The organism is Microbulbifer maximicatervae (SeqCode) (genome assembly GCF_052467615.1).
This window is the reverse complement of the sequence record NZ_CP174319.1, coordinates 2,983,958-3,041,628: the sequence shown is the minus strand read 5'-3', so window position 1 is coordinate 3,041,628 and position 57,671 is coordinate 2,983,958. Positions and strand designations below refer to the sequence as shown.

General features: G+C 45.8%; 41 protein-coding genes (1 of these 41 cut by a window edge). 23 read left to right on the top strand and 18 right to left on the bottom strand.

Annotated features, from left to right (window positions below):
* Positions 1 to 192: 192 nt before the first annotated feature.
* From ACJJIM_RS13405 to ACJJIM_RS13360, 10 genes are all read left to right on the top strand, one after another.
* Positions 193 to 2,274 (top strand): neutral/alkaline non-lysosomal ceramidase N-terminal domain-containing protein, encoded by a 2,082-nt coding sequence (locus tag ACJJIM_RS13405; protein ID WP_444911195.1) that lies wholly within the window; start codon positions 193 to 195, stop codon positions 2,272 to 2,274.
* Between the two features lie 857 nt (positions 2,275 to 3,131).
* On the top strand, positions 3,132 to 7,124 hold the full coding sequence (locus tag ACJJIM_RS13400; RefSeq protein WP_444911194.1) for a DUF6531 domain-containing protein: 3,993 nt from the start codon (positions 3,132 to 3,134) through the stop codon (positions 7,122 to 7,124).
* Positions 7,125 to 8,420: 1,296 nt separating this feature from the next.
* A complete protein-coding gene (locus ACJJIM_RS13395; protein WP_413662727.1) occupies positions 8,421 to 9,392 on the top strand; it encodes a GlxA family transcriptional regulator in 972 nt (323 codons plus the stop codon).
* A 1,096-nt stretch (positions 9,393 to 10,488) separates the two neighbouring features.
* Positions 10,489 to 10,974, top strand: coding sequence for a hotdog fold domain-containing protein (locus ACJJIM_RS13390; protein ID WP_444911193.1), 486 nt, complete (start codon positions 10,489 to 10,491; stop codon positions 10,972 to 10,974).
* 167 nt (positions 10,975 to 11,141) lie between these two features.
* Entirely contained in the window at positions 11,142 to 11,609 is a 468-nt protein-coding gene (locus ACJJIM_RS13385) for a hypothetical protein (protein WP_444911192.1), read from the top strand.
* A 103-nt stretch (positions 11,610 to 11,712) separates the two neighbouring features.
* Entirely contained in the window at positions 11,713 to 12,111 is a 399-nt protein-coding gene (locus ACJJIM_RS13380) for an MAPEG family protein (protein WP_444911191.1), read from the top strand.
* Positions 12,112 to 12,326: 215 nt separating this feature from the next.
* Positions 12,327 to 12,725, top strand: coding sequence for a BlaI/MecI/CopY family transcriptional regulator (locus ACJJIM_RS13375; RefSeq protein WP_444911190.1), 399 nt, complete (start codon positions 12,327 to 12,329; stop codon positions 12,723 to 12,725).
* Between the two features lie 3 nt (positions 12,726 to 12,728).
* Entirely contained in the window at positions 12,729 to 14,216 is a 1,488-nt protein-coding gene (locus tag ACJJIM_RS13370; RefSeq protein ID WP_444911189.1) for a M23/M56 family metallopeptidase, read from the top strand.
* Between the two features lie 9 nt (positions 14,217 to 14,225).
* The gene (locus ACJJIM_RS13365) at positions 14,226 to 15,605 is read left to right on the top strand and encodes a peptidoglycan DD-metalloendopeptidase family protein (protein ID WP_444911188.1); all 1,380 of its coding nucleotides are present in this window, start codon (positions 14,226 to 14,228) and stop codon (positions 15,603 to 15,605) included.
* A gap of 128 nt (positions 15,606 to 15,733) precedes the next feature.
* Positions 15,734 to 16,603, top strand: a complete 870-nt coding sequence (locus tag ACJJIM_RS13360) for an alpha/beta hydrolase (RefSeq protein ID WP_444911187.1) — start codon at positions 15,734 to 15,736, stop codon at positions 16,601 to 16,603.
* A 68-nt stretch (positions 16,604 to 16,671) separates the two neighbouring features.
* Here ACJJIM_RS13360 and ACJJIM_RS13355 read toward each other — a convergent pair whose 3' ends face one another.
* The 6 genes from ACJJIM_RS13355 to ACJJIM_RS13330 all read right to left on the bottom strand — a co-directional run bounded on the left by ACJJIM_RS13355 (position 16,672) and on the right by ACJJIM_RS13330 (position 22,382).
* On the bottom strand, positions 16,672 to 17,259 hold the full coding sequence (locus tag ACJJIM_RS13355) for an endonuclease dU (RefSeq protein WP_444911186.1): 588 nt from the start codon (positions 17,257 to 17,259) through the stop codon (positions 16,672 to 16,674).
* The gene (locus tag ACJJIM_RS13350) at positions 17,259 to 17,819 is read right to left on the bottom strand and encodes a DUF1415 domain-containing protein (protein WP_413662718.1); all 561 of its coding nucleotides are present in this window, start codon (positions 17,817 to 17,819) and stop codon (positions 17,259 to 17,261) included. The genes ACJJIM_RS13355 and ACJJIM_RS13350 overlap by 1 nt, the downstream gene beginning before the upstream one ends.
* A gap of 8 nt (positions 17,820 to 17,827) precedes the next feature.
* Positions 17,828 to 18,361: a DUF2058 domain-containing protein gene (locus tag ACJJIM_RS13345; RefSeq protein WP_413662717.1), complete on the bottom strand. Its 534-nt coding sequence runs from the start codon at positions 18,359 to 18,361 to the stop codon at positions 17,828 to 17,830.
* A 134-nt stretch (positions 18,362 to 18,495) separates the two neighbouring features.
* The gene (locus ACJJIM_RS13340) at positions 18,496 to 19,590 is read right to left on the bottom strand and encodes a PaaI family thioesterase (RefSeq protein WP_413662716.1); all 1,095 of its coding nucleotides are present in this window, start codon (positions 19,588 to 19,590) and stop codon (positions 18,496 to 18,498) included.
* Positions 19,591 to 19,713: 123 nt separating this feature from the next.
* Positions 19,714 to 21,183 (bottom strand): alpha/beta fold hydrolase, encoded by a 1,470-nt coding sequence (locus ACJJIM_RS13335; RefSeq protein ID WP_444911185.1) that lies wholly within the window; start codon positions 21,181 to 21,183, stop codon positions 19,714 to 19,716.
* An 812-nt stretch (positions 21,184 to 21,995) separates the two neighbouring features.
* Complete coding sequence (locus ACJJIM_RS13330) at positions 21,996 to 22,382, bottom strand: alpha/beta hydrolase-fold protein (RefSeq protein WP_444913396.1); 387 nt, start codon at positions 22,380 to 22,382, stop codon at positions 21,996 to 21,998.
* A gap of 1,117 nt (positions 22,383 to 23,499) precedes the next feature.
* Here ACJJIM_RS13330 and ACJJIM_RS13325 point away from each other — a divergent pair.
* The 3 genes from ACJJIM_RS13325 (at position 23,500) to gndA (ending at position 30,115) form a co-directional block, all read left to right on the top strand.
* Entirely contained in the window at positions 23,500 to 24,015 is a 516-nt protein-coding gene (locus ACJJIM_RS13325) for an RNA polymerase sigma factor (protein ID WP_444907717.1), read from the top strand.
* A gap of 318 nt (positions 24,016 to 24,333) precedes the next feature.
* Complete coding sequence (locus tag ACJJIM_RS13320) at positions 24,334 to 27,321, top strand: TonB-dependent receptor (RefSeq protein WP_444911184.1); 2,988 nt, start codon at positions 24,334 to 24,336, stop codon at positions 27,319 to 27,321.
* A gap of 1,273 nt (positions 27,322 to 28,594) precedes the next feature.
* Positions 28,595 to 30,115 (top strand): NADP-dependent phosphogluconate dehydrogenase, encoded by a 1,521-nt coding sequence (gene gndA, locus ACJJIM_RS13315; protein ID WP_413662712.1) that lies wholly within the window; start codon positions 28,595 to 28,597, stop codon positions 30,113 to 30,115.
* 60 nt (positions 30,116 to 30,175) lie between these two features.
* On the opposite strand, the gene rdgC is transcribed toward gndA, so the two are convergent.
* The 7 genes from rdgC to ACJJIM_RS13280 form a co-directional block, all read right to left on the bottom strand.
* Positions 30,176 to 31,168 carry a recombination-associated protein RdgC gene (rdgC, locus tag ACJJIM_RS13310; protein ID WP_413662711.1) on the bottom strand — a complete coding sequence of 331 codons (993 nt, stop codon included), beginning with the start codon at positions 31,166 to 31,168 and terminating at the stop codon, positions 30,176 to 30,178.
* 187 nt (positions 31,169 to 31,355) lie between these two features.
* The gene (locus ACJJIM_RS13305; protein ID WP_444911183.1) at positions 31,356 to 32,480 is read right to left on the bottom strand and encodes an alkaline phosphatase family protein; all 1,125 of its coding nucleotides are present in this window, start codon (positions 32,478 to 32,480) and stop codon (positions 31,356 to 31,358) included.
* Between the two features lie 172 nt (positions 32,481 to 32,652).
* Entirely contained in the window at positions 32,653 to 35,010 is a 2,358-nt protein-coding gene (locus ACJJIM_RS13300; RefSeq protein WP_444911182.1) for a TonB-dependent receptor domain-containing protein, read from the bottom strand.
* Positions 35,011 to 35,293: 283 nt separating this feature from the next.
* A complete protein-coding gene (locus tag ACJJIM_RS13295) occupies positions 35,294 to 35,632 on the bottom strand; it encodes a hypothetical protein (protein ID WP_413662708.1) in 339 nt (112 codons plus the stop codon).
* A gap of 10 nt (positions 35,633 to 35,642) precedes the next feature.
* Positions 35,643 to 36,164 carry a hypothetical protein gene (locus ACJJIM_RS13290; protein WP_444911181.1) on the bottom strand — a complete coding sequence of 174 codons (522 nt, stop codon included), beginning with the start codon at positions 36,162 to 36,164 and terminating at the stop codon, positions 35,643 to 35,645.
* Between the two features lie 89 nt (positions 36,165 to 36,253).
* On the bottom strand, positions 36,254 to 37,348 hold the full coding sequence (locus tag ACJJIM_RS13285; RefSeq protein WP_413662706.1) for a hypothetical protein: 1,095 nt from the start codon (positions 37,346 to 37,348) through the stop codon (positions 36,254 to 36,256).
* A 434-nt stretch (positions 37,349 to 37,782) separates the two neighbouring features.
* Entirely contained in the window at positions 37,783 to 38,181 is a 399-nt protein-coding gene (locus ACJJIM_RS13280) for a VOC family protein (RefSeq protein ID WP_413662705.1), read from the bottom strand.
* Between the two features lie 362 nt (positions 38,182 to 38,543).
* On the opposite strand from ACJJIM_RS13280, the gene ACJJIM_RS13275 reads away from it, so the two are divergent.
* The 3 genes from ACJJIM_RS13275 to ACJJIM_RS13265 are packed head-to-tail and all read left to right on the top strand — an operon-like array spanning position 38,544 to position 41,423.
* Positions 38,544 to 39,620 carry a linear amide C-N hydrolase gene (locus ACJJIM_RS13275; RefSeq protein ID WP_444911180.1) on the top strand — a complete coding sequence of 359 codons (1,077 nt, stop codon included), beginning with the start codon at positions 38,544 to 38,546 and terminating at the stop codon, positions 39,618 to 39,620.
* Between the two features lie 31 nt (positions 39,621 to 39,651).
* The gene (locus ACJJIM_RS13270; RefSeq protein WP_413662703.1) at positions 39,652 to 40,524 is read left to right on the top strand and encodes a GNAT family N-acetyltransferase; all 873 of its coding nucleotides are present in this window, start codon (positions 39,652 to 39,654) and stop codon (positions 40,522 to 40,524) included.
* A complete protein-coding gene (locus ACJJIM_RS13265) occupies positions 40,524 to 41,423 on the top strand; it encodes a polysaccharide deacetylase family protein (RefSeq protein WP_413662702.1) in 900 nt (299 codons plus the stop codon). Before ACJJIM_RS13270 ends, ACJJIM_RS13265 begins: the two co-directional genes overlap by 1 nt.
* Before the next feature lie 269 nt (positions 41,424 to 41,692).
* Here the strand turns inward: ACJJIM_RS13265 and ACJJIM_RS13260 are convergent, their stop codons facing one another.
* A complete protein-coding gene (locus tag ACJJIM_RS13260) occupies positions 41,693 to 43,165 on the bottom strand; it encodes an aminoacyl-histidine dipeptidase (RefSeq protein WP_413662701.1) in 1,473 nt (490 codons plus the stop codon).
* A 124-nt stretch (positions 43,166 to 43,289) separates the two neighbouring features.
* Positions 43,290 to 45,257: a VacB/RNase II family 3'-5' exoribonuclease gene (locus tag ACJJIM_RS13255; protein ID WP_444911179.1), complete on the bottom strand. Its 1,968-nt coding sequence runs from the start codon at positions 45,255 to 45,257 to the stop codon at positions 43,290 to 43,292.
* A 519-nt stretch (positions 45,258 to 45,776) separates the two neighbouring features.
* On the opposite strand from ACJJIM_RS13255, the gene ACJJIM_RS13250 reads away from it, so the two are divergent.
* Positions 45,777 to 46,865, top strand: coding sequence for a Glu/Leu/Phe/Val dehydrogenase dimerization domain-containing protein (locus tag ACJJIM_RS13250; RefSeq protein ID WP_413662699.1), 1,089 nt, complete (start codon positions 45,777 to 45,779; stop codon positions 46,863 to 46,865).
* A gap of 218 nt (positions 46,866 to 47,083) precedes the next feature.
* Complete coding sequence (locus tag ACJJIM_RS13245) at positions 47,084 to 49,900, top strand: M16 family metallopeptidase (protein ID WP_444907732.1); 2,817 nt, start codon at positions 47,084 to 47,086, stop codon at positions 49,898 to 49,900.
* A gap of 42 nt (positions 49,901 to 49,942) precedes the next feature.
* Here ACJJIM_RS13245 and ACJJIM_RS13240 read toward each other — a convergent pair whose 3' ends face one another.
* Complete coding sequence (locus tag ACJJIM_RS13240) at positions 49,943 to 50,554, bottom strand: glutathione S-transferase family protein (RefSeq protein ID WP_413662697.1); 612 nt, start codon at positions 50,552 to 50,554, stop codon at positions 49,943 to 49,945.
* A gap of 90 nt (positions 50,555 to 50,644) precedes the next feature.
* Between ACJJIM_RS13240 and ACJJIM_RS13235 the strand changes: the two genes are divergently transcribed.
* Complete coding sequence (locus tag ACJJIM_RS13235; protein ID WP_413662696.1) at positions 50,645 to 52,009, top strand: metal-dependent hydrolase family protein; 1,365 nt, start codon at positions 50,645 to 50,647, stop codon at positions 52,007 to 52,009.
* Between the two features lie 184 nt (positions 52,010 to 52,193).
* Here the strand turns inward: ACJJIM_RS13235 and ACJJIM_RS13230 are convergent, their stop codons facing one another.
* On the bottom strand, positions 52,194 to 52,928 hold the full coding sequence (locus ACJJIM_RS13230; RefSeq protein ID WP_413662695.1) for an SIMPL domain-containing protein: 735 nt from the start codon (positions 52,926 to 52,928) through the stop codon (positions 52,194 to 52,196).
* A 161-nt stretch (positions 52,929 to 53,089) separates the two neighbouring features.
* Positions 53,090 to 54,256 (bottom strand): aminotransferase class V-fold PLP-dependent enzyme, encoded by a 1,167-nt coding sequence (locus ACJJIM_RS13225; RefSeq protein WP_413662694.1) that lies wholly within the window; start codon positions 54,254 to 54,256, stop codon positions 53,090 to 53,092.
* Positions 54,257 to 54,331: 75 nt separating this feature from the next.
* Between ACJJIM_RS13225 and ACJJIM_RS13220 the strand changes: the two genes are divergently transcribed.
* The 4 genes from ACJJIM_RS13220 to ACJJIM_RS13205 form a co-directional block, all read left to right on the top strand.
* The gene (locus ACJJIM_RS13220; RefSeq protein ID WP_413662693.1) at positions 54,332 to 54,772 is read left to right on the top strand and encodes a VOC family protein; all 441 of its coding nucleotides are present in this window, start codon (positions 54,332 to 54,334) and stop codon (positions 54,770 to 54,772) included.
* Positions 54,773 to 54,828: 56 nt separating this feature from the next.
* Positions 54,829 to 55,932 carry a hypothetical protein gene (locus ACJJIM_RS13215; protein WP_444911178.1) on the top strand — a complete coding sequence of 368 codons (1,104 nt, stop codon included), beginning with the start codon at positions 54,829 to 54,831 and terminating at the stop codon, positions 55,930 to 55,932.
* Between the two features lie 2 nt (positions 55,933 to 55,934).
* Complete coding sequence (locus tag ACJJIM_RS13210; RefSeq protein WP_413662691.1) at positions 55,935 to 56,600, top strand: GntR family transcriptional regulator; 666 nt, start codon at positions 55,935 to 55,937, stop codon at positions 56,598 to 56,600.
* Between the two features lie 211 nt (positions 56,601 to 56,811).
* Positions 56,812 to 57,671 carry the 5' portion of an aspartate aminotransferase family protein gene (locus tag ACJJIM_RS13205; RefSeq protein WP_282932024.1) on the top strand. 490 nt of this gene lie beyond the right edge of the window, so only the first 860 of its 1,350 coding nucleotides appear in the window; its start codon is at positions 56,812 to 56,814; its stop codon lies beyond the right edge, outside the window.

Below are 57,671 nucleotides of genomic sequence, written 5' to 3'. Positions count from 1 at the left end.
TTTTAAAATAATAAAGCCGCTTTTCAGGATGAGATAATAAAAGCCAAGATTACATTGGCTAACTATCTAGAGAGTCGCGTCCGAGTTGATCGGAAGTGGCTTATTCAGGTATCAACTTTCAACGAAAAGGATACGCCTTCACTTCTGTGAACTGGCGAATGTACTCCTGCGTGTATAGATTCTGGAGAAAAAATGAAAAAAATAATTAATAGTTACGTCATTGCTTTAATAGTATTTATTGGAGCTTCTTCCACTGTTAAAGCATCTGACTGGCGTGTTGGTGTTGGTAAGTATGATATAACTGGCCCGGCAGCAGATGTTGGAATGGTAGGATATGGAGAAACGGGGCAGACAACCAAGGGAATTCATACCCGTTTATGGTCCCGCGCATTCATAATTTCTGATAGCTCTGAAAATGAGCGTTTGGTATTCGTATCAGCAGATCTGCAAGGTATTCCGCAGGGCGTGAAGCAGGGTGTCGTTGATAAATTAAAAAATCTCTATGGTAATAGTAAGTACACCGAAAAGAATGTGATGCTGACTGCTACACATACCCATGTAGGTCCTGGGGGGTATGATCATTATGTCATGTTGAATATGAGTGCTATCGGGTATGCGGAAGATAACTATGACGCTATTGTTGATGGTATTTTTCAGTCAATCGTTGAAGCAGATAGTGGACTAACTCCAGGTGATATCTTTATTGAGCAGGGGATACTACTCGATACCAGTATCAATCGAAACCCATACCCTTATTCAGAAAATACTGATGCAAGCGACTATCAATACGATACCAATAAAACCATGACCCAACTCAAGTTGGTTGATGCCAACAACAAAGCACTGGGAGTTATTAATTGGTTTGCAGTACACAATGTCTCTTTAGGGACAGGGCAGCGGCAACTTAGCGGGGATAATAAGGGGGCGGCGAGTCAGTTGCTGGAGTCTTGGGCTGCCGAGCAGGGTGCTGCAAGTCAATTTACTGCGGCATTTGCCAATAGTAATTTAGGTGATGCGTCTCCGAATATTTGTGGCCCTAGGGATGGATGCGGAAATTCTGAGTATGAAAGTTTACTTTTATCTGCTGAAAAGCAAGTTGCAAAAGCTCAGTCTCTTTACCAATCAGCTACTGTGAAACTTGAAGGTGGATTAGATTATCGACATCAACATATCTATTTCCCTGGCTATACTGTAGCAGGTGAATTTACCGGTGAGGGGCAAATAGATATTTGTGAAGGTGCTGTTGGCTGGTCATTTACTGCAGGATCAAGTTGGGACGGTCCCAGCAATATTGATGGTATTTTTGAGGGAATGTCTGTTGAAAATGAGGGGGTGGATTGGGATAGAGATGTGGGACTATTCGAATCAGCGATTAATGGTTATCCACTTTTTGGCCTGATGAGTGCATTTTCTGCAGCCGCTGTATATGAGGATACTCAGGATGACCCCTGCCAGTACCCCAAACCTACATTTGTACAGCGTGAGGTAATAGGCCAAGCACTTTATACCCCTTACCTACCTTTCCAAATGTTTCGCATAGGCTCACTTGCTTTGGTCGCCGCGCCGGGTGAAATGACGACTATGGCAGGCCGACGTCTTGAAGCAGAAGTCTTGTCAGCTTTTGAAGGAAGCGGTGTAAACACTGTGGTGATTGCCGGTTTGGCAAATGCCTATTCCGGTTACATAACTACCCCTGAAGAGTTTGATAGGCAGCACTATGAGGGAGCACATACCATATACGGCCCCAATACCCTTGCAGCCTATAGACAGATTTATACCGAAATGACACATGCTATGGTCAATGGCGTAGATATTGCTGCAGGGCCTACTCCGAAAGATCTGTCTGATGACCAAATCATTAATGTAATTGGGGTTGTTTATGATGACAAACGCCTGTGGGAGTCTTTTGGTCAAGTCTGGGATGATGTAGGTACCAGCTACAGTGCTGGCGATACTGTATCTGTCACTTTCCGTTCTGGCCATCCCCGTAATGACCTGAAGACTGAGAGTACGTTCATTGAAGTACAGCGTAAAGTTAACGGTAGTTGGGAAACTTATCTTACCGATGATGATTTGGATACACGCTTTATTTGGACACGAGATACGGCTATTGATTGTATGGCCTGTTCATTTGCTGAAGGGCAGTGGATCATCGGAGAGGATACACCATCAGGCACTTACCGAATAAAGCACTTTGGTAACTGGAAGAGTGGTTGGACTGGGAAGATTTCCAGCTATTCAGGTAAGTCGAGTAGTTTTACTGTTAGCAATTAGTGCTCATTACGGATCGGTTGGATAATCCAGCCGATCTATTATGTCTATACCCATAACAGACGTACCTTTATATATAAATATTCGACTGCTGAATCGTTATCAATTTTGTATTATATTATTTGAGCGAATACTATAATTTACGCTGACAATTTAATGGGACTCAAGTGCTCTCTTTGAGATTAGTTTACCATCCATAACTTTAAACTATATTTAATGTCGCTAAATGGTGCTTTTTTGTCAGAATATGCTGTCATATATCGCTTGACTGTTATTTTCTTTCTTTTACCCTAGTCAAATTTAATTGCACTATATGCAGTGTACTCTCCTGTAATCGCTTTTTCCTATCGCAACAATACAAATTAAGTTAGCTTTCACCTAATTTCTAGTTACTCCGAAAGATGGTGGTATGTTAGGTATCTTGGAGGATTGGCTTAGTAGCTATTAGATAGGGATTATAACTATTTCGTTTAGATCATTTGAAAAGTCTTTAGATGTGGATGAATTATGGTTTTCCTATTGGTATAGCTTTTGATGTTGCTATTGTGACTTTTAATATTTTGCTTGTGATAGTGAAGACTTGAATGTGAATCGAGAGCTTAGTGTTCCCGGCTTTGAAACACGCACTACTAAACTTCACACTCATTGTCAAAATTTTGGACGTAGAAACTGTTCTTGGTTCAGCCGATTTTTTAAAACCGATGTAAGAAGGCTGAAATATATTTCTTTGTCCTTTGAAAGAAAAATCGTCCCAGTAGAAATGATTATGTCGAAGTTGAGCACCTAGTTTAGGTGCTTTGAATGGATTCGTTTTTTGATGACCGCAGAATAGTCGGTCAGCGGTTGATAGGATTTAACTTTTGATACAGCTCTATATCGAAAACTCTCAGGGCTCTCGTTATGCGGTGCGGCCTGGATGGATATGCCAGACGGGTCCCTCTAGAAAGATTGATGCTGCTGAATTATTGAGGATGTTCGATACTAACACTCTTCAGTTAGTGTATGACCAGTACCTTGGCTTATACACAACCTTTGCGCCAGATATAGACCCTGAGCAAGAGCGTCCCCCATCTCAATCGCGATTAAGTAATGTGCCTGGCTATCTTAATGAGCGGGATAAAGCCATTTATCGGGCATTGGCTCAGAATCAACTGATTATTGAAGAGGCCCCATTGCCATATTCGGCATTGGGGGATCTACAAACAGAGTTGGTTGCTAAGATTCGTATGGGCTTGCAGAAAATTATTACGCAGGAAGTTGCAGATAAGGCTTTTATTAGCCAGCAAACTGATTGGAGTTGGGTGAAGCGTGTAACAACTGCAAAAAAGAAAGTAAAAGAAACTGACAGCTCTGTGTGGCGCTTATCGATTTGGTCAAAGAGTGCTGTTGATGTTGAGAAGATAGTAAGTCCAGCACGTCAATCATTTGAGTTTAGCTCTGCGGCAATCAATTATGTCTTATATGAAGAAACTCCAGAAGAAGAAGCTGATGAATGTGTAACCTCCCTGTATCGAGGTGTGATTGATGTACTAGGCTTTAATCCCAGTTCTGTTTCAAAAAAGCAGCTCCGCTTGAGTTTCAACATAGCCGAGGTTATTTATAGTGACCCAACTCTTCGGGGAGCAGTTTTTCATTTTGCCCAGGACTACATCAAAACACAACATAGCTTGCAGCACATAAATTTAACTGCAAGTGGTACTTTTGAGATCATTTTGACTATAGCACTTGCGGCATTGACTGAGGGAGATGTAGCTATAACATCCTTAACTAAGAATAAGCGCTTAGTGAATGCTTTTCGTAATATTGGCGATTTAATGTTTGATTTTGCCAGGACAAAAAAGCAAAGGAAGATACTTGCTAAAAATTCAGGATATCCGACAGTAGGCAAAAGCACTGCTGTATCCGGAAAGAAAACCCCCAAAATAGCTGCACCCCGAAAAAATAGTCGAAATTTAGTGCAAGTCAAAGTGGGTAACGAGCTGCGAGAAAATAAAAGGGGTAGTGAACAAGCTTTCACAGTGCCCCATGATGTAAAGTCTGAATTTTATAAGATAAATTATGTCAGGGATTATTCATATGATACTGATAACCACATTAGCGAAGTAGGTGAAAATTATAACTCCGATATATGTCAGAGCGATAATGTTACTGGTGAAGTAACTAGGTCTGTAAATCTAAAAACTGGAGAGGTTCAGTTTACTTTAGAAGATTTGGTATTGGAGGGGGCACTACCCTTATCGGTAACTCGTACCTATCGCAGTAGTAATTCAAGAAATTTCGGATTGGGTTGTGGCTGGACTCATACATTTAGCGAGCGCTTGGTTTGGCGTCCAGGCAAACCCATACTCTTCTTTGATTCTGAAGGTAGAATAATTAGCTTGCCAGCTCCCGGAAATAGCTCGCGCAGTCATAATATTTATGAGAGATTAACTCTCACGCGAGTAAACGATGAGCATTGGATCATTACGACATATGGAATTTCCAATGGAGTACAAAGACATTTTAAAGCTACTGGTGAAACTGGTGCGTTAAAGCTCGCTGAGATTCGGGATGATAACGATAACTTTTATTTATTCAACTACTCAGGGGAGTATTTAAGATCGGTCGAGAGTAGTTCTGGTGAAATTTTATACATTAGCTCGCTTGATGAATCTCCTGAAAGTCACCTTATAAATACTTTGACAAAAGAAAATAATTCGGGAAGTTCTGAAGTAGTAGCTCAATATGTCTTTGATAGTGAAAATAATCTGACTGAAGCTGTAGACAGTGTTGGCAATAATGAAAAGTATGTTTATCACAAAGGCCTTATTAAACAAAGAACTTTAAAAACTGGTTATAGTTTCTATTTTCAGTGGGATGCTGAGGGTAGTTCAGCTCATTGTATACGGCAGTGGGGGGACCCTATTGACGAAAAAGCTGCTTACAGTTATCAATTTATCTGGGAGGAAAGTGGTCACGGAGCAACGATGTGTGACACGAGAGGCGGGCGGCAACGTTTTCACTTCAATAATCGCGGATTACTCACGTTCCATCAAGATGCTGAAGGTGGAGAAACGTGGTATGAATACAGTGATCTAGGTCACGTTACAAAAGTACGGCTACCCAGTACTGATGGGACTATACGTGAGGAGTTATTCCGATATGACAATCAGGGTCGCTTGACCGAGAAGATAGATGTGGCCGGTAATAATTATCAAATTGAATATAACAATGAAGGTCTCGCCACAAAGTATACTGATCCATCAGATAGCAGTTGGCAGTATAGTTACAACAAAAAAAGACAGCTGGTGCTAGCTGAAGACCCGCTAGGCAACCAAGTGAAATATGACTACACCTCTGCTGGCAAGATTAATTCTATTAGTGACTCATTAGGTAATGTTACGAGTTATTTGTGGGGAAACAGCAATAAGCTATTAAGAATAAGTTGCCCCTTCGGACGATCTATTGATTGTAGATATGATGTTGATATTCGCACGGAATTGTTAACGCCTGCTGAGACGAAAGAGGCTTCTTGCAAGAATGAGGATCAGGGTCGGATCAATGTTAAGGTTGCTCAAAAAGATACAGATATTCAGTGCAGATTTAACCAGCATGGATTAGTTTCAGAAATATTAGATAAGGATGGGAGTTATACGCGTTATTCTTATAACGCACTCCATCAAATAAAGAGCAAGACTAGTTCCAGTGGCAGTCAATTAGAATATCATTATGATGGAGAGGGCAATTTAATTTGCCTTATAAATGAAAAGGGTGAGTGTTATCGGCTGAAATATGATCTCAATAACCGATTAATAGAAGAGGAGGATTTCTATGGTCGTGTTACCCACTATGCATATAATGTCGCTGGCCACTTAGTAAATTCTACGGAAGTAATTGCTTCTCAATCAGGCATTGGTACCGATATCTACTTTGAACGTGATTTGCTGGGCCAATTAATAAAAGAAACTACGCTAGAGGGCGCTAATAGCTTTAGATATAATTGCCTAGGGCAACTGATCGAAGCTAAAAATAATTACTGTAGTCTTAAGTGGGAATATGATGCTAGTGGTCGTATTGTAGCGGAATGGCAAGATGATAGTAAGCTTAGTTATAAGTATGATATTTTAGGTAATCTTACGGCAACTTCACTATCCAGAAAAGAAGATGTTAAATTTATCTTTGATCATTCTGTGGAATCTGAGAATTCACCCTTCTCCTCAGTAAATGGAAATTTCAATTCTTTGTTGATAAAAACAACCGAAGGGTTGAAACCTCTGGACAATTATGATCCTCAGGTTTATGTGCAAGGCTTTATTGTTAGTAAGTTTGAAAGGCCAATTGATACAGTTACAAATATTTTGAATTTATTGCCGAATAGTAGCTGTTCACTTGCCAGAGTTAATCATTCCGGCAAGGTTAATAAAAATATCTTTAATGTTCATAACTTTTGTAAGAGTGATTCAGATCAGTTTCTTGCCTTCTTAATTTATGACCCCGCTGATAGTCTCCTAGGTAAGCTTAACTCGACGAGTAAGCTTGATAGTCAGATTCCTGGTAAAGAAGTTATTGAGAATAGAATCGTTGATAATGGCAATATATCCCGTGGTTATACCTCTTCTACAGGTCGTGTTGAAGAAGTTGGAGGGGAGGGGGCACAGAGGATTCGATACCATTATAATTGTCAGCAAAAGTTGATAAAAATAGAAAATCTAAAAGTAGAAAAAGGTGTAGAGAAATTTCAGGATGTGATTCGGTATCAATACGACCCCTTGGGGCGATGTGTAAGAAAGGAAAATTATGATGGTTGTGTCAGATTCTTTTGGTCTGGTGATACGCTTATTCAACAGCTTAAGAATGACGATCAGAGTAAATGAAGTATTATTTCGTAAAGGCTTATAAGTTGTCTGTGATATAGGGGGTTAACTCGAAAGCTTGAATACGTTAATTTGCGTAAGTTTTTACAGCAGTATTGCATTTTGAGATAAATCATATTCAGTGCTTCTTTACATGAAGACAAGTTGCTGTCCTTTTTAGCTTATATAAGTCTATGCGGGTTAAATTGCTAGATAGGGCTTTCGGCAACATAAAGGGCAATAGCTTTAGTGTGTTATTTTCCATAAATAATGAAAACTCACTTTCTGAAGTCTTGGCTATCCTGCCAAGGTTGTCGGTAGTCATTGCTTATCCGCCCTGGAAGTAGCAGATTACCATGCGTAGCCTGAAGCCTATCTATATTTAATAACCCTCGAAAGTCCCAGCTATGGGGCTCAGCACCCAACCGACTGTAAGAATATGTTAGAGAGCTTGCTAAGCCTGAGGTTATTTGAGTCGATAAATTATTTAAATTTCTATGAGATCATCAATATTTTGATGCTCATATGAGCGAATAAGTAAGTGGTACGGCGGTGCACTTCTTGCGGGCTTTTAGGTCGTTATACGATAGAGCGAAGGCTTTAGGCGATAAATGTGAGTTTCTTTTGTTTCTTGCCTTGAATCAATTCATATTAGCTGAGATGAATAGGACTTTAGATATTTACAGCTCCTTTTATTAGGAATGATTATCTTTTTCCTTTAATGGCGTTAGGTCTTTGAAGCGGCTCTTCTGTTGATGTGGCTGGGTAGTGTTTCTTTGTTGTAATTATTGGCCGCAATCAAAGTTTATTTGGCAGGATGCAGGGCTGTTTCATATACGACTATATATTCCGAAAAAAAATATCGTTATTACTTTACAGAATAGAAAAAGCTGGTACCTTAGGGTCAGGATTGCTTAATTATACAGGATTAACAGTTTGTGATATTGGTTCTGAAGGTGCCTTATTAAATAGCATTTTTATGTATATGGATGATGAGAGTATGGCTGATGGATAGTGTGTTTGCCTGTAGTCTCTAATTGGGGTAAGAATCATCGTGTGATCAATTCTCACTATTGGGTAGTAGCCACCTGGTATATTACTCAGATCAAGTGAAGAATTAACTTATTAGTAGTGTTTCCAGTTAATCTGGATTTTATTTAGGTTTTATTCAGCTTCCGCTATGGCGTTTTTTCACCTTCCTCTGAGGTGGTTGGGCTACCCAAGATAGTATTCCTGAAGTTTCTTTTAATAAGTTAGTAATCCGCACAGTGATTTTTGAGTTTGGTATATAGTTTTACGCTTATTCTGTAATTTAAAATGAACTGTAAAAAGAAAGTATCTATCGTATTTTACCCTGGGGCACACTCATTAGATGTAATGGGGCCCGCAGAAGTGTTTTCGCTGGCAAATCAGCAGCTAAAGGATAGGGGCTTTAGTTGTGATGATCAGTATGAGGTTGAATTCTTAGCCGAAGATGGAGATACCAAGGAAATCTCATCAGGTTTAAGGATATGCTCAGATAGATGTTTTACTGATTCAAGAGGAATTCATACTCTCCTTGTGAGCGGTAATCTTAATGCTGCTGATGATTTGAATATCAGTGAATGTTTGAGTAGATGGCTTTCTCTTCAGTCTGGTTTAGTTAAGCGTATAGGCTCTATTGGCAATGGAGCTCTGATTCTTGCAAAAGTAGGTTTGCTAAATGGTCGGCGTGCCACTACCCATTGGAGATATATTGATCAGCTGAAGAGATTCCCAGAAGTCGATGTCGATTCAGAATCTGTATTTGTCAAAGATGATCATATATATACTTCTGCAGGTGTAAGTGCGGGAGTTGATATGGCTTTGGCAATGGTAGAGGATGATTTTGGTCGGGGTATTGCTTTAGCTGTTGCTCAATTAATGGTCTTATATCTCAAGAGAGATGGAGATCATAAACAGAGTAGCACTTATCTTATGAGCCAGTTAAAGAGTGATCGTTTTTTAGAGCTGGTGCAATGGATTCACAGTAATTTGGATAAAACTTTATGCGTTAATAGTCTCGCGGAAAAGACATCTATGAGTCCGAGAAACTTTGCTCGCTGCTTTACTCGGGATATGGGAGTAACTCCAGGTCGATTCGTTGAGAAAATTCGCATTGAAAAGGTTTGCCAGCTTTTAGCAACTCAAGCGTTAACTCAGGAGCGTATAGCTACTATCTGTGGTTTTAAATCTCAAGAGCAGCTTAGAAGGGCATTTCGCCGAAATAAGGGTATGTTGCCGAGGGAATACCGCCGAAAGTTGTCGTGAGATAATTTATGGGACAGTCTATTCGGTGGGGCTGTCTCATTTGCAGAAAAGATATTTTTATCCTTAGTTACAAGATATAGATAACATTTTCTATTAGAAACTTCTGTTCTTCCTGCCCTGCCCTGCCCTGCCCTGCCTTGCCTTGTGCAGGTACCTCCACTAGATTTACATCTGGGAAAAAATCTTTTAGCCGGCTTTTATTCTTGCTCGATAATTTGCACAGCTTGGTTCTCTCCATTATATAACCTTACTAGGGCTGATTGAGTCGCTCCCGTGAATAGGAATTAATTTGTTGTGTTAACTAGAAGCTCTAATTTTCGCGGGTAGAGTGCGAGCTTATCGGTCTCTATTAGGAACAGGCCGGTAGTAATTGGTAAGTGATATAGCCTTAAAATTATATCCAGATATCTATATAGGTGTGGCGAAAAAATAGTGATAGATTTGTGGCCTAATAAAATTAGGCTCATGAAAGGGATCCCTTTAGAGGTGTAAATATTCTGGGAATCTAATATTGTTGGTGCGTTGTGGGGGCGCGACCATACCCTTTGCAATATTAAATTTCTGACAAATTTATAATGTACCCTTAATTATGGTGGATATATTGAAAGTTAGATGTCTTAGAAATGGATAAAGCAGGTACCGCAGCGAGAAGTATAGCTAGAATTTAATCTAAGATTTTCTGGTCTGACAATTTTCGATATCTAATCTTCAGTATTAATTGACATATAACTAGCTACTCAATCTAAGCTTTTTTGTAAAAGATTGTCTGAGTGAATTTTTTGGACATCAAAAACAATCTTTCAAGGTGCGCAGTAGCGATTGCCATTTAGTATGCCTCTCAGCTTGCAGATATATTTACTTTACCTATTAATGGATATGCTTTTAAGGAATACAAATTATTAGCTCTAGCCCTATTAGTTGCACTCGCTTATGAACCAAACCTCCTCTTGGGCATTTCTGCGCTTGGAATAGCCCATGTCAATAAAACTGATAGATCTGATTATCCTGGACTACCGGAAGTTGATATATAGTGGCCTAAATAGCTTAAGACCGCCCATATAGAGTGGCGGTTCGATGTATAGGATGGAGAGGTAAGATGGACTATCAATCTTCTAAAAGCCCAGTACTTAATCTTTGGGGGCGATTTGGCGGCTCGGCATTGGGCCGCTGGCTGGTGTCTAAATTAGTGGCACTTAAGGCACCGTATTTTCGTTCAATCAAGCCGCGTTTCCTGGAATTATCACCGGGTAAAGTGGAGGTTTTACTGAATAAGCGTTGGAGCGTGACAAATCATATCGGTACTGTACATGCTATCGCTATGTGTAACGCCGCTGAATTAGCTGGCGGTGTTTGTTTGGATGTGTCTTTGGATCGACGCTTTCGCTGGATACCAGTAGGGATGGAAGTCAAGTACTTAAAAATGGCGAAGACTAATCTACGAGCCGTTTGTGAGTATCCAGGGTTTAAAACCATTGAGGCTGGCGATGTTGTTATGCCTGTGAGCGTTATTGATACTAATGGAGAGGAAGTATTTCATGCCGATATTACCATGCGTGTATCAGAGCGCCCCGACGCGAAGTAGTAGAGTTGTCATTTGAGGTCAACTCTTGGAGTATTTTCAAGGGGAATTGCCTTACTTTGAGCTTGAATATGGAGAAGAGTATGCAAGCTGGGAGGGGATGAAGTGTGCTCTACTCATAAATCTCGTAGAATATTTCTTTGTTCAGTCTTGATGTATTTGGAGGGTTTATGAGATTGGCTTGGCAGATAGAAAAGTCGACATGCCTCTTTGGTGGTGAAAATAAAACTGCTACGGAGCATGAGTTACACCGATCGGAAAGTACTGCCTTGGCGAATGATGATATTTATCAGGACCTTTCCGAGGTATTACAGCTCGCAATTTCCAAGCTTGATGAAAATGTAAGTGATACTTCTCTGTACTTCCTGATTAGTTGGGAGTCTGTATCTGCTTCTATGACGGTATCTGTAGTTGATGATAGCCGAAGCAATGACTCTAAAGTAGTTGTGCACTGTCACTTTGCTGGACTGGCTTCCCAATATGATGCTGAGCCGAAGAGGCAGGAAGCTTTGGTTAAATGGTCGGATGAACTTAGGTTTTGGTGTAAAGAGTATCTATCTACTGATCAAGGTTTTTCACAGTTTTCTCTGGTTTCATTGTTCGCGACAGGCTCCAGAGCTACTGCTGTGATTCTTTAAAATGTAGCTGAAAACGATGCTTATATAGTGTGAACAACTAGGGCGGGGAGGCGAGGCTTAAAATGCCCTCCCTGTACAAATAACATAGGAAATGGAGATTTCTATGAATGTTTACTATTTGTGTATTGGGCTCTTAGCGGCATTATCCTTTCTGCTCGGCGCCTTGGTTACTGTTGGGCGCGGTAAGTATGAGGTTTTAGTTGGGCATTCTTTCGACCCCGATAATACCCTGCACAAATGGGTAAGGGCCCATGCAAATACAGCAGAATATGCTCCCCTTTTGATGGTACTTATTTACTTAGTGAGCTTAGGGCAGTCTTCTACCTGGGTTTGGTGGTTTGTTATTCTGCTGACCGCTTGTCGATTTCTTTTTGTTGCAGGCATCTTATTTCCCTCCACTATGGCAAAGCCTAACCCAATGCGCTTCTTGGGTGCCGTAGGCACTTATATCTTTGGATTGGGGCTTTGCTTGGCGCTGGTGCAGCAAGCCCTGAGGCTTTGAGTTGGTTGCAAGCGCTTTCAAACCTTATATTGGTTGGTGCTTAAACTGATCAAAATCGATTGGTCTATCGATAGCTTTTAACTTTTTGCCAGCCGGCAAGAACTGTTTACGATCCTTGCTGTATAAAAAACAACCTAACAAGTTTCCCTGCAGGGTGGTTGACCGAATGCGACACTTGTCGCACACTAGCCCTGACTGTCACACGGGAAGATAAAATGAAAAAGGTAAAACCGTCCCCATCAGAACTTGCGCTGTTGAAAGCCCTTTGGAGGCGAGAACCGCTGAGTGCCAGAGAGTTACATGATCGGGTGGGACCTGAATTGGGTTGGTCATACTCCTCTACTCGAAAGACACTAGATCGGATGCGGGATAAGTCGTTTGTGGCTCAATCTGAGATCCATGGAATCCATGTTTATAGGCCTGCGATTGAGAAGGTGGAAACTTTGGCGTCATATGCAAAAGATTTCGCTGAAAGAGTATTAGAGCTTGATGGCCCCCTTCCTGTGTCGATGTTTGCCGGCAGTAAGTTAATGAGTGATAAAGATATCGAGGAGCTTCAGGCAGTACTCGATTCCTGGCCTGACTCTGAGCCGGTCAGCAAGGATGGTGAATAGGCTATGGCCGAGATAGTCTCTACAGTTCTACCATTTGCACTGGATTTTCTAGCTACTTCTTTCTTCTCAATATTGTGGGCGGGGTTGGTTTTTATTGTTATTTGGCTGGCAACAGCTAGAAATAAAGACAGTTTTAATGCGATATACCATTGGCGAAGTTTCTGGTTGTGTGCAATGGTCGCTGCCGGTTCCCCATTTTTTCTTGCGCAATTGAGCGACCAGTTAACGTTGGGTATTGCTCCAGATCTGGATTTTGAATTACCGCCAGCTTATGAGGCTACCTCTATACCACCAATTAACATAGTTCTGCATGAGTATGTATCTACCTCTTTGAGTTCTGTTGAATTACTGGCTTTTCTTTGGTTGCTTATATATCTGTGCGGGGTGTTTTTTACCTTATCTAAAACGGTAGTGAGTCAGTTTTTCTATGGCAAGAAATTGCGTTTAATAGCAAATAATAAGCTTTCTGTTGTTAAATTTGACCAGTTTTTTACTTCATCTCAAAGTGATTTTCTAATCAGAAGTAAAACTCAGGTATTTATAACACACTCAACGATTACACCATTTGTGATGCAGCTATTCAGTCGCAAATTAGTGCTTCCCTCCTATATTTTATCAATGAATGAAACGGAGCGTCATCTAATCATTGAGCATGAAATTATGCACTTGAAAAGGCTTGACCCCTTGTTGATTCTGATTGTGCATATATTTACTTGCATCCTATGGTTCAATCCCTTCTTAGGGTGGATGAAGTCTCGATTCAGTTGGGCGATAGAGTTGGGGTGCGATCGCGAAGTTCTAAAGTCATGTAAGCGAGAATTGCACCGTGTTTATGCACAAGCAATGATTGACACTCTTCGACGGAACTCTTCACAAAGAACAAGTGACTGGGTTGTAGCTTTCTCTTTCTCTGGTGGTACGAGTCAGGCTCCTTTTTTCCGACGCAGACTTTTGAATATTATGGAAGCCTCAAGGGCGGGGGCTAATAATGGCGAATTAGGTGTCTATTTACGCGCTATGTTGTTCTGCAGTTTTTCAACCATTTTAATACTCGGAGGGCTACTGTTAAAACCGGGATTAACAATGGCTTCAGTGGAGGTTACCAAATTGACAGTCCCGGTTGAGAGTGCCCGTATTAGTAGCCCTTTTGGTGATTTCAGTAAAATTCGCAAAAAACCCCATGAAGGTACTGACTTTGCGGCACCGATTGGTACTCCGGTGGTTTCAGCTGAAAGAGGTGTTGTAATAGTCTCTACTGATGATTATAAGCATAAAAATTATGGGAAAATCATAATTATTGATCATGGTAATAATACGAAAACTCTGTACTCCCATTTAAATGAGCGGGAGGTTGAGGCAGGGCAGTCAGTACGTGCCGGCCAGGCGATAGGAACTGTGGGTATATCAGGGCGTGTAACAGGGCCACATCTTCACTTTGAACTTATCAAAGAAGGCAAGCGAATCAACCCAGACACTTTGCTTGCGAAGTAAGGGGGGAGTGTGATTTATTACTTAAGAAAAGTAGGGTTATCTGTGAGGCGATTAACTATTTTCTTTCTGATCGATATCTGGAGGATGGCTTTTTTGCTGGTTCTTTTGTCGGTTCAATCACTGGCGATAGCAGGGCCGTTGTTGGAAAACCATTCCAATGTTAAATCGGTACAATATGATTTATCTTTTACATTGCCCCTACTCAATGATCTATCCCTGGTGCATCAAGATGAAGGGATGCAGCGTAGGGAGGTGGCCCCTCCATATAGAGTTGAGGAAGAATATCTAGAGCGCACAAAAAAAGTTCAACTAGCTAAAAACCAAGGGGTTTTATCACTACTGGTGGATAGTGGAGTCGATCGTGCAGAAGCGTATAAAATAATTCAGGCTTTGTCGGAACATGTCAATGTCAGTATCCTACCAGTTGGTAAGGAATTTAACTTAACAATAGATACCACTGGAAAGCTTAATAAGCTTACCTTGGTTGTTGGCTTTGCAGAGAGTTTGGAGTTGGTTAGACATGGAGACAATTATAGAACTAATCAATTTGAATCTCCTGTCGATGCCAGGAAATACTACGTTAAAGGTGAAATTTCGGGCAGTTTATACCAAAGTGGAAAAGAGTCTGGCCTATCTAATTCTGTGCTCACAAAACTAAATGAAATATTTAGTTATTCCGTAGATTTTCAACGGCAGATTCGAGCAGGTGATCAATTCTCTGTTTTCTATGATACCTTGTTCAATAGCCAAACTGGAAAGGAAAAACTAAATAGAATTTTATTTGCTGAGCTTATTCTTAGTGGAGAAAAGATAAGTTTATATCGGTTTTCTACTGAGGGACCTCAGGGGGTGGATTATTTTTACCCTGATGGCCAAGGCTCTAGAGGGTTTCTAATGCGTACTCCGTTAGAGAATGCAAGGTTGTCATCTTATTTTGGGCGCCGCAAGCACCCAGTCCTAGGGTATACCCGAGTACATAAAGGTTTGGACTTTGGAGCCCCTTTGGGCACGCCGATATTGGCTGCAGGTGATGGTATTATTGAGCGAGCTTCTTATTTTGGTAGTTTCGGCAACTATATTCGTATTCGCCATGGCTCCGGGATAAAGACTATTTATGCGCACCTTAAGGGGTACGCGAAAGGAATTAGTAAAGGGGGAAGAGTAAAACAAGGGCAGGTAATCGGTTACCTTGGCGCTACAGGTCGTGTGCAGGGGCGTCACTTGCACTATGAGATTCATAAAAATGGTACGGCTGTTGATCCATTAAGGCTTGACCTCCCTATTAGTAAGGGGCTGGTAGGAGATTCTTTAAATCAATTTTCTCAACAGGTTCAAAAGATTCAAGATGAATTGATAAAGTACGGTCAACAAAATCAGTTTGATTCATAATTAAGCTTTTTTATCTTTTTTATTTCTCTCGCACCTTATTATATTCAGGGTTTAACTGACTTACATTTTTGTTGGTAGCGAATTTTTTCTTAAAGCAATATTGAGTGTAAAATTAAACTAGGTTAAATATGATTAGAGCTATTCTGCTGATAGCCATTCTGGTGCTGTCTAATTCACTAATCGCAAAGCCCCTCATTACCAAGGTTTCTGAATCTTTTGAGTTAAGTGGATCTAAAATATACACAGTTGACTCTGATATTCTCAAACGCAAATACGAATTGTACGTGAAGTTACCATCAGGTTACTCGAACGATGACAATAAAAATAAGACCTACCCGATAATTTACCTTAATGATGGGCCTCATACATTTAAGGTTGCCTCGGGTGTTACACACTTTAAGGATATGGATAAAGCCATCGTAGTTGCTATTTCATTCGCTCACGGAGAAAACGGGCAGTATAGTCGAGTTCGAGATCTCACGCCCGTAGTCGATAGTGGGTGGAAGCGTTATACAACTGGTGGAGCCAGTAAGTACTTACAGTTTATTGAAAAAGAAGTAATGCCCTTTATTGAGGGGAGTTTTAGGGGGGATCCCACACGTAGGATTCTTTCAGGTCATTCATTGGGTGGATCTTTTGGTGCTTGGGTATTACTTACCAATCCACAGTTGTTTTCCACTTATATCCTGACAAGTCCTTCTCTTTGGTTTAAGGATGAAATGATCTTTGATTTGGAGAATAAATATGCAAGCCATAACAACACACTGCCTGTAAACGTCTATATTGCCACTGGCGCTTTGGAGACAATACAAAAGAGCCACATGCGTAATGATATGGTAGATGGGCATAAGAGATTTCTTGCTAAATTACAGTCGCGTAATTATCGTGGATTAAAGCTTAGTGGAGAGGTGGTAAGCGGTACGGACCACTATTCCACTTTCCCGGTGGGGTTGGCAAAAGGTTTAAGGTGGGTATATCAGGATTTGTGGGCAATATAATAATTCTCGCGGTAAAAGAAGAGCTATAGCTGCCCGTGACAAATGGTAGATCTGTTGTGCTATTGGAATTATGCGCGTTTGCCACTTTGTCCGGTCATTACTGCCGCGCCAATCATATGGGCTAAACGTAGAGCTTCAGGGACATACCCAGTGTCAGTGGTTTGCTCTAACACCTGGGCGGCAATCCCCGGTTCACATCCCTGCACTTGAAAATGGAAGTTATTGTAGTTATGGATACTCCCAGCTTTCATCAGGGTCTCTTTACGCAGTAGATAGTCAGGAAAATTTTGCAGCGCTTTATCAATGGCTTGAATGTCTGGTGGTTTTCGCATTAACGCGATACAAGGGCGCTGTAAGATATCGGCCAGCTTGGGTAGATCAATAATATTGAAACCACCCACTGCTACTCCATCGGTCAATACGACATTTACCTGGCTGTAGAATTTACTTTCTTTCAGCAGTGTGGCAAGAGTTTCTGTAGCTTCCATCCCATCTTTGCTTACCTGCCCCCAAAGCATTCCCTCAAAGCGAGTTTTGGTGCAGACAATACCGCTTACTTTTACCGGCGCGCCCCTTCGTTTTTCAAAAGGGGCGTCATCAAAACCGATAACTCGGATCCGCTTCCTTAATCGTAATAATTCTGCCAGAGGCTTCATTATTTCTTGTTGCCCTGAAGAAATAAGTAGGGAAATAACTTTAGTTTTTCCTCATGGCTTAATGATTCCATACGACGGATATTATTTTCTGGAATACTCTCTGGATCTGGATATAGATCAATCATTTTTTCCAGGTTCTCTTCTCTCAGCAGGTGTAAGATAGGATAGGGTGCGCGATTAGTTAGGTTTTCCGCATCGGCGGCTGCAGTGCCAGCAAATTGATAATCTGGGTGGAAGCTGGCTAATTGATAGGTTCCTACATAGTCGTTGCGTTCCAGTAACCACTCTGCTAAATCCAGGAACTGGTTGTAGTCGCTGAATTTCCCTAGGTGATTAGGGATAATCAATAAGGTGGTAAGCAATTCAGATTCCGAAGTGGTATCGAGTCGACGTAATTCCGACAATAGATCACTGAGTAGCGCCTCGTCTCCTGTGGCAGGACTCACCTTGAGTCGAATTTGCCCTGCACGCAGAGGTTTGCGTGCGAAAGGGCAGAGGTTGAGACCGACAACCACATCAGTAAGCCATTGTTCTACCGCCTGAGTAACAGCTTTTTCCATTTGACTGCTTACCACATAAGATCATCGGGGATCTGAAAGTCTGCATAGGGATCATCTTCATCTACCACTGCTGAACTTTCAGCAGGCCTGATTACGATATCGCTATTGCGCTCCGCAATTTTCTCGGCAATAACCCGTGGAACCAACTCAAATTGTTCTCCCTGGACAACAATCATCAGGCGCCCCGCAATCAAGTGATCCCTTAATTCTTCGCTGACATAGATGGTTTTGATTTTTTTGTCGAAAGTGAAGTTATAAGTAATTTCACCAGAATAAGGTTGGCGATTTTTTTCCACCAATTGCTTGATTTGCGCGGCAATAGCTTTCTGCTGTGCAGCCGCATCGCGCTCAGCATTGAGGGCGCGATCACGAGCGGCTTTCTCTGCTTGAGCCTTTTGTGCTGCTAGCTTTGTTTCATCAATCTGGGGTTGTGAAGACTTCTTCGCAACTTTCTGTTGCTTCCGTTTATCTTTGCTGATTTGTTTGGCTTTCTTTTTATCGACAAGTCCTGCTTGGAGTAGTTGGTCTTGCAATGAGGCCATAGTCTCTTCCCCGTGAAAGTCTAAAGTTTCGGCAGCCTTTACAGGTATGCCTGATCAAATTTCCACCAACCATATGGGTTGATAGTTTGTGAGGGTATTTTACCTGAAGATGGTCCAACTACCGCTAAAGATTTTTATGGTGTCCAAGGCTTACCGGAGGTAGCAGTTGCGATGATTTCATCGGGTTCCTTGCCGTCACTCAGCATTTGAGCGCCCCCTGGAATTACCAGGGCTGAGCCAGTAGCAATAGCCACCCGCTTGCCACTGGGAGTATCAATGTTGCAAGAGGATACCCTCAGCTGCCGGCCGCGGTGGAGTACCTGCGCCTCCAGAATCAAGTCGCCACTGTTGAGCTTGGCTGGGCGAGCAAAGCGGATATGCATGTCCAGAGTAGCGAATATAGATCCTGCAGGCAGTGTGGAGTAGACCGCGCCTCCCATGGTGAAATCTGCGGCCCATGCCAAAAGTCCACCATATATAGAAAGGGTCCCATTGGAGAACCAGGGAGAGGAGGGCATAGTCGAGATACAGCGACCATTTTCAACCTCTATTGCGCGGTAACCTGTGAGCATCCAGATAGGGTGAGTTCGCCCCTCACTAATCGTGGTTCTCTGCAATTCGATAGGGACTTGCTCCGGTAAGTGTGCCATGTCGCAAAAGAACGTTTTTGGAGGAGGGCGAAGATAAGGGTCAGGTGTATCTGTTGGTCCTAGGTCGGGAATTGGAAGCTCCTGATCTGGGTTGACTGGAAAGTCGGCAATAAGGCAGCGAGTGCTACCGAAAGCGAGGGTTCTCCCCTCCTGATCGTTAATCTGAATACTTGAGAGCCCCACCTGGTTGCCCGAATGAACGGTCGTAGCTCTACCAACAATATTTTGTGTACTGCTAGTGATGGGTCGAATAAAGCACATATTTAATTCTGATGTGCTCAAGACTTTACCAGCGGGCAAGGTTGTCCATATTGCGGAGGCCAAGGGGGCGTCTGCAAACATGGCATAGATCCCCCCCCAATAGATCCCGGTCCCATCAGCTAGCCACGGCGTAATAGGCATAGAATAGGTGGCCTTACCAAGGCCGGCCTCGGTGGGAGTCATACCCGTTAGTCGCCAAAAAGGGGGCCCGGGTAAGCTGCCGCGAATGTAACGTTTAAAGGTGTCGAGACCAGGTTGCTGCAACGCCCTGAGGTCACAGATGGCACCACGATGGACTTCGTCGGTGATATTGGTCATCCCCCAGCCTCCAGTTGCTTCTAGGACAAGGGTAATGTGAGGGTTTGTTGGATGCGAAAAAGGGAGAAAGCTGCGGAAGAGTCTTTTACCCTAACAGCGCAGCTATCGATCGGCGGATACTGGTTATGGAGCTAAGTTGGGTAGTTTGGCTACGATATGGGTATTCGGGATAGGCTGCCCTTCCATAAATAGGTTTATCGCATCCTGGACTTCAGGGGAAGCCATTAATAAATTATGCCCTGCATTTTCGACTGTTATTTTAGTGGCGTTTTTGAACCCTGAAATGGCTTCATATTGACCTTCCAGGTAAGTTCTTCCGTCCAAGGTCCCGCTAAATAGTAATACCGGAATATTGCTGACTGGCTTTTCCCTAAATTTATCCCCAAGATCCAACTCTGGCGCTAAATTATCGTAGTGCAGAGAGAAATTTAGGTAGTCTTTCAGTAGAGATTTTTGTGCCTGCTCAACAACCTGTGCTTTACGCTTCATATCAATTCCAGAGGCTATATCCATCGCCGTAGGCATCGGGCGCAGGGATATGGGTATGCCTGGTTGCAGAAATTCATCGGGGAAGTAACGTCTGGGCACCTTGTCGAAACTTAATGTAGCTCCTTGGTCCAAATCGCGATAAAACCTGAGTAGATGGCTGACACTTTTAGGGTCCGCAATGAATGCCGAGGCTAGTTGTTGCATATCCCTACGCTGTAGGAGGGATTCGACTTCCCTGCCATCCCGTTGAGGGATTTTAATTTTCAATGGTTGTGACTCAAGTTTTTTATGGACTCGGCTTATAAGTGCTTTAATATCTGGATAGGCTTTTTTTGCTGCGGGTTGCTGATTGATTGCCTGTTGTAGACGGTTTAGATAGTAATCTGTTCGGGCGGGCAGCTTGATGGTTTGGTCCAAACCCTCTGCACTGGATAAAATTAGCTTATCAATAGAACCTTCGATCTCCTTTACCGCTGCCAAAGAGAGATGGCTTCCATAAGATGTTCCCCACAATACTATTTTCTCTGCACCCAAATGGCTCCGTATGGCATCAAGATCTCGGGCATTTTCGAGAGTATTATAGGCATTTAGGTTTACACCAGTAAGCTCCCAAAAATGCAAGCACTCTTTTAGGGCTTTGCGGTGGTAGTTGATATACTGAGTATCGGTGATTGGTTCAAGGGAAGGTACAATTTGCTTGGATTCACAATTGGGAAGGTCATTGGAACGGCCGCTACCACGTTGATCTAATGCGATAACATCACCAAATTGTCGCAACGCCATAAACATATCAAAGCGATAGTTAACGGCCGTAATTCCTGAGCCACCAGGGCCGCCTGCCAGGTAGATTATTGGTGGGCCCACTTTCTTTCCTGTTGCAGGAAACCTTACATATTGGAGGGTGATATTACGGCTATCTTTCTTAGTGCGATCTTCTGGTACCTCAATAAAGCCTTGATAGCCCTCTGCAGTTTGTTTGCTCCATGTAGTAAAGGTATGCGGTTTTTCATTGTTAATGGACTTTGCTGATCCCCTGACAGGGCTCAGTGATAGCATTATTATTAGCGGAGCTAAAAGATGTGCTTTTTTGGCGTTATTTTTCATTGTTTCGATACTTCCTTATTGTCGAACTTAGGCGAATGTTATTGTTTTAGATTGGGCTCTTATTTTCAAGTGGATAAAAAGTTTATTCGAGAGCTCATGGGGCTTTTCTCGATATAGATACCTCGTGAATATCGGTAATATAAGCTATTAACCTCTCACTAGGGATTTCGGTTTAATTAGGCTGTCAGACAGAAGTCCGAAAAATAGTAGGTGGATGTTTAAACCCCAGTACTAATGGGCTTATGGGGTCTGTGCAAGGTTATAATTATTGATAGGCAACATTGCTACTCCATGAAAGCTAGCTTTCCTTAAATTCACTACGTAGCAATTAAGCTCTTGCTCTAAAATAACTAGAAAATGGTTCTACGCCTGGGCTGGCAAGTGTTCAGGTATTATGGGTTGTTGTATAAAATCATTATGCTCAGATTCATGGGTTGCCTCTGGTGTAGATATTTTACCTAAAGTAGGGTGTCTGAGAGAGAATCGTATGGAGATTTGAAATTTATCATCCCTAGATAATAGCTTTGGTAAAGTGAGGCTATAGTGTCAATGAAAAAATGCCAACTATAACAATAAGGATAGCCTTTTTATCTTTGGTTTGTTGATCACACCTATGAAATTTCTATAAATTTTAGTGGTTGCATCCGTTGATATAAAAGACCTTTGTATTAATGAAACTGTCATCTAGTAGTTTACGTTACTGTTGCTCTTGCATGATTGTTTTGTATAGGCAGCCCAAGTCCTGAATGGCAGTAGTTGGAAATGAAGTGCCATGATTTGCTTCTGGAATAATGAGCAGTCGGAGCTTACCTCTAGCCTTCTTCAATGATTAATTTTCTTTGGGGCTGCCTCGCTCCCCTTAACATGTCGTTGCGAGTTTGGCTTTTTTCTGGAGTTTCTATAGCACCAACTTCAATAAACACCTTTCGGTGATTAGAGCTGGGAGTAGCTTTCACATTAAGGGTTCTTGCACGATCGTGCCACACCGATAGACTGCTGAGGATATAGTTATCAAAGCCGCTTGGCCTGGTAAGCAACATATATGTGCCAAATAGCCCGCCTAGAGAGTGCCCTATAAACGTGTGTCCACTGTCAGATAGGCGATATGATCTTGCTAGGAGGGGCAAAATGACGTCATGAATAAAAGTGGCATGCTCATAGGCCTTGCCAGTTAAATATTTCCAGTTTTTATCGCTGATGGGGGTAAAGTCCCGAATACGGCTGGCATGATTTTTGACCCTTTTGAGTAAGATAGTCCAACTAAAATGACTTCCTGCAGTTTGCCAAAATCCATCGGCACTTGAGTTGTACCTGAAGTGGCCTGAAAGGCTGAGTCTGCATCTGTCATAAGCACTAAAGGATATCGTTAGTCTAGGGTACTTTCGTAACTCTTAGGTAACTTAACGTAAAGTGAATAGGACCTAGTACTGATAGGATCTTTAACTCCAGGCTGCTGCTTCGAGGAATTTAGAACGGTGAGATGTCTGCGTTCATTGAAAGTGAAGGGGCTGAACAAAGGCTGAGAGTGCAAAACAAGGTTGCTTAGGGCCCTCTCAGGGCTTTAGCACGGATAAAACGCTTGTACTTTTTGTATAGTGGCTTGACAGGCTCTATAAACGAAAGTGTCATTTTCTTTCCCAGTTGCGACTATGCCGGCGTGAACAAAAAGTCAGGAAAGTACTCTAGCATATAGAAATGATTCATCTTGAAAACTGTTCGCATAAGATTTATTCAAAAGATAGCAATTTTTTTTGTAATAAGATAAAGAGTATGAAGCTCTCAATGTTTCTGTGGAAGTGTAAAAATCTACTTTACTACTACAAAAACGGAAGAAGTAAGTAATTCTATTTTTATATTTCGTAATGTAACTTTTTCATATCTACAATTATCCAAGTACTTGTTCCATTTTCCCCTCTTTTATTTTCCCTCCTTTTGAAGGTTAATAGTCTACGATTTGATTAGCCTTTAGGCACTGAAGTTCATAGTAATACCTCTCTATGCTTGTAATTTAGGCGTTACTTTTTTCCAGTCACTGGAGGTGGTCGTTTATCGTATGTTTTTTGTCTACTCTCTGTGTTTTTAGGGGAAGTTAACTTTAGTAAAACTAAAGACTTATATCGGTTTAGCTAGTTGATACTCGATTTTGAAAAGAAGGCTGGTTTTGTACTATAAAAATAATTTGACCAAAAAATAATTGATCGATGGTTTGTTTTGTTCATTGTCTCTAGAGAGCCTCTGTAAGTTGTACTAAGTATTGCAAAATTTTCCAGAAGCTCAGGGAAACCGGTCGGTCACACGAGATGGTTTACTAGAAAAATGGAAAACTTTTATCAGGATGATGTGACGCAGTGGGTTGGTGAGTATGGATTGGATTTGAAACGTTACTTTTCTTCCCGAGTTAATCTATCTGATGTTGATGATCTAGTTCAGGAGGTTTTTATTCAGTTATATATTCGTATCAAAAAGTATGGAGGGCAAATCGAAAACCCAAGAATTTACATTTATGCCATGGCAAGAAATCTTTTGATTAGTCATGGTAGGCGTCAAAAGTCTAGGTGTGGAGGGTTACATGACTCTATTGATCACAAAGTCGATATCCCTTACATGATTAGTCCGGAACGGACGGTGATGGGAATACAGGCTTATACCCGAGTTCTGGAAGCTATTTTAGGATTGCCGCCAAGAGCTGGTACAGCTTTTCGCTATCATCGCTTTGAGGGAATGACTTATCAAGCAATTGCGGAGCAAATGGGAATCTCTAAGGATTCGGTTAAAGAGTTAATACAGCGTGCTTTGACCAAGGTTAGGCAGGTGGCAGAGGAAGCTCCTTGATGGCGCAAAATAGGTCATATTGTGCTGTAGGTTGTGACCTTTTTTCGAGTAGATGTCTAACGGGACAACAAGCTCAACTAGAAATTTTTTGGTGAGTGATTCTGCTAGCGCTACGCCAGAGGTTTGGCTTTTTAGCTCTAACTGTTGCAGCTTTCTAAATATTTAGTTAATAAGTCCGCTTTAGTCCCCAAAAAATCAAGTTTATTTTTTATCCCCCCTTTCTTTTAGCTCTCGCGTCTTAAATGTTGTTGAGCCTGAAATAGGTTTATATCAGGTCAATAACCCAATAATACCGACAATAAAGAGAGACGTAGTGTGATGATGAAACCTGTCAAAAAGAAAACATTGATTGCACAAGCGATTTATCAATCTGGACATTCATGCCAAATTACTCCCTGGTACAGCTCCATTGTTGCCTCTTTGGCATTTGCAGTTGTTCCTACCATTTCCAGTGCCCAGGAGAGAGAAGAAGGTAAACACCCAAGACAGGTGATTGAGGAGATCACGGTTACTGCGCAGAAGATTGAAGAGAGTATTCAAGATGTGCCCATTGCAGTATCTGCACTCAGTGGTGACAGTATGGATGACCTTAAAATTGAGCGGGGGGAAGAGTTGCTACGAGCTGTCCCAAATGCCAATTTTTCTAAATCCAACTTCAGCACTTATAACTTCTCTATTCGCGGTATAGGCACTAAAGCTGTTTCTGCTGCTTCAGACCCGGCGGTTGCTGTGAGCTTCAACAATACTCCTTTAATTCGCAATCGATTATTTGAGCAAGAGTTCTTTGATGTGCAACGGGTTGAAGTCTTGCGTGGCCCTCAAGGTACACTTTATGGCCGCAACGCGACAGCTGGCGTAGTTAATATGTTGCCAATTATGCCTGGAGATGAGTTTGCCTCTGAGATCAAGGCGGAGGTGGGCAGTTATAATACTAAGCGCGCTAGCGGAATGCTTAACATGCCATTGGGGGAGACCATGGCGTTGCGTCTCTCCGGAGCCATGACTAAGCGTGATGGTTTTGACTACAACACTTATACGGGTAACGATGTTAATGACCGCGATCTATATTCTACTCGTGCAATCTTTGAGTGGGAGCCCAGTGAATCCTTTAGTGCGAATTTAATATGGCAGCACTTTGAAGAAGATGATCGACGCTCGCGCACGGGCAAGCAACTTTGTACAAAAGATCCAGGCCGAACACATATTGGTGATACTGAACTGACAGGCTTTACACCAGTGTTTTTTAGTCAGGGTTGTCTGCCTAGCTCGATTTATAGTGATGACGCTTACAGCGCACCCAATGCCCAGGGTTTTGCGAGCGTTTTGGCTACCGGGTTAATTGTCACGAGCTATGGCCAGGTTATTGACTGGTTTACTGACCCTTATGCGAATTCAACGCAGTCACGTGATCTTCGTAAAATTGAAACCAGTTATGATCCGGTATTTCGCGCAGAGAATGACTTAGTGCAACTGAACTTCGAATGGGGCCTGACAGACTCTCTTACATTTTACTCTCAGTCGACTTATGCTAAGGACGATTACTATTCATCCCAAGATTATAATCGTTATGTTTCAGATCCCATCTTTAATGATGGGGGTAATTTAGAACCTACACCGGGGGGAGTTTTTACTGATCCACAGTTGGGACCCTCTGAAGGACTGTTGGCGGTTGATATTAGTCGATCAGATAATAAACAGTGGAGCCAGGAATTCCGACTGCAGACATCTTTCGATGGTCCTTGGAATTTTTCAGTGGGCACAAACTATTTAGACTTTAAAACCCAAGATGACTATTTTGTATTCAATAATATATTTAGTATGGTGGCGCAATATCTATATAATGCCGACCGCGATGAAAATTTCAACTTAGTATTTCAAAACTGTACTGATCCAGAAGTAAATGTTGGTTCAGATTGTATTTATGTTGACCCTAATTCGATAGAAAACATTGATGAGGAAGGACATAACTATTTCTTGAGCCGAAATTTGGTGGAAGTTAATTCTTGGGCATTATTTGGTGAAACTTATTGGCAAATTAATGATGATGTAAAGCTAACTACTGGCCTTCGCTATACAAATGATCGCAAGCGCTCTACTCCAGTACCCAGTCAGCTGCTGTTAGGTACTTTTTATGATCCGGTAACGGGGGAAGTCTCCTCCGGTGAAGTCTCCGGGGGGCTTGTCCATCGAGGCTATCCGGAAGGTGATCCGGCTACTCAGAACTGGAAGGAGTACACCGGGCGTGCAGTTTTGGACTGGAGAACGGATCTGCCCTTTACGGATGAAACTATGCTCTATATGTCCTTTGCGCACGGCTATAAAGGTGGTGGTACTAACCCTCCCCGAGCCGAGGTTGATCCAGCAATAGTACAGTTTCAGCCCCTGGAAGATTCTTTTGAGCCGGAGTTTGTCAACGCAATTGAGTTTGGCAGTAAGAACATTCTTTTCGATGGTAGCTTATCGCTTAATGCTAGTGCCTTTTACTACGATTATACTGACTATCAAGTCTCTCAAATTGTTGACAGAATTTCTCTCAATGAGAATTTTGATGCGGAAACTATGGGGCTTGAGCTTGAGCTGGCTTGGCAGCTTACAGATGCAACACGAATAGATATGAATTTAGGGTACCTAAAAACCCGAATTGCAGACGGAGAGGAATCTGTTGACGTGATGGATCGTACTCAGGGCAATGAAGATTGGGTACTGGTTCGTCCTAGCATCCAGGTGCCGTCTAACTGTATTGCACCTGTGGATTTAGTTGAAGCGGTTATGGCTGCGCCTAATATTTTCGCTATTTGGTCGCTTTGTGCGGGTTCCGCCCAGTATGGTTCATTCTCTCCAGAAATCGAAGTCTCGGATGCATTGCGCCATGATATCAATTATGGAGTTGATTCCTACAACCCGCTAACCGATGCACCTAATGGGGGGCGTGGTTTTGCTGCTGATTTAAGTGGAAATGAGTTACCCAACGCACCACGTTTCACCGTTAATTTCGGAGTGGAACATACGATTCCTATTGAGAATTGGGATTTAACTCTACGAGCAGATTACTACCGTCAGTCGGAAAGTTATGCTCGTGTATATAATACTGAGTATGATCGTTTGAAGGCTTGGAGTAATCTCAATGCTTCAGTTAGCCTCAGCAATCCTGACTCTGATCTATATATGCAGCTCTACGTGAAGAATATTTTTGATGATGCGCCTATCACTGATATGTTCACTAATAGTGATGATTCAGGTCTTACTACTAATGTGTTTACATTAGAGCCTCGTATTGTTGGCTTAAGTGTTAGTAAAGGGTTTTGATTAATCCGGTGAAATCTGTGATTCATTGTTTAGATTTGATTGAATGAATATGTAGGTTGGTGAGAGGATTTCTTGCCAACCTTTTTTTGCATTTTTATAGATGTCTTCTGAAGTCTAGTGGTCTTGGCTTTAGGGGTGCTGCCAGTTTTCGTACTGCATATGAGTTTTTGGTTACAAAAATAGTCATTGATTATTGTTGGCAGGTATATAAGTTAACTGTTTCCGTAATGCTAGTGTTGTTAGCATCTAGGGCTATTAATTAAGGCGGGATAGACTTAGAGGCTGTATAGGTGAAATGAGAGCTTGTTGAAATTACACTATTAATTTCCCTCTAGCTGTCTGAACCTGTGCTGGGAGTTTTGGCGCTGTTGAAGGTAGTTTTTCCATTGACTGATTCAATGATCTTATGAGGTCTCCAGCATATTCACCGGCTGTCGTCTTAATAGGTCTATTTTTAATGAGCATGGTATTGCTCATGCACTTATAGGATAAATCGTGAGGTTCCATCTTGCTGAAAAAATCAATTTATTTTCATCGTTTACTTCTTGCTTTCAGTAAGGTTAAGAGCTTTTATTTTGCGCTTTGCTGTAGTGAAGCGAATGTTGAAATTCCAGTATCGAGGTATCGACGATAAATCCTGGAAGGCCAAATAATGGATTGATTGTATTTTATGGTTTATTTTATTGTTGGCTTTCATTTGTTAGTAAGCTCAGTTAAGTAGGGTGTCCAAGGTCATCCCTCTCAGTCAAATTTCCAAAGAATATGGGTTTCGCTTTATTAAAATTCACTTGCCTTGATTTAGTTAAAAATTCAATTTAATCGATAAAATGGATTTATAGGCAGATTAAGTAGTTGTGATGGAGAATTGTGGGTTAGTAAAGATAGTGCCACTTACGGTGCATGGGAAACCGGTTGCGTTATTGTGAGGAAGCTCAGTCTCATCGGAAGCGATTTCCCCAATTAGAGTATTGAGCGGATATGTCCTTACTCTTACAGTTCGTTATAAGTTTTTTTGTAAAGCGTCAGAGACTTGAAATAACTTATGGAGCTCTGGTGTCGAGGCAATTGAATTGCCGGTTGGCACCAAAAGATAAAGCGCGCCAGGTCGGGAGTATTTGCCCATAGCGGACCACCTGCTATCGGCTTCTACACCTTGTAGGCTGTATTTGCTGCCCTCAAGGCAATTTTGTTTGGTTTTTGCTCTCCCTGCTCCAGATTCATATTGCTATACTCCGCGCCCTTGAAAGCCCCCTGTCTTTATATGGAGAACTTGATGTCTGATTCACAGTGCGATATTGGCTTTATCGGCGCCGGTGTGATGGGTAAGAACCTGATCCTGAACCTGGCCGACAATGGCTATAGGGTCTGTGCCTTTGATTTGGATCACAACCGGCTGAATGCGCTGCTGGAGCAGGACAAGAAAGAGCGTGGAGATCAGCCTGCGCGTGTTGAAGCCTGCAACTCTTACACAGAGCTGTTGGCGAAGGTTAAAGCCCCGCACTTGATTATTCTCTCGGTTCCGGCTGGAGACCCCGTTGATGATGTATGCAGCAAGTTACTCGATGCGGGCTTAAAGGCTGACGATATCGTTGTTGATACTGGTAATAGCCTGTGGACCGACTCTGTGGAGCGGGCTAAACGGTATGAAGGCAAATTGATCTTCTTCACCACCGCAGTATCCGGTGGCGAAGTGGGTGCTCGTTTTGGGCCATCCCTGATGCCCAGCGGCGACCGTTATGCCTGGAGTCGTATTGAGCCAGTTTGGCATGCTATTGCCGCCAAAGTGGATAAAGCCAGCGGCCAGCCGATTGAACGCTTTGAGCCTGGCAATCCGGTTCGCGAAGGTGAGCCCTGTGCGGCTTATATCGGCCCGATAGGCTCAGGCCACTATGTGAAGATGGTGCATAACGGTATTGAATATGCCGATATGCAGATGATCTGTGAGGCCTACCATGTGATGCGCACGGCGCTGGGTATGGCCCCAGAGGAAATTGCAGAGGTATTCCGCGAGTGGAATCGAGGCCCGCTGAACAGCTATCTGATCAATATCAGTGCGGAAGTGCTCTCTACCTTGGACTCCGTGACAGAACAACCGCTGGTAGATGTTATCCTCGACCGAGCAGGGCAAAAAGGTACTGGTCTCTGGACAGCCATGAGCAGTCTGGAAGTGGGCTGTCCGGCTCCGAGTATTGCCGAAGCGGTTTACGCCCGTTCATTATCTACCCGGAAGGTATTGCGCACCCGCGCAGCGAAGAAGCTGCAAGGGCCTGAGTTGACACCAGTGGCTTCAGAGCAGCGGGAAGAGGTGATTGCACAGCTACACGACGCTCTCTACTGCGCAAAAATCTGTGTTTACGCCCAGGGCTTCGATTTGATGAAGCTGGCTGCGCGGGAGCAGGGATGGCAGTTGAACTTCTCTGAAATTGCCAGAATTTGGCGTGCAGGCTGCATCATTCGAGCAGTGTTCCTGCAATCTATTAGTGATGCTTACGATCGAGATTCCAAGCTTTCCAACTTGCTACTGGATGATTTCTTCACCCAGCAGATTGCCGATCACCAGGCCAACTGGCGCCAAGCGGTGGCGAGCGCCACTCTGAATGGTATTCCGGTGCCGGCCCTGTCATCGGCGCTCAATTACTACGATGCCTTCCGCACCGAGTCGCTGCCGGCGAACCTGCTACAAGGACAGCGTGATTTCTTTGGAGCCCATACCTTTGCGCGTGTGGACCAGCCTGAGCAGCGCAAGTACCACGTCCAGTGGACCGAACCTGGCCGCCCAATGGTTGAGATCTGATTGATGGGGTAGGGGGCAGGTGATACGTGCCTTTCAGGTACGCATCACTATGTGAGTTCCCTAAAGAACGACCTCTTCTACCTCTTTGGCCAGGGCCTCCGCCTCTTGGCGGCTGGCTTTGGCCACCAGTTCCTCAACGCTAGCCGACTCGGTGTTTACGCCACCGAAGGCGGAGAGCAAGTCCTTGATCAGGGCTGAGATCTCCAGAGTCATCACCGCAAAATCTGCATCAAATCGCTGGGCTGCACTTTCTGCATCGGCACTATCGGCTTTATCCAGAAGCTCGTCACTGAACTTGATACGCTTAAGGGATAGCTGATCATCTACCAGGAATTCAACGCCCCCGCGCCAAGTCAGCCCCAGCTTGTGCACTTGTAGCCCGGCCACCAAATGATTGTGAATTTCCTCGGCACAGAGGTCCTGGTTTTTACAGCGGATAACACTGCCGCTGTCTTTGGGATCGCGCAACTCACATTCGTGGCCAAAATCGAATTGAAGGGGGGCTTCAGGGGCACTGAGCCAGTGGGTCATCGTTTGCTGAGGCAGGTTCTTAGCGGAGAGTGGTACCACGGCAAGGCTACTGATAGCCTCGCGGAGGTTCTCCAGCAGTTCCTCGGCGGCGGAGGCAGAAGAGGCGTCAACCACTACCCAACCATCCTGAGGTGCAATATAGGCATATTGCAGACGGGAGCGAGCGAATGCCTTGGGGCGCATTTCAAGGAGAATCTCGTCTTTAAGGTTTTGCCGCTCCTTGCGACCTACCTGCCTGGCTTCTTTTTCAGAAATAGCTTGTGCCAGCTCTTCAACTTTCTCATTGACTACCGCAGCAGGAATCACTTTTTCTTGCTTCTTAGCACAGACCATTAGGTAGCCATTCGTTGCGTGCACCAACTGGCTGCCGTGGCGCCCTAGTGGAGGCACCCACCCATAGCGAGTGCTGTCCTGACTGCCACAGGGAACAAATGCATGGGGCTCCAGCAATTCGTTCAATTTTTCAGCATCCAGGGAAAATTCTTTCGTCAAACGATAAATACGGAGGTTTTTAAACCACATACATCAGGCCATCTGTTTTCAGTTGCGAGTGCGGCCTGCATTATGCGGAAACCGGGGCGGGGCAGCTAGAGCCTGTTAACACTTAATTGATGGGTTCTTTAAGTTGTTATCAAGCTCCAGAATATTACTGGTCCAAGGCGGTGAAAATTTGTTCAGCCGAACTTGTCAGGCCTGGCTGAACAAAGGTTTATTTGAGAATACTGTCTATTGCTTTGCCACTATCCTGCGAGAACTCTTCTGACTTATGGCCGAGCAGTTGTAGTGCGGTTGCGGCTATCTGATCCTGAAAAATAGCTTCTCCCCTGGATACTTCTCCCAAGGCCTTAATGTCTGGGCCCAGTGCGGCAATCCAGATTTCATTGGAGCCGGGTATACCCGCTTTGTGGGGGGGGTCTTCTTTACCGAAGTATTGGGTCAGTGCAGGGCCACTGGCGTGGTGGGGCCAGGATTCAGCGGTGTTGCCACGCCCGTGGTCAACAGTAATGAGTAGGTTGGTATTGTCTCGGTATTGATCAAGAGATTGCAGTGTCTGCCAGAGTTTGGCGAGTATCATGTCGCTCCGATGTGCGGAGTGGAGATACTGGTGATATTCCTCATCGTGGGCAAAATCGTCAGTTTCACCTAGGGCAATGTACATTACCTTGGGCTTTTTGCTAATTAAGTACTCTTTTGCAAATCCATAGGTAAATGCATCGGGCCGCACGTTTTCCCAGAAAACCGGCAGTTGCCCCTGCAAATCATTGAGAAACCCTGCTCTTTGGCTCAATTTTGGCCAATCGGCAGCTTCCAGCCCCGCGTTAATGTAAATACCACTGCGATCACGATTAAGTATCGAGGAGAATACCCCCCAGCTACCGAATGCAGCGATTTGGCCTTTGTACTCAGATTTGCTGTTTAGCCACTCGAGAAAGGTAGTATTGGCATTGGGAGTTGGGTCGTTACTATTGATTTTGGGGTCGGCGGAGCCGGTTAAAATCTCATTGTAACCGGGATAGGAAAACCACCAGCTATTGGTAACTTGTGCTTTAGACCCCTTGTCGCGATTGCCAATTAAAACCCCTTCTTTAGCCACTGTTTGCCAGATAAAAGGCAATAATTTTTGACGTTTTTCGATGAGTGAATCGCCGTGAAAGTGATTGATAAGGTCTTGTTTATTTTCAGTGAACTCTGTGTGGTTGAGAAGTTCAGGGTCATAACCGGAGAACACTTCCTGCCAGCGCAAACCGTCGATAGTAACTAATACGAGGTTGTCTGCGGCAAGGGATTGAGTAGAAAGAAACAGGGTCAGGATTGCTGTAGTCAATCTGTTCATTGAAAGAGCTCTTTGCATATTTTTGGATTATTTATATTTGTCGCAAATAATCAAAATTATTTTTCGACTATATTTATTATTTATTGCACTTTATTTTTGAATCTACTGCTTGACTAAACATACGCACAATCGGCTGGCATTTCCAGCCGATTGTGTGGCTGCCAAAAAAATCTTAGAAATCAATAGTTGCAGAGAGTGAGGCTGTCCGTGGAGCACCTATCCAGGCACCGTCAGAAACGACAGTTCCTAAGTAATCCTCATCCAGTAAATTATTTATCACTAAATTCAGGTTGGCTCCCCGTAGTGCCGGGCTAAATTCTCCCAGATTCATGCCCAGGTAGGCATCGACAACTACATAGGAGTCAGCTGTCCAGCTATTGTCTAAGTCGACAAAGCGATCTCCGGTAAACTTACTGGAGATGCCACCGTAAAATATTTCAGAATTCCAATCCAGGCCAATCACATAGAGTTGATCAGCTATCCCGACTACGTCATTCCCTGGTGTTATTCCTTGAGTTTCATCTACTGCTGAGTTTCCTGAGCCAATATAGGTAGTGTCCAGCAGGGTATAGGATGTATAGAGATTTAGAGTTTCTGATAAATCGTAGTCCAGGAAAAGTTCCAGACCATCAGATTCGATTCCGCTGGCATTAAAATAGGTCCCATTGGTACCTATCAAATAGTTATTACCTGCGGAAGTATTGTTATCCAGGAAAATGATCCGGTTTTCAAAATCATTTTGAAAATAGGTGGCAGTTGCCGAGAAATTATCGGCGGTATAGCGAAGCCCTAGCTCTGTGGTCTCTGAGGTTTCCGGTTCGATATTGTCGAGATCTGAATCGGGCCGCTCTAATACGCTGTCTCCAATCGCCTTAAAGTTTTCAGCGTAGCCTGCGAACAGCTCTGCACCTTCCAGGGGTGTTTCCCAAATCAAACCGGCGGAGAGCAGGATACCTGAATCAGAGTCAACACTTGCATCGGAAGACTCCTGAAACAGATCTTCCCTTTCAACATCGACAAAGAACTGCTTGGCGCCCAGTGTCAAAGTGAGAGTGTCGATGGTCAGGGAGTTCTGTAAATACCACTTTGTGCTGGTGGAGGGGTAACTGCGGTCGTATTGCACCCAATAGGGTGTTGAATTGAAACTGGCACCTTGAGTTGCATCAATGATTTTGTGCCAATCGCGGTGTTCGTCACGGGTGGAGTCTTCATACCAGAGGCCGCCTCGCAGCTCATTGTCTAACCCGGCGATGGTGGTAGCATATGTAAAGTCTAGAGTCAGTCCGGCACGCTCTTTCTCATAATGAGTGTGCCGATAAGACATCGTGGGTATGGCGCCCTCTGCATAGCAATCTGGATTGTAGGCCGGTCCTGAATCGCCATAGATATTGGTGACTGACGCTGTACATGTTTCATCATAAGTAAGGGCATTGCCATTGGCGTCAACAAAATAAATGATGCCCGACTGGCTACCGCCGTAGGCAGTTGAGCCGCCGAGGAACTCGGACTCGCCCTGTTCACTGTCATCTGTAATATCAACCAGGTAAGGGGGCACCCAGTCCCCGCGGCCTTCGTTGCTGTGGTAATAGAGTCCGGCCTGTAGATTGAATGAATCTGTCAGGTCAAAATCGAACTGGGTGTAGGCCAGCAGGTTCTCACGCAAGGTAGACCAGCCACGGCGATAAAGTTGATCGATATAAGGAATACCGGACCAGTTGCCGGTAAGGAAATCGTTTTCAGGGTACTCTTCAAATTGGGCGTCCGAATAGACTCGTTGATAGTTATCTTCGTGGATATCGTCGTAAGATAGGTAGGCCTTGATGGTACCAGCTTCCAAGCTGGTCACTAGTTTTGCCGCGATGTGCTCTCGTTCATTCTCAGCAGTTTCAGTAATCCAGTCGGTCGCTTCCTGGTTAGAGTATGAGATCCAGGCTTTGCTGTTCCCGGCAAAAATACCAGTGTCATAGCGAAAATATACTCTCTGTGCATCAAATTCGCCTGTGGACAGTTCTATTCGACTGCGCTGTGTGTCCAAAGGATCATCAGTGCGATAATCAATAGTGCCTCCCAGGGCTTCGTGGGAACGTGAAGCGATATCTGAAGTACCCTGTGATACTTCTATTGAACCGATATTACCCGGATCAACAAAGCGGTTTGCTTTTGAGCCTCCACCGTAATTCGAACCGCCATTGGGAATACCATCGATGGTGGTGCCAATTTGCTGTTCATCTAAGCTGTTAGTAAATCCGCGAATACTGATATTGGTTGACCAGTCGTCAAAGCCGTAAGTATCTCCTTCATTGACTGAGACACCGGGGAGGTTATCGATCAATGCATTAACGCTGGTGATAGAGGACTGTTGCTTGCGCATTGCCTCAGATACTTCGCTGCTGTTAAAAGTGCTACCGGAGCCCAGAACCATTACTTCTTCAATTTGTGCGTTGCTGAGGTCTTCAGCGGTCACGGGACTGGCACTCATTATTGTGGCCACTGAAATGGCGGCTGCCAGGTAGGTCTTTTTAGTATTCATCGGGATACCCCAGTTTGTAGTGATTCAGCAAGTGTTAACCAGCCTGGTTAGTGGCTTGGGTTATTTGCGCGCGTACATTGACGCGTCTTGATGAATAATTCTTTACAGGGGGGTTAAACTCTTTTTACCCGTTGGTGAATGCTCAATAAATCCTGAGAGCCAGAAACATGAGCTGTTTCAGACTGACTGAATAGTGTCCTTAGTAGTGGGGGTGATCCGGTGAGTAATCTTGATTGAGTGTAGGGGGGAGGGCTGAGTTACCCCAGCCCAATTTAAACAGAAATCAGATAGCAGCTTTCAAGGAAATGCCGGTGCAAGCTTCAATTGTTCCCCAAAGAACTCCCAGAACTGCATTCCAGACTTTCTCAATGGTGACTAACAGGAGTCCACGTAAAGTGTTGGCGAAGTTCTTGGCCATATCCTCCAGGGAGTCGAGAAAGTAATCTTGCAGGTCGCCAGATATTTCATCAGATGCAATTGCTTTAGCAATCATTTTTGTTTGCTGAGCCATTGCGGATAACTGGCGCTCGGAAAATCCCCTGAGTTCAGAAATATCACTGTTGATTACCGCAGAAGCTGCCCCTTTGATATCGGCAACGAGTTGGTTAACGTCAATAGACATAGTAATTTCCTCAGCGATTCAGAAAAGACTCATAGGTGAGTGCTTGGTCCATGGAAACAACAATTTCATTTTTGAATAGAGAAACAGCGGTTGCGTTTAGGCCCTTATCTTCATCTACCGTGCGCATCATGTTCAAACTCTCTGAAATTTTCTCCAGTGACGCAACACTGGGGGGTTGCCGCTCAAAGCTAATATTCCTGCCAGAAGATTCCAAATAGTTGTTAATCTTTTTGAGTAGTTTACTTTCAGGCGCAGGGCGGGTTTTCGATTGCATAGCCAGCGCATCTACTTTGCCGATCAATGCATGGTATCTCTCATCTCTTTTTGAGTAAGAATCTTTGTTAGTTCCACTGGAAACTGAAGAGAAAAATTCCATTATCTCTACATTGACAGTGGTTAAATCTGAGTATAGCGCGGCATCATAGCGCGGCGCCATTTGTGAGCATCCGCTAACTAGAATGGTAAGAAAGGCTAAAACTGCAAAGATTGCTATTGGCTGCCTTATCATGACAACTCCCCCTTTAATTTTCATTTTAATAGTTCAATTCGGCTCTTTTCAGCCGCCTAAAGGGTGGCTGAGAGATATACAGTTCTTTCCAATTTTTTCGTCTGGGTACCCATTTATACCGGTTCCAAAATCTCATGCGAGGTCGGCGAAATACTGGGATCATTTTCCTTTTCAAAGTAAGTCAGCAGTAAGCGAACAGCCTCCTGATTATCGAAATATCGGGAGTGAACTCGAGCTGCCAGTTTGTCCGGAAAAGTACCGTAAGACCCGATAATTCTCTCATAACAGTGGTGACGTGCTGGGACCGCAGAACCACTGGCAAACCAGTCTGAGTGAGATTTGATATCAATCCACTCGATTAGATCTTTTCTTTGTGACAGTTGTTCTACTTCATTCTGCAGCCAAGGAGCTTGCTTGCCCAGAACTTCGATTAGGGACCCCATTGTTAGGATACGGATTGGTTTACCGATTTGCGGAAGATCGGCAAAAAGGTCTACAGTAACAACACTGCCAAAACTATGTCCGACAATAGTTACGGAATCGTAGTCGTATAGTTTAATACTGCTTTCGAGCTGTTCCCTGACTCGTCGGATAATCTCAAAGCGGACTGCAGGCTTGCCCTTGGCCGCCGGCTCATTGGTGAGATAGCGCTTACAAAAGTCAGAAATATCTACTAGTAAGGCAACCGGCATAACGGCAACAATGGCAGTAGCAATCAGCCAGATCCGCCAGCCCCCTATATACTCAACACCTTGCTTGAGCTGTTGTACTGCGGGATAAAACGGGCTGTCACTGGTGGGCTCGACAGCTTCGACAAACAAAATGATGGTACCAATGTACCAAACAATAAAGGCTAATGCTGAAAGCGTTAAACCAAATGTCAGGTACTTTCGTTTAAGCACCCCTTTCCAAATATGGAGATTGGCCAGCCAGAACCAGATTAGGGAGAAGCCTCGGGCTAAGCGGACTTTCAGGCTCTGCTGGGTAATGCTAGGAACCAAGTCGTTCCAGTAAGCTTCAACCAGATCAAGCTCCTGTTTATCGTTGACCCTCAGGCGGTTGATGCCGGCAGGGACGGTAGGATCAGAAATCTGAGTGAGAGGCATACGCTCACTGGCTGCGATCATTCCCTCGGTGAACTCTGACAGTTGGGCGGTGCTGGTGACTCGTGTCAGTCCGGGCACCAGCATAATTAAGCTTCTTCTCATTGTTATTCCAATTGGCTCTATTCTGGAGATATAACCTTCTGCCAAGGTTTGCTACGGCCTTTGTTTTTTCTGTGTGAAAATCGTTTCAGTAAGTGAGTATTTCCATATATAAGTACGCTAGCCAGTAGCTAGCTGCGGTGTATCTCAGCGGTGAAATTTTGTGCGATGGCCAGCTCTATACTAACCGAAGAACATTGGATATAGGTGCATGTCAACTGAGTGTTACTCGATTTATATGTGATACAAAACGAGATGTAAATATAGAAAAGAAAAAGATTTATTGATTGGGAGAGCAAAAGCCACTTCGTGGTTCTTTTCTTAAATTATTTGTCGGAAGTTATTTCATCGCGGTTAAGGGGGAGACTAGCGAAGATAAAGAACTGTCGCTGCTTACACCGCACTCTGTGGAGGAATCAGAAGCGACAGGTTAAAATTTACTCTACGGTTTCTTTTTGTAGTTCAACTAAAATAAATTCGTTGCCGTAGAGATCTTCAAAGTGGGCAAACTCTGCACCCCCTTCAGAAGTGGGTGGCTTGCTGAAGTGAACGCCATTTTTTGCAAGTTTTTTATACTCCCTATCAAAATTATCTGTATAAATAACGGCACAAGGCTGCCCTGCAGTTTGTGCTCCCACTTTCTTTTGCTGGCTTTCAGAAGTTGCCTGAAGTAACCATATACCCATATCTTTTTGTGCCGGAAGTCGAATATGAACAAATCGATGCGGTGCTGCTTGAGTGTCAATAAATACTTCAAACCCCAATTTGTCACGATAAAAGGCAATAGCTTCTTCATAGTTGTTGACTAGGATTACCAGTCTGCCAATTGAGTTCATTAGGGGCTCCGTGATTGGCCTTATTGCTATTTCGATAAGAGGGATTATTTTTTTGATTAATAGGTGTACAGTTTTTCAAATAGTTTTTATTTGAGTAGCCTATACCAAAATGAATGCTTTTAGCGTGAAGCTGATAAGCTGTAAAAGTTTACTGAAGTTACAAAATATTTGAACTGTACATGTCGAAAGCGGTGTCAGTTTCTGGACCTTTACGCCAAGGTTACTAAGTGTTGGAATGAAAGACAGTCTCCCCATTGTTGGCCATCTAAGATGGAAACCGGACTTTCTATTGTTTATAGCCGATTACAGTGACTGTAAACGTTCAGTATATTAATTAATGATTTTGAGGGATGGTTGACAAAGTGAAAAGGATTTCATGTTTTCCTAAAGCTATAAACTCCGTTATGGTTTTTGTTGTTGTAGTACTGTGCCTACTCGAGCCCAGGTCTTCGATTGCTTGTACCCGAATACTCTATGAAACTGGCGATAAGACCTATATTACTGCCCGTAGCATGGACTGGAGTGATACCGATGCAGCTATGGCATTTTGGGTTTTCCCGCAGGGGATGGAGCGCAATGGTGGCTTGGGCCCAAAATCTATTACTTGGACATCGAAGTTTGGCTCAATTGTTATCAGTATTTACGATGCGGCTACAACTGATGGGCTCAATGAAAAGGGCCTCGTAGGCAACCTTTTATACTTGGCTGAGGCAGATTATGGGAGTGCTGCCGATAGGGATAAGCCGACTATCTCTGTTGGGGCCTGGTTGCAATACATCCTGGATAACTACGCAACGGTTGATGCTGCGGTAAAGGGGTTAAAGAGTGATCCATTCACTGTGGTTGGCGCAGATCTTCCCAATGGGAGACCGGCAAGTACACATATTGCAATTTCAGACCCCAGTGGTGATTCCGCTATTTTTGAATATCTTGATGGTGTGCTAAAGATACATCACGGTAAGCAGTTTACGGTAATGACTAATTCTCCTCCTTATGATCAGCAACTGGCAATCAATTCCTATTGGAATTCAATTGGAGGCCAAAACTTTCTACCGGGTACAATTAGTGCGGCGGACAGATTTGTACGGGCGAGTTATGCTTTAAAAACATCACCAGAATATAAAAAGTATCGCGATGCATTAGCATCCGCATTCTCCCAAATTCGTGCTGTCAGCGTGCCGCTGGGAATGGATGATCCCGATAAACCCAATATAGCCTCAACATTGTGGCGGTCGGTTATTGATCAAAAAAGTAGCCGCTACTATTTCGACTCTGTTATTAATCCATCAGTAATTTGGCTGGATATGGATAGTGTTTCTATTGAGCCGGGATCTAAAGTAATGACAATGAAATTAGATACTCCAATGGATACTGGTGGGGAAGTGGAATCTAAGTTGAGTGCTTCAGAACCCTTTAAGTTCCTCGCTCCAGGTAGCTGAATAAATACGATAACGAGAAGAGTCTAAGTCAATGCATGAATCATTTACTGTTCGGGAGATGACACGTAAAGAAGTGGATTTACTGGTTGACTGGGCTGCACTTGAAGGCTGGAATCCGGGGTTGCACGATGCAGAAATTTTCTGGAAAACAGATCCAGAAGCTTACATTGCGGCGGAAGTTCGGGGTGACTTGATCGGAGGAGGGGCAATTACTGCGTACGGTGATGATTTCGGTTTTATGGGATTCTTTATCGTTAGGCCTGAATTCAGAGGTCATGGGTTTGGTAATAGACTTTGGTATATCCGACGGGACCGCTTAAAAACCCGGTTGAGGCCTGATGCAAGCATTGGTATGGATGGGGTATTTGCGATGCAGGATTACTATGCCCGCGGCGGTTTTAACTTCTCCCATCGGAATCTCCGTTATCGAGTCGAGCTTTCTGCTTTTGAGGGTGTGAGTGCTCAATGCCCTGATGAAATTATCCCGCTTAGTGAAGTTTCTTTCGATCAAATAATTGCTTACGACAGGACCTGCTTTCCCGCAAGTAGACGGATATTTCTGAAAGCATGGCTTTCCCAGCCAGAGGCTCTGAGTTTGGGCTATGTCCAATTTGGGAGTCTTTGTGGCTATGGTGTAATCAGACGTTGCCGCAATGGATGTAAAGTAGGTCCTCTGTTTGCAAATAGCTATAAAGTGGCAGATATGTTGCTGAAGCGACTGGTCTCATTTGCAGATGATGGGCCTATCTTTCTGGATGTGCCGGAAAATAATCCTGCGGCTATGTCGCTGGCCAAGCACTATGGAATGGAGGAAGTTTTTGGGTGCGCAAGGATGTACCTGGGGCCAATGCCTGATATTGCGCGGGATCGAATTTTTGGTGTAACGACATTTGAGCTGGGTTGATGCACAAGAGAAATCTGGAGGGTTACGCTGGGCGTCCGCCTCATCCCCGCTGGCCTGATCAGGCCCGCATTGCAATTCAGTTTGTCTTGAATTTAGAGGAGGGGTCAGAATCTACCAAGCTAAACGGCGATACCCAATCTGAATCATACCTGCATGAACTTCCTGGCAGGCCCGCACGGGTTGGAGGGCGGGATTTCAGTGTAGAGAGTATGTATGAGTATGGTTCGCGCGCTGGTGTCTGGCGGCTTCTCGATATCTTTAATACTTGCAACGTACCTTTAACAGTTTTTGCTACCGGTCAGGCGTTAGAGCTTAATCCGATTTTAGCGCTGGCCCTGGTTGAAGCGGGACATGAGATTGCTGGCCATGGATACCGGTGGATTGATTATAAAGATACTCCTAAGGGTCGAGAAAAACACGATATTCAGCTCACTGTTAAGATAATCGAGCAGTTAACCGCTAGGCCTCCGTTTGGGTGGTATACAGGTCGGGTAAGCTCCCATACTAGATCATTGGTACGAGAAATTGATGGATTACTGTATACGTCAGATTCCTACAGTGATGATTTGCCATTCTGGGAACAGAAATCAGATTCATTGGTGGTGATTCCCTACACCTTGGTGAATAACGATATTCAGTACCTGCTGCCCAGTGGGTGCACGACTGCCGATGATTTCTTTTTATTGCTAAAAGGTGCTTTCGATCAGCTTTGGCGGGAAGGGAGCGTGAGTCCTAAGTTGATGAGTGTTGGACTACATGGGCGAGTCAGCGGCCACCCTGCCAGGGCTGCTGGAGTTTATCGTTTCTTGAAATATATCCAGGGATTCGAACCCATTTGGCTTTGTCGCCGCAACGAGGTAGCGCAACATTGGATCTCCAATTTCTCTACCGCTAGATAACTTGGGCGGTAGCTTTCCAGATTGCTTGTGTGCGGAAAATTTAGGCCTTCTGTATCCCCGTAAGTTTTCCTCTGTTATAGCAGCCGTTTCTGCTCTGAGGCTTTTGCAACTTCCCCCGGCCACCTGCGGAGTTAAGAAATATTAAAATAGCCCAGTGGCTCTCTAACAATAGCTAGAAAGCAGTTTTTAGTGTGATTGATAGTAATTGGAGGGCGGAGTGGAAAGGCAGGGTGTCGGGCCTCGGGGAAAGCCGAGGCCCGATTGGGCGGTTAGTCGCGAGTGGGAATTGCCTGGACCACTTTAATAAAGTAATCCCAGAAATTGGCGACACTCTGGATATGTACCTTCTCTTCAGGAGAGTGAGCGCGGCGAATGGTTGGGCCAAAGGAAACCATATCCCAATTGGGGTAGGGTTTGGCCAGCAATCCGCACTCCAGGCCGGCGTGAATGACTTTTACTTCAGCTTCCTCGCCAGTCATCTCTTTATAGACATCCTTCATCATCGCCAGCAGCGGTGATTCGGGATTTGGTGTCCAGCCAGGGTAGTCGTTGTCCAGTGTTGTTTCTGCACCTGCCAGCTGGAAGGTGGCGGCGACATTGAGGCCGTGTTGGTCGCGGGCGCTGTCAGAGAGGCTGCGCACAAGACATTGGATTTTTATTCGATGCTCACCGTTCGCCTCCATTGTTACAACACGGGCCAGGTTGTTGGAGGATTCAGCAATGCCTTCGAGCGCAGTGCTCATTCGCTCAACACCATTGGGGCAGCAGCGGATTGCACGAATAAGGGTCAACTGGCTATCTGCGTCCAGGGTGTTGGCTGGCGTTTCGGTCGCTTCCAGGGTGATGTCCAGTGCCGCTTCATTGTCCAGTTCACGGGCAATTTGAGCGCTTTCGCTTTTTACAATTTCCTGTACTTTATCGACCGCTACTGAAGGCACGACCAGAGTTGTGAAGGATTCGCGGGGAATCGCATTGCGCAGGCTACCGCCATCCAGGCTGGCAATACGCAGCTCGGGGACCTGGGTTAGAGCGGCGTGGATAATGCGGTTTGCGATCTTGTTGGCATTGCCTCGGCCTTTGTCGATATCCAGGCCAGAATGTCCGCCACGGAGGCCGCGAACAGAGAGTTTTACCGCTTCGGCACCGGGCAGGATCGCTTCTGGCGTATAGGGAAGGCTGACATTGACGTCGACACCACCGGCACAGCCGATATACAGCTCGCCTTCATCTTCAGTATCCAGATTGAGGAGCAGGTCAGCTTCAAAATAGCCAGGCTTAAGATTCTTGGCGCCGGTCATGCCCGCTTCTTCATCAATGGTCAGAAGGGCTTCCAAGGCGGGGTGGGGAATATCAGTAGATTCCATCAGGGCCAGGATTGCGGCCACACCAATACCATTATCTGCGCCGAGCGTGGTGCCTTCCGCAGTTACCCAGTCTCCATCCACGTAGGGTTTGATTGAGTCAGTGAGAAAGTCGTGCTCAGTGTCGGCATTCTTCTGCGGCACCATATCCACATGGCTCTGCAGGGCCAGTGTCTTGCGGTTTTCCATACCAGGAGTGGCCGGCTTCTTGATAACAATATTGCCGATTTCATCCAGCTGAACGCCTAGGCCGCGTGCTTTAGCGAAGTTAACGATATGCTCCACTACGCGGTCTTCATGCTTGGATGGGCGTGGAATTTCACAGAGCTTGGAAAAGTGTGCCCACAGTGGAGTTGGGTTCAATTCAGCAATATTGCTCATGAGTGGCCTCGATTTATTCTATTGGTGCCGGAGCTATAAGTTAGCTGGCCGATCAAAGGCGGTGGGCTTTGGCCCCCGGCAGGAAAGCCCGGCGAGCGCCGGGCTTGGGTAAATGTGCAGGAATTTATTTCTGGGCCGCGTCGGCAGCCTCAGTTTTTTCAGCGTTCAGTTCAAAGGCGATGCGTCGTTTGTCTACATCGACAGACGCTACTTTAACTGAAACTTCCTGTTCTAGGTGGAAGCGTTTTTCATTGTGCGTAAGAACCAGGTGCTTGCCATCGAAGGTGGGCAGATTCTTCTTATCGCCATTCATGCGCACAAAGCCGTCAATACCAAAGTCGTCGAGTCGCACGCCGATGCCTGCGCCGTTTACCAGGGTAATTTTCCCTGTAAATTCCTGGCCAACTTTCTTCTCGATAAATTGAGCGTAGAGCCATTGCTCCAGGGCTCGGTTGGCCTGACGACCGCGAATCAGGCTTTCCTGCAGGGATTCAATTTTATCATCGGCCAGGGGGGAGGCTTTCTCTCCCTGCGCAGCAGCGCGCAGAACACGGTGGTTGTGCAGGTCGTTGTACTTGCGTATTGGAGAGGTGACGGTGGCGTAGGCCTCGAGGCCCAGTCCCAGGTGAGCCCCTACCTTATTATCGAGCTGGCCCGGGCGCAGCATACGCTTGAGCACGGCGAGCAGGTTGTTCATCTGCGGCTCTTCATGGTTTTCCAGGTGCTTAACCAGTGCAAGGTAATGCTCCAGTTGCCCCAGATCGGCCTCTGCATGCTCAGGCAGCAGTTCTTTCAGCAGGCTGCGAACTTCTCCCATGCGCTCTTCGCGGAAGCCCAAGTGAACAGAGAAGCAGCCCTGCTCAATCTCGGCGAGTTTGCCACCCATGCTGATATTGGTAGCGAGCATGGCTTCCTCGATCATTCGCTGAGCGATATTGCGTTCCTGCTTTTCGATACGCTCGATCTTGCGCTGATCGTTCAAGCGGATTTCATAGTCCGGGCGATCTTCCATTGCCAGTGAGTGGCTGGCACGGTATGCGGCGCGCGCTTCGTAGATCGCCGCCAAATTACGCAGACTGTCCTGTTGCTCCTGGGGCACGGCGGAGTCGTCACCCTCAATAAAGCGGCTGACTTGTTCATAGCTCAGTTTGTGCAGGGAGCGAATAGCGGCAAATTCATAGCGGCTATTACCAATGGTGCCATCGTTATCGATATCGATATGGATAACCAGGGCGGGGCGCAGCTCGCCGGGAACCAGGGAGAACAGGTTCTCACACAGGTTGCGGGGCAGCATGGGTAGGGTTTCGCCCGGTAAATACTGGCTGTGGGCCCGATTAAACGCCTCTTTATCCAGGGGGCTGTTCTCATCAATTAGCGACGATGGGTCTGCAATAGCAATGTGCAGGGTCCAGCCCCCGTCACGGCTGCTTACGGCCAGAGCGTCGTCCATATCGCGAGTGGTTTCCGCATCGATAGTTGCGAAGCCCAGCTCGGAAAGTTCGGTGCGCTCACCGGTAACTGTTGTCAGTTTCTCCGCAATTGTGTCCGCCTGCTTTTGTGCAGCGGCACCAAATTGCTCAGGCAGCTTGAATTGGGCGACAACATAGGCGTGTTCGATACCGGGCATATCGGGCTTGCCGATAACGGTTTCCACCTTGGCCTGGGCTCTGCCGTCTTTAAATGGATGGCGGTTTACTTTGCAGGCAATAAACTCTCCCGGCTGGGCCTTGCCGCGAGCCTTGGGAGGGAGAAAAATCCAGCGGGACAGGCCATTTTGCGTGGGCTGGATAAAGTGGCCCTGGCCGCGCTGTACATACTGGCCAACAAGGTAGTCGAGCTGGCTGTCGATCAATGCATCGAGCTCCGCCGCGAGTTTACCCTTGTTCTCCTCTGAGAGACTTACTCGAACCCGGTCACCGGGAAATACACGCTCCATTTCATTGGGAGGCAGGAAGGCTTCCCTCCCGTCATCCAACTCAACGAAGCCAAACTTGCCGTTACTGCCGCGAACCCGGCCTTCGGCAAACTCCTTACTGGAGCGAATATCTGTTTTCAGTTGCGAAAGTTGTTTTAGAGCGTCGGCATTCAGCATCGAGTTTATCTCTATGGGTCGATTTGGGCGCGGATTCTACCAGACCATACGCAGAGGATGTAACGCGCTTAGGCGGTGGAAATGATCTTAGTTGTCAGTGTTGTGAGGTTTTCAAAAATTTTTGAAAAAGTAGACATATTAAGGAAGGCTTCAAAAAGTGGTTCTTTGCCAGAAGATTTATACAGGAATCGTGTTCTCTTGAGGGGCAGTTATAGGAAATTTATAAGAGAGCCGCCAGCGGTAGGAGAGGGCCCGGTATTCAATGCCAATTGATGGAGAAATAAGAGCGTAGAGCTAGCCGCCTAGATTAATGACTGGGCGGCCCAAGTTATTCCGGGGCAAACGAATATCCTAAAAATGATATTTTGGTGTGATGCTTTAGCTATTCTAATGCTCATGTGTGCAAAATATGCAAACTTTGTCTGTGGGAGCTGGATATAATCTTATTCCAGATAAAAACAGATAAGGGCTGTGGTTGTTCCCCAGCTGTAGAACCGGCCTTCCGGAGAGGAACAGTTAATGAGTATTTTTTCCCATTCCGCCTACGATAAACACGAACAAGTGGCGTTTTACCAAGATGCAAAGAGTGGCTTGAAGGCCATTATCGCGGTACACAATACGAATTTGGGTCCCTCACTGGGTGGCTGCCGTATGTGGCCCTACGCCGACGATGGCGAGGCCCTGAATGATGTTCTCCGTCTTTCCCGGGGTATGACTTACAAGTCCGCAATGGCCGGTCTCAAGCTGGGTGGTGGCAAGTCCGTAATTATTGGTGACCCGCGCAAGGAAAAGACTCCTGAGTTACTGCGCGCTATGGGTGAATTTATTAATACCTTGGGCGGCCGTTATATCACTGCTGAAGATTCTGGCACGAGCGTGGCGGATATGAGTGTTATCGGTGAGACAACCGAGTTTGTCTCCGGCCTGTTTGCGGGCTCCGAGTATGGTGGTGATCCTTCCCCTTCGACTGCTTACGGTGTGTTTGTCGGCCTGAAAGCTGCGGTAGAACACCGCTGGGGCAAGACTGACCTGACCGGCTTAAAAGTCTCTATTCAAGGCGTGGGCAACGTCGGTTTCCGCCTGGGTAAACTATTGAAGGATGCCGGTGCGGAACTGTTTGTCACCGATATTTTCCAAGACAATATTGATCGTGCGGTTACAGAGCTTGGTGCCATAGCCGTAACTGCCGACGAAATCTTTGACCTGGACGTAGATCTGTTTGCCCCCTGTGCGATGGGTGCAATTCTCAACGATGACACCATCAGCCGTTTGAAGGTTCAGGCGATCGCTGGCGCGGCCAATAACCAGTTGGCGGAAGAGCGTCACGCTGAAGTGCTTCGCGAGAAAGGTATTTTGTACGCACCGGACTATGTCATTAATGCTGGCGGTATTATCGATGTTTACTACCAGCAGAAAGGCGATTACGACGCTGCAGAAGTGCGCGCTCATATCGAAGAGATTGGCAACACTATGAAAGAAGTGTTCGAGCGTGCCGATGAAACCGGCCAGACCACCGCTCACGTAGCGGACCGTGTTGCCGAGGAGCGCTTTGGTCACCATACGGTTGTAGGCGAGGCCGAAGACAAGTCTGGTACTGTGGCAGCGTAATGTTTTCAGCGCAGGAGTAGAGCTGGTGACCTGATTCCTTGGGCGATTGTCATCTCGCTTCTCTCTGTGATGTATTGATTTGGGCACTTCGGTGCCCATTTTTTTGCCTGGAATATTTGCTAAATTGCGGTTGGTAAAAGGTTTTGCTGACACTCTGGAGGAAAGCTGGCCTAAACTTGCCATCCTGAAATTGCGGTTTTTTAAAAGGGAGTGACAATATGGACTTGCGTCCGCTACTTATCAGCGTTGCCATCGCTATTACTGGCCTTACCGCTTGCGGAAAGTCTACCGATGATACGCCTCATGCGCTTTCGGTGGATAAGGAAGCAGCAGCCAGTAGCAAGGCTGCTGCATCCGATAAAGAGGCGTATGTCCCGCCACCCAAGTTGGAGATTCCTTTCCATAGGGAAGTATTGCCCAATGGCCTGACGGTGATTGTGCATGAAGACCACAAAGCCCCCGTTGTTTCTACCAATCTTTGGTACAAAGTAGGCTCTAAGGACGAGCCGCCAGGTAAAACCGGATTTGCTCATTTATTTGAGCACTTGATGTTTAACGGTAGCGAAAACTTCCCAGGGGAATATTTCGAACCCTTCCAGCGCTCTGGGGCCACCGATATGAATGGCACCACTAGCAATGACCGCACCAATTATTTTGTCACCGTGCCCAAAGGCGCCCTGGATATGGCGCTGTGGATGGAGTCCGACCGAATGGGGCATTTTAAAGGTGCAATTACCCAGGAGGTTTTGGATGAGCAGCGCGGTGTTGTAAAGAATGAAAAGCGCCAGGGGGAGAATGCACCTTATGGCAAAGCGTTCGATATTATTGCCAAGAGCACCTTCCCCAAAGGGCACCCCTATTCGTGGACGCCGATTGGCTCGATGGAGGACCTGAATAACGCCAGTCTTGAAGATGTCAAAAAATGGTTTGAAGACCATTATCAGCCTGCTAATGCCGTTTTGGTGATTGCGGGTGATGTTACGGTCAAAGATGCGATGGCCAAGGTACGCAAGTATTTTGGTGATATCCCGAGCACTGGAGTGCAACCGCGCATTAAGAATTGGGAACTACCTACCCAGGTGAAAAAGAGGGAGGTGGTTTACGATCAGGTGCCCCAAACGCGAATCTACAAGGTTTGGAATGTGCCTGCAGTGGGTAGTGAAGTGGAAGATGCGCTGGAATTAATGACTTCCCTTCTCGCCAATAGAAAAAACTCTCTTCTTTACCGCCGTTTAGTTCGCGATGAGCAAGTGGCCACCAGTGTCAGCGCTTTTTATTATGGCCGTCAGCTTGCAGGGCAGTTGATGATTATTGTCGACGTGAAACCTGGGCAGTCTGTAGAAAAAGTTGAAGACTTACTGAATAAAGAATTAAAGCAATTCGCAAAAAATGGTGTGAATGCGGATGAGCTGCGCCGGGTTAAACAGAGTGAGTTTGCCGGGCTGGTAAAGGGGTTGGAAAAAACCGGTGGTTTTGGTGGTAAGAGTGACATCCTTGCCCAGTCGGAGTTTTATTTTGGCGATCCCGGAGCCTTGATAGAAGGCGTGGAGGATTATGCAAAAGTATCCGCTCTCGAAGTTCAAGAAGTGGCTGAGCAGTGGTTGAAAGAGGACTCCTACACCTTAATTATGGAGCCGAAGCAGAAGTATACGGCAGCGGCGGAGGGTGCTGACCGCAGCAAGCTCCCCGAGGTAGACAAAAATGTAGAGCTGGAACTGCCAAAACAAAAAGAATTTACCCTCAAAAATGGATTAAAGGTTGTCCTGGCCGAACGTCATGATACTCCCGTTGTACTGATGAATCTGCAATTTCGCAGTGGTGCCTCCGCAGATAAAAATAAGCCAGGTCTGGCTTCAGTTGCGGCGCAAATGCTGAACGAAGGTGCGGGTGATCTGGATAGCCTGGAATTTAGCTCTCGCTCAGAAGAGCTTGGTGTAAATATTGGTGGTGGTAGCGGCCTTGATTATAACAATATCAGCATGAGTGCCCTTAAGACGCAGCTGGAGCCATCGCTGGAGCTATTTGAGAAGGTGGTTACTGAACCTCGTTTCCCAGAGTCTGACCTGGAGCGGGTTAAGTCCAATCGCCTGGATGCAATAGCCCAGGAAAAAGCCCAGCCTCAGGGCCTGGCTATGCGTGAACTGCCGCCGCTACTATTTGGAGAAAACCACCCTTATGGCTCTCCCTTGACGGGATCGGGTACTCCCGAGGGTATTAAGTCCATAACCCGTGAGGATCTGGTTAATTTCCAAAAGACCTGGGTGCGACCGGATAATGCAACCCTGACGATCGTGGGCGATGTTACTGAAAAAGAAATAGAGCCTCTGCTGAATGAAACTCTCGGAAAGTGGACTGCTCCTAAATCAGAGCTTCCCAAAATTGAAGTTGCCAAGGTGCCCCGCCCGGAAAAGGCTCGAGTTTATTTGCTCGACCGCCCCGGCGCACAACAGAGTTATATCATGGCAGGTCTGCTGATGCCGCCTTGGCAGCCGCAGGGAGCTGAAGCTTTTGATGCGATGACAAATATTATTGCCGGAAAGTTTACGTCCAGGGTCAATATGAATCTTCGTGAGAACAAGCATTGGTCCTATGGTGCCCGCGCGGTTTCCCTCGATACAGAAGGGCAGCGTCCTTATATCCTCTTTGCTCCAGTGCAAACTGATAAAACAGCTCCAGCCATTAAGGAATTGGTAAAAGAGTATGAGGAATACTTAGGAGAGCGTCCTATTACTGCAAAAGAGCTTGAGGACTACCAGAATGACGAAGTCCTGAAGCAAAGTGCTCGATTCCAGACCAAAGGGCAATTGCTTTCCAGTATTAATTGGCAGGTGGAGAAGGGGCTTCCAGAGGAATATATTGCCGAATATCCACAGCGGGTTTCAGCACTGAATAAGGAAAAAGTAGAGGCTTCCGCGAAGGAGTATCTTGCGCCAGATCAATTCACCTGGGTGATTGTTGGGGATCTGAGTAAGATTAAAGGCGAGGTTGAAGCCTTGGATATTGGCCCCGTTGAGGTGCTTCCTGCAAAGGACTGATTTGAATTATTTCCCCGCCCTGTTTGGGCGGGGAAATAGGGTTTAAGCTTTAAAACTGGGGCGCTCTTTAAGTTGTTCACGCCACCTGATTAGATGAGAGTGCTTGGACGGATCGGGTCGAAGGTTTTGAACTTTGCCGAAATCCAGTCCGCAAACCATGCTGATATCGGCCACTGAAAAATAGTCACCAACCAGGTATTCATGGTCTGAAAAGTGGTTGTCGAGGGTATCCATAAACTTCAGGGCCCGCTTGCCTGAATCCTCACCAAAATCGGGGTAAACATTCATCCGGTCCTTAAAGAAACCGGAAACGTGCTGGAAACACATCCCGACAGGAAACATAAGGTTAAAGTCGGCACGGCGATTCCACATATCCACCAGTGCTTTTTCCTTGGGGGTGCGGCCGAAGAGTGGTGGCTCTGGGTGTAGCTCCTCAAAATAACGCTGAATGGCCACTGATTCCGCAATGTAAGTGCCGTCATCCAGCTCCATTACGGGTACTTTTTTATTGATATCTTTGCTTCGAAACTCTGAGCTAAGATTTTCCCCTTTTGTAATATCTATTCCGACATATTCTGCATCTAACCCCTTTTCTGCCATAAACATGCGAACACGTCGACAGTTTGGTGCTGCTGCGAACTCATAGATTTTCATAGAGGCTTCCTCTCGCCTGGGTAATTGCGTAGATTGTGCGATCTTGGTAAAGGACGTTGAGAATCTAAAAGAGATCTACTGGGGACGACAATGACAACAAAGACCAACCGAAGCTACTTTGTCAACCGCGCAGCCGCCGTGGCTTTGTCGGTATTTGCCGGGCTTTTTAGTTTACAGGCTGGGGCGGAGAGCATCGCAATTTACGCTGGCAAATTATTTGATAGCAGTAATGGAAAATTATTGGAAGACCGCACCATTCATATTGTCGATGGACGGGTTGAGTCCGTGCAGAAAGGGTTTGCCAAGCGCGATCGAGAGCGCTTGGTCGACTTGAGAGAATATACGGTATTGCCAGGTTTGATGGATATGCACAGCCATCTCACTTACGAGTTTGGGCCGCGTGCTTATATGGAGTCATTCAGTTGGAATACTGCCGATTTTACCTTGCGCGGCGTGGATGCTGCTCATCGCACTCTGCAGGCTGGATTTACCACGATTCGAAATCTTGGTGATCACGACAATGTGACTGTGAGTTTACGTAATGCAATCAACAAAGGCCTGGTGGAAGGTCCGCGTATTTATACGGCGGCAAAGACAATCGCAACTACCGGTGGGCACGCTGACCCCACTAATGGGCTCAGGCAGGACTTGATGGGGAACCCTGGCCCGGTGGATGGTGTTATTGATGGGCCTATCAGCGCGCGCAAAGCGATTCGTCAGCGCTATAAGGACGGCGCTGATCTGATCAAGATCACCGCGACTGGTGGGGTCTTGAGTGTGGCAAAGAGCGGCCAGAACCCTCAATTTATGCAGGATGAGCTGGAGGCAATTGTTGAGGCTGCTAAGGACTATGGTTTCACAGTTGCAGTACATGCCCACGGTAAGGAGGGAATGATTCGCGCAATTCGCGCTGGAGTGGACTCCATTGAACACGGCACCTATATGGATAATGAAGTGATGGACCTGATGCGCCGTAACAACACCTGGTTTGTGCCGACTCTAATGGCTGGCGAGTGGGTGACAGAAAAATCGGCGATCGAAGGCTTCCTGCCGGACCTGGTGCGCCCGAAAGCTGCGACAATGGGGCCTTTAATGCAGGACACTTTTAGTCGCGCTCACAAGCGCGGAGTAAAAATTGCATTTGGAACCGATACCGGTGTTACCCGTCATGGCGATAATGCCCGTGAATTCTTATTGATGGTGCAGGGTGGAATGAGCCCGGCCGATGCACTGCGTTCAGCGACTTGGAACGCGGCCCAACTACTGCAAGTACAGGATGAGCTGGGTAGCATTAGCGAGGGCAAGATAGCTGATATTATTGCTGTGGCTGGAAATCCCCTGGAAGATATTTCGGAAATGCAACGGGTTCTGTTTGTAATGAAAGAAGGCGTTATTTACAAAGAATCCAGCGAGCTGCCAAACGATGTGTTTCTTGAGCAAGATATTAGCGGTTAGCCGGTAGGGAAGAACGGCAGTGAAACAGCAAGGCTGTTGGTGCTGTTTCACTGCTGACAAGACATTAGCTATTACGGGGCAGCAGGGAAGAATCGAAATGCAATATGAATATATTCAAGTTCCGAATGGCCCCAAGCGCCGTGTATCCTTCCTGCCTTCGTATGTGAGTAGCTATTGCTCCGTATTAGTCCTCGAGTTCGTATACCAGATCCAGATTGACGGTAAGTGTGGTTTCTCCCGGTGAAATGGGGGTGGAAGCACTGTCTGCCATCCTGGCCTTTTCAGCGAACATCATGGGGCGTGGCATACCGCCGTTGCCATTTTCTGAAATACTGACAATGCGACGCACTTTTGTACCCAGCGCTTTGGCGTACATTTCTGCACGTTCCTGGGCGTCTTCAAGGGCTTTTTCCCGAGCTTTGGCTTGAACTGGAGCAGGTTCACCAATTTCGAAGCTCGGTCCGTAGATTTGGTTGGCTCCAGCGGCAGTGAGATTGTCCAGAAGCTTACCAAGCTCTTCCAGCTTGCGAACCTTTACACTTACAGTATTACGCGCGGAGTACCCAGTAATATGTGGCCGTTTGGTTTGCCCGCTTTGGTCTGGGAGGGAAGTCCTAATGCTATACCGGGGTGAAAGGTTAACGCCGCTGGTTTGGATATCTTTCTTGTTAATACCCGATTTTTTGATGGCGGCCATTAAAGACTCCATCTGATTGGCGTTATCGCGCATTGCCTGTTTGCTGTCCTCTGACTCGGTTACCACTCCGACAGAAATTTTTGCGATATCAGGAACCTGACTTGCCTCCCCCCGTGCAGCGATGGATACCATAGTCCCCCGGTCTTCTGGAGCCCGCTCGTTACCACAGGCGGTGGCGAGCAGGGCGAGAAGGGAAATTACTGAAATTTTTACTGCTTTCATAACGCTTCCTTATCCATTGAGTGCTAATTGTTGCGACGAAAATGGCGCCATTATTTTATAAATTGAATCCTGAACCGCAGCTGAGCCGGTGTGCCTTTTAGGTGTGAAATATGCTCTAGCGGCGGTGGTAAAAATCACTCTGTCCTCTTAGCTCTGAAGCTTTAAGAGTTAAAAACCTGCTGGTAAGTTTCATCCTTATCGTGATAGATGGCGAATCCTAGCCTGAGAAACTGTTGTCGGCGATCACACAGAACTGCTCGAGCCTTGAGTTCTTCCTGAACCCTCTGTGAGATTTCTGGTTGTGAGCAGTTAAATGTGAAAAAGTGGCCGTGACCTTCTTCCAGATCATGACAAATCAAGTTGTTGCGATTCAAGATGGGATGGTCTGAGTTATCCATGCTATTCAGGAATCGGGTTTGCGCATTGAGAACATAGCTGTGTATTTTCTCGATGGTAATGCCTTCGCGATGGAATAAATCGAAAATAGCCAGGGCTTTGTAGAGTGTTGAATAGTCCATGGTCGCCCCGGCAAAGCGCAGCCAATTGTCGCTATATCCGACTTCTCCCGAGCGATTCTCCAGCTCAGCCATTTCTGCGAACCAGCCGGTATTTACAGGGCGCAGTGTACAGTTCGCAGGAATTGTCATAAAACACAGGCCTTCACCGGCGCCTAGGTACTTATATGATCCTGCCGTAAAGAAAACCTTGTCTACAACGGTTGAAAGATCGATTGGGCGAGCAAAAAAACCGTGATATCCGTCGATAACGAATTGTGTGTCGTGCGGTTTCTGTGCTGCAACCTCCAGCAGCCGGGGAAATACCACACCGGAGTCAAAAAATACCAGGCTGGCATAGGCCAGATGGTATTCATTTTTATGTAGTTCGGTTTCAAATCTTTCTGCCAGGGTGGCGTAGGGTTCTTTGGCAACTCTCGTTACCTCTACTTGGGGAAGCTCTTCCAGACGTTGTAATTGGCGAGTAAAACTGTAGAACTCTCCGTCTGTAGTGAGAATGCGCAATGGTTTACTGGGGTCGAATGAACTCAGTAGCCGATACACTAGTTCATGGGTATTTGGGGCTATAGCGATCAAGTCTGATCTGGGTAGGTTGAGGGATTTTGCGATCGCCGCTTGCCATGAGGGTATCTTCTCCTCAAAAATTGGCCCCCATTTTTCATCGGCCAGAAGTGCTGAATCGCGCCAGTACTGCTGCACTGCATCAAGGGTAACATCGGGCCAGTAGTGGTGGGAGTGGCAAGCCATGTGCAGCATGGAAGAGGGACTGCCACTGGGCGCCTGAAGGAACTCGCGATAGAATTTTTTATACATATGCGTTTAGCTTTAAAAAGCCGATTTATTTGTTATGGGCTGATTGTAGAGCTTGGCAACAAGAAGGAGTAGAGGGTGAAGTACTTACATACCATGGTTCGCGTAACCAATCTGGATGAATCTCTGGCGTTTTACTGTGAAAAGCTGGGCCTGCAGGTCGTTAATCGAAATGATTATGATAAAGGGCGTTTCACCCTAGTGTATCTCGCAGCCCCCGAGGATCTTGAAGCGGCCAGGGAGAATAAGGCCCCGACATTGGAACTCACTTACAATTGGGACCCGGAAAGCTACACTGGCGGGCGGAATTTTGGACACCTGGCATATCGGGTAAATGATATTTACGGGGTGTGCCAGCGTATGATGGATCAGGGAGTGGTTATCAATAGACCCCCGAGAGACGGCCATATGGCATTTCTTCGCTCCCCAGATGGGATTTCCATTGAGTTGCTGCAAAGTGGAGAGCCTCTCCCACCACAGGAGCCCTGGATGTCTATGGAAAATCAGGGTGAGTGGTAGTCCGGGATAGTTGAAACCTGAGATAAATTCTGACGGCCAAGAAAAAGAGAAAGTGAGTGAAAAATACCAGTTGTATTCTACTGGCCGGAGAGACGGCTGCGCGGCGCATACGTGAAGAGGGATTGTCCCAGAGGCAATTTTCGACGCTGGTCGGCGCTTCCGGCGGTCCCAAGTGGCTGGTGATTAGCCAGTTGGATCGGGTATTGATGGGGGAGTTCTTCAACGGGCGGAGCGAACCAATTGTCACCTTGGGATCATCTATCGGTAGTTTTCGCAACATGTGTTACGCAATGGCAGAGCCGCTGTCAGCACTTGAGCGATTAGAGCATCACTACATTTACCAAACCTATTCAGACAAACCTTCCCCTGAGGAGATTACTGCCGGCGGTCGCAAGATGCTACAGGCAGTGTTGGGTGCTGAAGGTGCTCGCGAGGTAGTGGAAAATCCCATTTGGCACAGCCACTTTGTGGCGGTCAGGGGCAGGGGGCCACTGGCCAGTGAAAACAAGGCACTGTTGGCGCCGGCATTACTCGCCTCGGCACTGGCAAATGCTGTATCCCGCAACAGCCTGAGCGCTTTTTGGGAGCGGGTGGTTTTTCATTCGCAAGAGTCGGCAGGCATTCACTTCCAGAACCTGAGCACCGAAAATATTCTGCTGACTGAGCAGAATACCTGTGCTGCTGTACTGGCCAGTGGCTGTATCCCTTTGGTAATGACAGGGGTGAAGACACCGGAGGGAGCTCCACAGGGTAATTATCGCGATGGCGGTATCACCGATTACCACTTTGATCTGCGCTTCCGCCACCCCCAGGGCCTAGTGCTCTACCCGCACTTTTTCCCCTATATGGTGCCCGGCTGGTTTGATAAAGGGCTCTCTTGGCGACGGGTTCGCGGAGATGCCATGCAATCCACTCTGGTTGTGGCTCCTTCGCCCAAATTCGTTGCCTCCTTGCCCTATGGCAAAATTCCAGACCGCAATGATTTCTACAAGCTCGACCGTGAAGACCGTTTGAAGTACTGGGGGCGGGTGGTTGATCTCAGTCGCCGGGTGGCAGATGATTTTTATGAAATTTGGCAAAGTGGCCGGGCAGCTGAACATTTAATTGAGGTGGGTGCGGAGGATGTCCCTCATATGTTGGAGCAGGTCAGGGCAGCATAGGTATGGTGCAGGAATTTAACAGTCCCCAAGAAGAGTACCGCACAACTCAGGAGAGGGTTTATTTTCAGGTGCGGGATGCCATTCTGCGGGGAAAGTTTTTGCCAGGTAGGGCGATTACTATTCGGGGCTTGGCCTCGGAGCTTAATTGCAGTCCAATGCCGGTTCGCGAAGCGTTGCGTCGCCTGACCTCGGAGCGGGCCCTGGAGCTGTCAGATACCCGCCGGGTCAGGGTGCCGACAATGACCCCGGAAAAACTGGCAGAGATTTGTGCCGCTCGTGTGGCCCTGGAGTGTCAGGCCGCTGAACAGGCCCTGCCATTGGTAGGGGATGCTGAATTGGCGCAACTTCGGGAGCTGGATGCACGTGTAACAGAAGCTCTCGCTCAGAAAGACATCGAGCGCTATGTAACCACTAATCTGGAATTTCACTTTACCCTTTATCGCCTGGGGCAGCCCCATATCATCCTGTCCCTGATCGAGAGCCTGTGGCTACAGACAGCTCCCCTCCAGCACTTGGTTTTCCAGCGCTTTGGCGTGCAAGAGTTGCCAGACCGGCATCAAGATCTGCTCGAAGCTATTGCCAGTAAAGATGAGTTGAAGGTGCGCAAAGCCATTCAGCAGGATATTGAAGAGGGGCTCGGCTCTATCTCTGCAGAGGAGCTGCTGTAGCGGCTCCTTCCTCCCCAGTTGACTATTTAGTTCCCTTTTTTTCTCCTTGCACTGGCGCGATTCGACCTTATGTTTTCGGTAAGGGCAGATAGACCTTGCGCTTCTGTCGATGGCCCCACTAGAATGTGATCACAAATTAGTGGTAACGATTTGGCCTTTTGAGCCCGATTGGTGGGCGCTGAGCAAGGCCTGTGAAAGCCAGGAGAGAAATATGAACAAGACTGAGCTGCAGCAACACGACCGTGAGCACCTGCTACACCCATTTACTGACTTCCATGATTTGGGTCAGCAGGGGACCCGTGTGATTACCAGCGCCGAGGGCGCTTACATCACCGATATTGATGGCAACAAAATGCTTGATGGCATGTCAGGCCTCTGGTGTTGCAACCTCGGCTACAGCCGCAAAGAAATCAGCAATGCGATCTACGAGCAGCTGAATACCCTGCCTTTCTATAACAGCTTCTTCCAGTGCACTACGGTGCCCTCGATTGAACTCGCCGACGCCCTGGCTGAAGTGACCCCGGCGCATATGAACAATGTGTTCTTCACGGGTTCCGGTTCCGAGGCAAATGATACTAACCTGCGCCTCATCCGCCGTTTCTGGGATATCCAGGAAAAGCCGGAGAAGCGCATCGTTATTTCCCGTAAGAATGGCTATCACGGCTCTACCATTGCCGGTGCCAGCCTGGGTGGTATGAGCGGTATGCACAAGCAATTCCAGCCGCTCGACTACATTGAGTACGTACAGCAGCCCTACTGGTTTGGTGAGGGCGGCGATATGTCTCCGGAGGAGTTTGGTATCCAAGCGGCTCGCAGCCTGGATGAGAAAATCCAGGAGCTGGGCCCGGATAATGTTGCGGCGTTTATCGCTGAGCCAATTCAGGGTGCTGGCGGCGTAATTATCCCGCCGGAAACCTACTGGCCGGAAGTCAAGAAGGTGCTGGACCAGTACGACATCCTGCTGGTGATGGATGAAGTGATTTTTGGTTTCGGTCGTACCGGTGAGTGGTTCGGTGCCGACTATTACGGCATGAAGCCCGACCTGATGACTTTCGCCAAAGCAGTAACCAA

What these genes read in the sequence shown, in the direction of transcription:
- ACJJIM_RS13405 (WP_444911195.1), top strand. Translation starts at nt 193, where the DNA reads ATGAAAAAAATAATTAATAGTTACGTCATTGCTTTAATAGTATTTATT.
- ACJJIM_RS13395 (WP_413662727.1), top strand. Translation starts at nt 8,421, where the DNA reads ATGAACTGTAAAAAGAAAGTATCTATCGTATTTTACCCTGGGGCACAC.
- ACJJIM_RS13390 (WP_444911193.1), top strand. Translation starts at nt 10,489, where the DNA reads ATGGACTATCAATCTTCTAAAAGCCCAGTACTTAATCTTTGGGGGCGA.
- ACJJIM_RS13385 (WP_444911192.1), top strand. Translation starts at nt 11,142, where the DNA reads ATGAGATTGGCTTGGCAGATAGAAAAGTCGACATGCCTCTTTGGTGGT.
- ACJJIM_RS13380 (WP_444911191.1), top strand. Translation starts at nt 11,713, where the DNA reads ATGAATGTTTACTATTTGTGTATTGGGCTCTTAGCGGCATTATCCTTT.
- ACJJIM_RS13375 (WP_444911190.1), top strand. Translation starts at nt 12,327, where the DNA reads ATGAAAAAGGTAAAACCGTCCCCATCAGAACTTGCGCTGTTGAAAGCC.
- ACJJIM_RS13370 (WP_444911189.1), top strand. Translation starts at nt 12,729, where the DNA reads ATGGCCGAGATAGTCTCTACAGTTCTACCATTTGCACTGGATTTTCTA.
- ACJJIM_RS13360 (WP_444911187.1), top strand. Translation starts at nt 15,734, where the DNA reads ATGATTAGAGCTATTCTGCTGATAGCCATTCTGGTGCTGTCTAATTCA.
- ACJJIM_RS13355 (WP_444911186.1), bottom strand. Translation starts at nt 17,259, where the DNA reads ATGAAGCCTCTGGCAGAATTATTACGATTAAGGAAGCGGATCCGAGTT.
- ACJJIM_RS13350 (WP_413662718.1), bottom strand. Translation starts at nt 17,819, where the DNA reads ATGGAAAAAGCTGTTACTCAGGCGGTAGAACAATGGCTTACTGATGTG.
- ACJJIM_RS13345 (WP_413662717.1), bottom strand. Translation starts at nt 18,361, where the DNA reads ATGGCCTCATTGCAAGACCAACTACTCCAAGCAGGACTTGTCGATAAA.
- ACJJIM_RS13340 (WP_413662716.1), bottom strand. Translation starts at nt 19,590, where the DNA reads ATGACCAATATCACCGACGAAGTCCATCGTGGTGCCATCTGTGACCTC.
- ACJJIM_RS13335 (WP_444911185.1), bottom strand. Translation starts at nt 21,183, where the DNA reads ATGAAAAATAACGCCAAAAAAGCACATCTTTTAGCTCCGCTAATAATA.
- ACJJIM_RS13325 (WP_444907717.1), top strand. Translation starts at nt 23,500, where the DNA reads ATGGAAAACTTTTATCAGGATGATGTGACGCAGTGGGTTGGTGAGTAT.
- ACJJIM_RS13320 (WP_444911184.1), top strand. Translation starts at nt 24,334, where the DNA reads ATGATGAAACCTGTCAAAAAGAAAACATTGATTGCACAAGCGATTTAT.
- gndA (WP_413662712.1), top strand. Translation starts at nt 28,595, where the DNA reads ATGTCTGATTCACAGTGCGATATTGGCTTTATCGGCGCCGGTGTGATG.
- rdgC (WP_413662711.1), bottom strand. Translation starts at nt 31,168, where the DNA reads ATGTGGTTTAAAAACCTCCGTATTTATCGTTTGACGAAAGAATTTTCC.
- ACJJIM_RS13305 (WP_444911183.1), bottom strand. Translation starts at nt 32,480, where the DNA reads ATGAACAGATTGACTACAGCAATCCTGACCCTGTTTCTTTCTACTCAA.
- ACJJIM_RS13300 (WP_444911182.1), bottom strand. Translation starts at nt 35,010, where the DNA reads ATGAATACTAAAAAGACCTACCTGGCAGCCGCCATTTCAGTGGCCACA.
- ACJJIM_RS13295 (WP_413662708.1), bottom strand. Translation starts at nt 35,632, where the DNA reads ATGTCTATTGACGTTAACCAACTCGTTGCCGATATCAAAGGGGCAGCT.
- ACJJIM_RS13290 (WP_444911181.1), bottom strand. Translation starts at nt 36,164, where the DNA reads ATGAAAATTAAAGGGGGAGTTGTCATGATAAGGCAGCCAATAGCAATC.
- ACJJIM_RS13285 (WP_413662706.1), bottom strand. Translation starts at nt 37,348, where the DNA reads ATGAGAAGAAGCTTAATTATGCTGGTGCCCGGACTGACACGAGTCACC.
- ACJJIM_RS13280 (WP_413662705.1), bottom strand. Translation starts at nt 38,181, where the DNA reads ATGAACTCAATTGGCAGACTGGTAATCCTAGTCAACAACTATGAAGAA.
- ACJJIM_RS13270 (WP_413662703.1), top strand. Translation starts at nt 39,652, where the DNA reads ATGCATGAATCATTTACTGTTCGGGAGATGACACGTAAAGAAGTGGAT.
- ACJJIM_RS13265 (WP_413662702.1), top strand. Translation starts at nt 40,524, where the DNA reads ATGCACAAGAGAAATCTGGAGGGTTACGCTGGGCGTCCGCCTCATCCC.
- ACJJIM_RS13260 (WP_413662701.1), bottom strand. Translation starts at nt 43,165, where the DNA reads ATGAGCAATATTGCTGAATTGAACCCAACTCCACTGTGGGCACACTTT.
- ACJJIM_RS13255 (WP_444911179.1), bottom strand. Translation starts at nt 45,257, where the DNA reads ATGCTGAATGCCGACGCTCTAAAACAACTTTCGCAACTGAAAACAGAT.
- ACJJIM_RS13250 (WP_413662699.1), top strand. Translation starts at nt 45,777, where the DNA reads ATGAGTATTTTTTCCCATTCCGCCTACGATAAACACGAACAAGTGGCG.
- ACJJIM_RS13245 (WP_444907732.1), top strand. Translation starts at nt 47,084, where the DNA reads ATGGACTTGCGTCCGCTACTTATCAGCGTTGCCATCGCTATTACTGGC.
- ACJJIM_RS13240 (WP_413662697.1), bottom strand. Translation starts at nt 50,554, where the DNA reads ATGAAAATCTATGAGTTCGCAGCAGCACCAAACTGTCGACGTGTTCGC.
- ACJJIM_RS13235 (WP_413662696.1), top strand. Translation starts at nt 50,645, where the DNA reads ATGACAACAAAGACCAACCGAAGCTACTTTGTCAACCGCGCAGCCGCC.
- ACJJIM_RS13230 (WP_413662695.1), bottom strand. Translation starts at nt 52,928, where the DNA reads ATGAAAGCAGTAAAAATTTCAGTAATTTCCCTTCTCGCCCTGCTCGCC.
- ACJJIM_RS13225 (WP_413662694.1), bottom strand. Translation starts at nt 54,256, where the DNA reads ATGTATAAAAAATTCTATCGCGAGTTCCTTCAGGCGCCCAGTGGCAGT.
- ACJJIM_RS13210 (WP_413662691.1), top strand. Translation starts at nt 55,935, where the DNA reads ATGGTGCAGGAATTTAACAGTCCCCAAGAAGAGTACCGCACAACTCAG.